Below are 45,641 nucleotides of genomic sequence, written 5' to 3'. Positions count from 1 at the left end.
GCTACTAACGGGCGAGCTGAATCTACATCTGCTTGTGCTTTAGAACCTTCGGCTTTTACCACTGCTTGTGTTGCTTTAGCTAATAAATCCGCTTGTGCTTTCGCATCGTCAATCTCTTTTTGGATAGCGTTTAAGCGGTCTGTTAAATCGGTTTTTTCTGTACCGTTAGGTAACAGGTTTATCTCTGGAAGTGCTGCATCCACATCTATTTGATCTTTACTGTTTTCTGCTTTTTCTACAGCTTTCGTTGCTTTATCAATTTGGTCTGCTAATGCTTTATTATCAATCTCTTGTTGAATCGCATCTAAACGGTCGGTTAAGTCTGTTTTGTCTTGACCTACAGGCAACTGAGCTACTAACGGGCGAGCTGAATCTACATCTGCTTGTGCTTTAGAACCTTCGGCTTTTACCACTGCTTGTGTTGCTTTAGCTAATAAATCCGCTTGTGCTTTCGCATCGTCAATCTCTTTTTGGATAGCGTTTAAGCGGTCTGTTAAATCGGTTTTTTCTGTACCGTTAGGTAACAGGTTTATCTCTGGAAGTGCTGCATCCACATCTATTTGATCTTTACTGTTTTCTGCTTTTTCTACAGCTTTCGTTGCTTTATCAATTTGGTCTGCTAATGCTTTATTATCAATATCTTGTTGAATCGCATCTAAACGGTCGGTTAAGTCTGTTTTGTCTTGACCTACAGGCAACTGAGCTACTAACGGGCGAGCTGAATCTACATCTGCTTGTGCTTTAGAACCTTCGGCTTTTACCACTGCTTGTGTTGCTTTAGCTAATAAATCCGCTTGTGCTTTCGCATCGTCAATCTCTTTTTGGATAGCGTTTAAGCGGTCTGTTAAATCGGTTTTTTCTGTACCGTTAGGTAACAGGTTTATCTCTGGAAGTGCTGCATCCACATCTATTTGATCTTTACTGTTTTCTGCTTTTTCTACAGCTTTCGTTGCTTTATCAATTTGGTCTGCTAATGCTTTATTATCAATATCTTGTTGAATCGCATCTAAACGGTCGGTTAAGTCTGTTTTGTCTTGACCTACAGGCAACTGAGCTACTAACGGGCGAGCTGAATCTACATCTGCTTGTGCTTTAGAACCTTCGGCTTTTACCACTGCTTGTGTTGCTTTAGCTAATAAATCCGCTTGTGCTTTCGCATCGTCAATCTCTTTTTGGATAGCGTTTAAGCGGTCTGTTAAATCGGTTTTTTCTGTACCGTTAGGTAACAGGTTTATCTCTGGAAGTGCTGCATCCACATCTATTTGATCTTTACTGTTTTCTGCTTTTTCTACAGCTTTCGTTGCTTTATCAATTTGGTCTGCTAATGCTTTATTATCAATCTCTTGTTGAATCGCATCTAAACGGTCGGTTAAGTCTGTTTTGTCTTGACCTACAGGCAACTGAGCTACTAACGGGCGAGCTGAATCTACATCTGCTTGTGCTTTAGAACCTTCGGCTTTTACCACTGCTTGTGTTGCTTTAGCTAATAAATCCGCTTGTGCTTTCGCATCGTCAATCTCTTTTTGGATAGCGTTTAAGCGGTCTGTTAAATCGGTTTTTTCTGTACCGTTAGGTAACAGGTTTATCTCTGGAAGTGCTGCATCCACATCTATTTGATCTTTACTGTTTTCTGCTTTTTCTACAGCTTTCGTTGCTTTATCAATTTGGTCTGCTAATGCTTTATTATCAATATCTTGTTGAATCGCATCTAAACGGTCGGTTAAGTCTGTTTTGTCTTGACCTACAGGCAACTGAGCTACTAACGGGCGAGCTGAATCTACATCTGCTTGTGCTTTAGAACCTTCGGCTTTTACAACTGCTTGTGTTGCTTTAGCTAATAAATCCGCTTGTGCTTTCGCATCGTCAATCTCTTTTTGGATAGCGTTTAAGCGGTCGGTTAAATCGGTTTTTTCTGTACCGTTAGGTAACAGGTTTATCTCTGGAAGTGCTGCATCCACATCTAATTGATCTTTACTGTTTTCTGCTTTTTCTACAGCTTTCGTTGCTTTATCAATTTGGTCTGCCAATGCTTTATTATCAATATATTGTTGAATCGCATCTAAACGGTCGGTTAAACCGGTTTTCTCTTGACCATTCGGCAACAAATTCACCAGAGGACGAGCTACATCTACATCTGCTTGCGATTGAGAACCTTCCGCTTTAACCACTGCATTGGTTGCGTCTGCTAGTTTTTGTGCTTCAGCTTTTGCAACATCAATCGCTTGTTGGACTGCATCTAAGCGGTCTGATAAATCGGTTTTGGCAGTTCCGTTAGGTAACTGATTAACCAAATTACGAGCTGAATCTACGTCTACTTGTGCTTTAGAACCTTCAGCTTTCACTACTTCCGCTGTTGCTTCAGTTAATTTTGTATCAATTGGGGTATAACTTCCACCTAAAGATACAAAAGTGTATCCTCTTGCATCGGCAAAGTCCTTAACTGTAGTAGGAGAATCATATCCATACATAATTAAGTTAGAAGCAACTGCTTGATTGGACTGAAACGTCGATGAAAACATTGTTACAATTGTTGATGGTAAAGTTACAGAATCTAATTTATTTGAAGCAAAAGCCAAACTTCCTATGTCTGTAACTCCTTCTGGAATAACAACAGTTGTTAATTGATTACCAATAAAAGCGTTTCCTCCGATACTTTTTAAAGTAGAAGGTAATTGTATGTGTGTTAACAAATTATTCCTAAATGTCATTGTGGGAATATCAGTAATTCCTTCTTCCAAAACTATAGATGTAATTATATTTTCTTCAAATACCTGAGTTCCCCAAGAAATCAACCCTTTTGGTATTTTTATCGTCGTTAACTCGTTTTTACTAAATGCTGACTGACCTAGAGTTTTTAACCCCTCTGGTAAAACTACATGGTTTATTTTATTTCCAGTGAATGCTGCCAGTCCGATTTCTTCAAGTGTAGATGGCAATGTTAAGGTTTTTATATTATTAGTTTGAAACGCACTAGCCCCTATTGTTTTTAAACCTTCAGGAAGATTTAATTGAGTCAGAAGATTAGTTATAAAAGCTGATGATTGAATTTCTTTAACTGTATTGGGTATGATTACGGATGTTATACTTTTACCTCTGAATGAAGAGCCTCCCAGTATAGTAACAGGCAAACCGTCTATCATGGAAGGTATACGAATGTCTTTACTTGTTCCTTTGTAATTTGTAATTGTTACTTCTGTTGCTGTTTTCGTATATTCAAAATCGGTACTTACGTTCTCTGTTAAAGGAACATAATTATTACCTAGAGAGACATACGTGTAGCCATGTGTAGCTGCATGACTTGATGATGTAGTACGTAAATCGTATCCGTATAATTTGAAATCCGATGGTGTTGTTCGGTTACCTTCAAATGCATTCAAACCTATACTAGTTACCGTAGAAGGTATTTCAACAGATTTTAATGAGTTATTCTCAAATGCTCTAGTTGAGACAGTCAACAGTCCCTCATGCATCTTGACAGATGTTAAAAGGTTATTGGAAAAAGCAAATTGATTAATCACAGTTACACCCTTAGGCACTTCCACGGTGGTTATTTGATTGTTCATAAATGCGTTTTGGCCTATTGTAGTCAGTGTTGATGGAAGAATTGCAGATGTTAAATTCTTATCTTTAAAAGCATTATTCCCTATTACAGTTACAGGTTTACCATCTATTAATGAAGGTATAACTACATCTGTTCGAGTTCCTTTATATGCAGTGATTGTTATTTTCCCACTACTTGTTGTGTAGGTAAAATCAGTAGATGGATTTTCTGCCAATGCTTTATTATCAATCTCTTGTTGAATCGCATCTAAACGATCGGATAAGTCCGTTTTATCTTGCCCTACAGGTAACGGATTAACCAACGTGCGAGCTGAATCTACATCTGCTTGTGCTTTAGTTCCTTCAGCTTTAACTACTGCCTGTGTTGCTACTTCTAATGCAAGAAGATCTGGGTTAATTGGCTTTGGCTGTAAACTGGAGAGAAATGATAAATAAGGAAGCGACTTGCCTTCTTCTATCTCCCATACTGCATCGGTTCCATTATCTCCAAAATCAAACCCAAACCCTCTCATAGCGTATGTTTCTTTTTTAAGAGCCTCATCATGAGTTATCGATTTCGTAATAAGCGTTGAATGCCCATTACCCTGGATATAATCAGCTGCCACCATATTTGAAACTGTTGGATTGTTTAGGGCTTGTCCAATTCCCTTACCGACGATCTTTCCAGATGTGTTAACACTTTTATTTAGTGCATACAAGTTTGAATATTTACCACCAGACGCTGAGCCTATAAGCCCTCCTACAATACCTCCCCCTGAAACACTTCCTGTAGAATAACCATAGGAAACAGTTGTATTCTTTGATAGGTTACGTCCTATTAGACCTCCAGCATAAACATTTCCTGTTATATCTCCTGTGGAGTAAACATCATTAATACTTCCAGTATGATTCGTGTCTATTAAACCGACAATACCTCCTCCTGGGTCGGTACTTGAAGTTACGGTTCCACTATTAAAGCCGTTTTTTATAGAACCCCCTAGTCTAATCGTACCAACTATTCCTCCTGCACCTTTTCCTGTAACTTCTGTTTGTGAGAGTACATTATTTAATGAGCCACCTGAGATGTTTCCAACAACTCCACCCGCAATACCTATTCCCGATACTTTACCGCTAACTATTACATTTTCTATAAGACCAAGAGTCGAACCTGCTAATCCTCCAACAGCTGCTCCAGATGCTTTTGAGGATTCTACATTTACATTTGATAAGTATAGGTTTTTTACAACACCAGTTGCACCAATTGAACTTATTAATCCTGTATAGGTTACACTAACAGTATTCATCGTTAATCCATTAATTGTATGCCCATCACCATCTAAACTACCTGTAAATACATCACCTTCTGCAATTGCCATCCAATCTATTCCACTTAAGTCAATATCGTTCGTCAGTTTAAAGGAACTATTTAAATAGTTCCTCATTTGGTCCAATTGTCTTGCATCTGAAATTAAAAATGGGTCAGCCAACGTTCCCGTACCGCCAGCAAATAAATTATTTACTGCTGCTAAACTTCTATATATTGTAGATTGTCCATTCGTTTGTAGTAATGATGAAGTAACTAGATTTCTTGGTGATTCATATGTTTGATTGACTTGATTTTGAATAGGATTTACATTTGCGCTAACCGTAGTAGCTTCATTCCCTAACAAATTAGTAGCTAGTATAGCTAAAGACATAGCCACGGCTTTATATACCGGTTTTCGTAAAACATTGTATGGTACTTTTTTAGATGAAAGTGTATCTAATTTAACTGTTTGAAGTTCATTATTTTTCAGTTTCATTGTAAATCTCCTTTGTCTCTCTTATTTTTAACTACCTTTTCGATATTTTCATATGAAGCAAAAATACAACTTGAAATAACGAATAATGTTAAAGGGAACATAATATTAACTTCTTTATTTAGAGCGTTTACCGTAGCTAATATAGAGCAGATTATGGATATCGATAAGCACACTTTTATAATGAAATTTCTTTTCAATTTACATCTCCCTTTCCTATCAAAATTCATTCAAACAAGATTTTTCCACATACCCCGCCTTTGCTGCTTCCTTCTTCGTTGAATAAATTTCATCAACGGTATAAGAGAAACCACAAGACTCACGGAAATATAGCTTTTCGCCATTAACAGTAGTTGCATGTATAGGATCTACTTTCTCTAATCGTCCACCCGCTAAAGCAAACTCATTAAAAGTGCCTTGCCCTCGTTGGTAGGGATAACCTTGAAAGAAAGTAAAAATACTTATATCATCTACCGTGTTGTACCAATCTTCTTGTTCTATCAGTGGTAGTGTGAATTTGTACGTAACTCCTAACTGTTTGGTATACACGTTATGCTCATTTATGTAATAAGCGAGTTCATCCTGAAATACATTCACAATCGTATTTTTTCGAATACGATGAAATTCATCTTCGTCATGGAGAAGTGGAATCGTTATTTGAGGATCTTTTACTAACTCTTTCCGATTACCATTAATCCACTCATCTAAGGCGGCATCATACACAGTTACATCTTCTTCTAAGGTAAAGGAGATGATATTTCCTTCCGTATCGTGATAAGTAAAGGGAATTTTCGGCAACCATACTCGCTTCAGTTCCTTTTCTCCATTTGAATTATGAATCTCTTGATAGACACTTAACAAAGCCCCGTCATAGTCCATTACCGCAAAAGCAGGTACATAACGAGACATAAGATCTTGTGTCACATCATCTTCTACACCGAAGTTGATAGATAAACTATGTAGAAATGTTTGTAAAGCGGGCTCAGGGTTCACTCGGTTGAATTTAGAGGAACTATATCCAGCTTCTTTTGTCGGAATCACATTCGTTCGTAATTGGTCCATTGCATCCTGTGTAGCGACTGTCATAGCAGTATCATATTGATGATTTAGGTTAATAAACGTATTAGAATCCTCTGATTTCCATTGGGTAAAAACGAGCAATGAGATGACAATCAAGATATAGAAAATTGCAAAGTTAGTAATCTTCATTTAGCACCATCCCACCGTATGGAACAGAGATGACTATATCGTTACCACCCGCTCCACCTGTTAAGAAGTCAAATAACATAGTAGACTTTGTTTTGGTCACATTCTCTACATGTACTGAAAAAAAGTCCCCTTGCTGTAGCTTGTACATACGTTCTTTTTTGGGAATCACATTCGTTTCGTCAAATAAAAACTTTTCAATTTGATACCAATAATACTCGTCATAATCAACGGTATAATCTCCTGTGAATATATTGGCGTTCGTATAAATAGGTGTATAGACTTTTTGTTCATGCACTATGTCGGTACGGAACAAATAAGTTCCAACCGAGATTTCATTTTGAAAATCCTCATACATTTTAGGAGTGATATATCCTTTTGTTCGAACATTATCGACGAATTGAGTAACGGCTTGTTTGACGTTTTGGTAAACAAGGTCATCTTGCTTTTGATAGGACTGGTAAACAGGAACGTAGAACATTAACAAGACACCCAGAAGAACGGCAAATACTTTAGCTATGAAATTTGGCAAGATGTTCGTCTCCTTTGCTTACTCTATATTTGTGTGAAAATAATTTTATGGGCCTTTCCAGTCGCATCCCATTCAAGTGTTTGTTTATATAATCCTTGCAAAGAAACCGTACTTTGAAATTTTTTAACATCTAAATCGGTTAGAAACAGTTGTCCGTTTACTACAATCGGAGTATTTTCATCAGATAGCCGATACAGTTTGGCCACGACTTGATCTCCTGTCCAGTTGATCTCTGCAGGGATCTGTGTATCCTCTATAAATACGGTGGCTCCAGATGGTACGTGTTCATACGCATCAGACCAATCGGTCATTGACCAAAATGTATAGGCTAATGCACTCATGGTAATCAATGCGGCAAAAGCGAGGTAAAAGGCATTGGAAATACTTTCATTCATAATAGAAATTTGGCGGCACTCCCGAGGAAGTACCGCCTTCCTCCTTCTAACTTAATTGGTTAAGCTTAGTTTTGAACAAACTCAACTGCACGAATTACTGAGTTAGAGTCACGTTTGATTGTAGCTTTGAACATTCCTGATGGATTGATATATTCAGCATTAGTCGAATTATTTACATTTGATGGAGCAGAAGCAACTGTCAGCGTATCTCCGCTTAGTTGGTTGTAGTACCAGTTCCCACTATTTTTACCTGTTTTTACATAGATACCGATATTGTTAGCTTTTCCTTCTGTTTCGAACTTACGAATAGCGTTTACTACCTGTGAACCAGAAATAGTTGTGTTATCAAAATTTAAGTACTTTTGATCTTTTAATTCAGTTGTTGCTTGGCTGAAATCGGTTGTTGCCGTTTTTGCTGCTTCTGTTGCTGGACTGAATACGTTTACCGAAAGACCAATTAGAGCTAGTGTTAATAGTAGTGCAGCCCCTAACAGTAACGCAGTTGATGTACTTTCTTTCATGTGTAAATCTCTCCCTTTTGTCTGTAAAATTTTTATTGCATCAACAAGGCAAAAAGCCTTTGGGATACCAAAATAATATTTATTATTTGTGAAAACCTATCCTATTAAACTAGTGACATTTTTTGTTTCCACTACACTTATATAAATAAGTGGCCCCACCAAATACAAAAAGATTAAAACGTTAACTGGAACCAACCCGAGTAAATTTGCCCATGTGCCTTTTTCGCTTATGGAACGGGCATTGGACTCTCGGCGTTGCTCTAAGTAAAATTCTCGTTCCATATCAATGTCGTCAAAAGACTCTTTTATACTGATACGGACAACCGCCAGTTTTAATCGTTCAATGATTTGTTGAAATGGCTCAAAACTTACTCGTTCACCTAATAGATGAAGCGCATCTTCTGGACCAGCATCATACACATGCATGGATTCCTGAATTGGCTCTTTAAATACCACGCTAAAGCGGTCCATCCAGGTAAGGATGGTAAAAACACTCATGCGGTCAAACTCTCGAAGAATACTGATCAGTACCAAATGTTGATGCACTTCATTCTCCATATCTTTAAAGCGTAAGAAACGCTGAAAACGTAAAATCAAGGTTGGAATGTTCCAAACCAATAATCCGAATAGGAAAGCTACAAGCACTTCCCACCATTTCAAGAAGGAATTTTCCACCACAAGCCATTTTGATATAACTCGTTCTGTAGCCTGTTTGACCTGTTGGTTATTCACATCCGACACACCTAATTGTTCTGCTACATATGCTTGTACCATTTCAGGAGTTAAGTTCTCCATACTTTGGATGTCCTCGATCACTCGACGGTCAAAAGCAGATTTTTCATTTAGTGCTTGCCGTTCTTCTGCCGTGATTTTTCCGGCAAAAAGTGTTTCGGGAACTGCTGTATTTAATATAGATTTCGCTTCACGTTCGTGAGCGTAGGCAAATCCTCCAATAAATAGAATTACAACTCCTAGTGTTAATAAGATTTGCCTCAACGTTAGCCACTCTAATTTAAGAGGAGAATTTGCGTCTTTTAGCAGCTTCATAATTTTGAAATGTTCTTTGGTATAAGGCTCCGGAGCAAAAGCACCGACGATTTTATTTAAGAAAGGCACCTTCTCCAATAGTGTTTGTTCCCATTTAACTCGTTTCACATTAGACTGATACTTAGCTTCAGTAATCTCACGCATTTTACGAATAAGCACATAAGCCAGTACGGCAACTCCATATACTAAAACTTCTGCTAGGAAACCTAATCGAGATTCATAGAATTGTTGAGTAATAGGAAATGTTTGTGTCGCCCAATTCTTTATTGGTAAGGCAAAGAATATCGGGGTTAGAGCTAATACACTTAAACCACGCATTTCGTAAGTTAACTTGGAGCGGTAAAGAATTTCTGTATTAAGCTCTTGGTTAACACTAGTAAGACCTCGCAAGAAGGCACTACCCTTTTCATTCACTATGTCACCTTGGTCTATAACAAGAACAGCAAGACCTGCAATTACTTTTAAAAAGCGACTAGGTGCAACTTCCTCGTATTTGGCCATTTCTGCATTTGGATCTACGCTTGTTAGAATGGAATAGATTCGATTGGCTTGTATCTTCATTTCAGGACCAACGTGTTGAATAGACTCGTAAATAGCTTCATCTACCATTTTGGTTTGTTGGTAGTAAAAGCGAACACGGTTATTAAATTCTTTCAATTGTGTCAGTAATCGTGTTTCTACTCTTGTGACAAAGAAGTCCAGTAACACACCCGACAGAAATAACAGTCCTAACGTAATCCAAAACAATACGAGCCAGCTAGGACGGAATAGAACTGCACCTAAGAAGAAGAAAGCGATAAATCCGCCAATAGTAAAGACAATTCGCATGATTTCTCTACGGAGCGTATATTCGTCATACACAGATAACGTCTCAATCCGTAATCTAATACGTGCAATCACTCCTTTGATGATTGGAATTCTGCCCGCTTTAATATACGCTTTTTGTGCAAATTGATTGTATTTGGATTGCCAGGATGTCGTTTGGTTTATACCGAACTCTAGTTGTGCATTCTTGTTCTTTTTCTTGTTTCTCTGTTTCCCGTATAAATAGAGGGCAATCAGTACCCCGAAGCCGATAAAGGCAACGAGGGTTAAAATCTGTATCACGCTACATCCCCCCAAACACGTTCCACAAATTCTCGGAACGCTTGTTGATCTTCAACAGAAAGCTGTTTTGTAATTTCCTCTTGTCGTTCTCGACTAATTGGATATTTCGCTACATACTCTCCGTTTTGAAATTCGATAATATTTCGTTCCTCAAATTGTTTTCGTTGTGTTTGTTGATGATAAAATGTGGTAGCGACCATTAGAAATTGGTCCATTTTATCTTCTTTTGTTGCATCTGTTGGTAAGGCAGGCAACTCCGCTTTTGAATCTGTACTAAGGGGAATACATTCGGTGATTCGTTCGATATAACGTGAACCGTCATAGTCTTGACGCAAATGTATATCAAACTCCAGCACGCTCACTACTTGTTGTTCCGCAATAGTCTCATTGTTGAAAATGTTTACTTTTAGTAGAGAATTACGTAAGGCATACACTAAATCACTAAATGTTTTAGCGTGGTGTGTAAAGATGGTAAACAAACTCGCAACTTGTGCAGTTTGAATCATCCATGCTGCAACAGGGTCAGTGGCAACCTCCCCTAATATGTTTACCGCACCATCCGTTTTCTTTTGCAAATCTAGTCCATCTTGACCGCTTATTGTATCGGTTTCTTGGAAAGATAAGATATTTCTATCGGGATAAATGTTTCGTAGGTTTAATTCGAACCTTGTTTCCTGGATACGTAAATTCAGTGATTTATGGATGTAACCAACCATTCCCATGAGTAAGGTCGTTTTACCAGAGCCTTGGGCTCCAGTAACTGCTGTCACTCTATTTCCTTTCATAAGGAATTTTATAAGTCCTATCGCAATCTCGCTCTTTGGATGCGTAATTAATTGTTCTAATTCCATTTTCTTCGAGTCATACTTTTTACGAATAAAGAAAGCCCAACTTTCGGAAAACTTTGGCCTTACTACCGTGACACGAGAACCATCCGCCATTTCATTAATCATGTAAGGACGAGATTCTGATAATTGCCCTGGATAGTTAAACTTGTAGATATTCTCTACTACTCGGCGGACTTCTGCTTCATGTTCAAATTCGAGGAATGATAAGTGAATTGATTTCCCTTTATACATCACCCAAATAGAGTTTAATCCGCTTGTAGCCGTTTGCATTTTCCCTAGAATGTAGTCTTCATCATCTAGATTCTCCATGCGATTAGGGAGCCCTGAGACACCACCAGAAACACCATCAATACTCATATCTCGAATATCATCAATGATGCCAAATCCTTTGTAGTGACTGTAGATACGATTGGTAATAATTCGCATCTTATCCTCAAAGCGTAATTTAGTGATTTTTTCTTTATAGATATCTCTTATTTCTGTTTCAAAGACTCGGTAGCCACCATCTTCTTTAGCCTCTGCTAGACCGTATTGATCTAACAATTCTCCTAAAGCATGTTTACCGTGTTCTTTTTGATAGACGAATAGTAGAATATCGAAAGCATCTCGTGCGGATAACTGTGAAGGTGCTTGGAATGGAATAACCAAATTCACATTTTCTTCATTAAAGTTATAAGTTTTCATCAGTAAATCGTAGATAAATTCACGGACATACGTCTTGGAAGAAATATCGCCTGTATTACATTTTTTCAAAGCTTCTTTTAATTCTTCTCTCCGTCTCAACTGACGGGTAAATTCATCCTTTGATAAACCAAGATTAATCAAGTCCATTGTGGTGATTTCCGTCATTCGATTCATCACAAATTCTTTGATTACAGACAACTTATAGGTCTCTCTCTCATTTTCTCCCATTTCACTATCTGGCTTACGTCCTTTTAATACCCGCCAACCTATGAATAACAATGCAGCTCCGGTGAGAAGAAGGATAATCCATGCGTTAAACCAAACATCGGTCATAGATCATCATCCTCCGTATGATTTAATTTCAGTTGCTTCATGATGGTTTTATTCACATCTCTTACAGACTGAATAAAAGCGTGGACAGGCTCCGCTCTCTTAGCTCGCATAGAACGAAGAAAGAAATCCGATATTCCCCGTTGATTAGATGCGTCACGAAATGCAGTCGAATACAGGATTGGGTAAATTGGTGCTTTCACTTTATGTGAACGCTTAATGTTCTTGACAGAGTACGCTGATTTATCATCATAGTTACTAATTAGCACGATATACGGCTTGCCTTCTAATTCTGCAGGGAAAGAACCTCCCGAGAAAAATTGATCAATGACATATGCGTTCTGCGGTAAATTCACTACAACTAGGTCAGCATCTTTTAATAACGCTCTTGTAGTGGAATTGAATGTACCCGAATGTGCATCTATCCAAAGGGTATCGTAGTGATGCGAAGCAACATGTAAAATGGAGCGTAAAATATTCTCTGCTTCCCCTTGGTTTTCCCACTCTTTTTTACTGCCAACAAGTAAGTCTAACCGGTTCTTATAAATGGTGTCGGTATAGTCCGGTATTGCCTCGGCTTTTAACAATTTACTTTTCACTAAACGTTCTAGTGCTTCCATTCCTCCATCATCAAATCCCGCTCTTTCACCTTTTGTATAGAGGTGCTCCAAGGTAGAGAACGTCAATTGTGTATGAGTCAAAAGCGAATGATAATGTTCATCTAAAGCAAACATAGAAGCAAGGGCAACTGTATTGGATGTAGTGGCACTTTGTCCGTGGACTGGAGACCACATAATAATTTTTTTCCCCATGTTATAACTCCTTTCTGCTCGCTTAACTAATTACTGCTTCCAATAGCTAATGCTCGTTCTTTCGTTTTTTCTTTTTTCACTCGTTTTGTACCGAATTTGAAAAAAGATGTCTTCACTGCATCTTGTACTTCTTTGATATGCATTTCATAAATCTCCGAAACGATTTCACATAATACATCTTTGTATTGCTTATTTACTTTCTTGAATGGAATGATATGGTCATGTCCCATTTGAATTCGCAATGAAATCATAAATTCATCAGGTTCTATCATGTGATTCATGGATCTCCATGTTGCTCGGTTATTCAATAAATTATCGAAATAATCACCTGACAATTCGTATCCTGACTTGAAGGTCACACGTTTGATATTTTTATCTTCTGTTTCATCAAACAATAAGTGGAGCAAATCAATATCTTGCATTTGGTTAAGACGTTCTTCGTCCCCAATGTAATAACGTTCTTCAAAAATTGGCCACTCATTGGAAATGATTTTTGCACTATCCATATCGACTATTATCGTATCGTAGTTCGTGGTAGACTCACCTTCGATACGTAGTAATTCTTCAACGTCTAACCACTCTTTTGCGCCTGCTAATATATCGATTTGTTGAAAATCGTATAAGTGCTGATTTCCATTCAATCGTGCAATGCCATGTTGATAAATACCACGTTCGGTAGTGTCTACAATTAATACTCGTTGGTCTAATTTCGTTAAGAGATGACTGAGATAAATAGTAAAATCAGATTTGTTTCGAGAACCTACTAGTTGGATTGTTTTCATTGTTCATGTCCTTTCTCTCTCATTGCTTGAATATAGAAGTTTATGAAATGCAGGCTGTCTTTACTTTTTCCACTGCTTTGTTTTCCCGAAAAAGAAATAACTTCTTTATTTCGCTTATTCCTAGCTAATGTATTTTCTTTACTCGTTTCCATTACTTTCATTCTCCAGTCACTCCTTCTGTTTCAGTAGTTTCAGGTGGAACCTGGTTAAATTGATTTAACGCATTTAATTCATCAATTTGTTTTTGCTCTTCGACTGCAGCCTTATTGCTTTCTTCTCCAGCTCTTAACTTTTGTCGCTCCTCTTCTTCCATTGCCTCTAAGCCCATTTCTAAATTAGCTCGATTTTGTTTTTCTAGATTCAGCTTTGCTATATTTACGATGTTTGGAGAACTTTGAATTAGTGACAAAACATTTTGTTTAACTGGATATGTAATTTGCGATCCAATCTGCATTTCTCCATCCACATATGGTAAAGCGTAAATCTTTGCACCTTCGATATAGGCATCCACTATCGCAGAACTCATAGATAGAATCTCAGCTTCATCGTTATCCATCCAAACGGTTAGACCTGCAACTTCTTTTACTTTCTTTTTGGCGAATAAAATATAATCGTCACCATTTGGGAACTGAATACGAATATCTACATAATCAGCTGCTTTCAATTTAGAAGGTAATTCGATTAAGGAATACTCGGCTTCCCTTATATCATTCTCGATATTTTCATCCATATAAACGAGTGAATCGATTATCACTGTATTGGCTTTTAAATCCGTTCTAGCATAATAATTAGTTGCATCAAATTGTGGAAGAGACATCGTATTTTCTGCCTTAGCTAGTTCAGGTAGAGATACTTCCACTAGCATTTCTTTTGTAATGACTTCTCCTCTTTCAACATCTGCTGTTAAGGCATATCCTTGTTCATTTTGTTCAGCAGTTTTTTGTAAGAGCTCCATTTTCTTTTTATATTCTTTCTTCAAAGCTAATTCACGTTCTTGTACGTGGTCGTAATAGAAATATCCACCTACTGTAGCGATTATTAGCATAATGCCAGCTCCTATAAGACCTGACCAAATTAATTTTTTCGTTCGCAGTCTAATGCTCACTTGTTACGTTCCTCCCTTTTCTCTTTTCCTTAGCACTGGGTAAACCTATTGGTCGATTCCTTTATAAAAATTGGAATGCTGTAACGATTAATAGAGTGACCACAACACTTGTGACGCTGATCAGAATACCCTTTTTTTGACTAAAGCCTTTTTTATCTTCTTTCAGGAACCCATCTAAAATATGGATAATTTCTTTTTGTCCTTCTTCGATTACCTTGTATGGATTTTCATCTGCAGTAAAACGAACAAACTGTAACTGTGGAAACCGTTCTTCCACATCTCTCACAAGAGACTTACCGACGAATGGAACTAAGTAGATGTATTGGTCAGGATCCGTTATCTGTTCGGTAAATTCTTTAATCCATTGGCCTTTCCATTCATATGGAGATACGAGTAAACAACGAACATGAGACCTTTGAAATTCATCAAAATAACGACTCTCTTCAATTGCTCCTATATCCAGAACCACATACTCATAGGTGGGAATGATTTCCCCTAAGCGAAGGTCCTCCCGATATTTGTAATGGTCGATTCCTTTATAGGTGAATTTATTCTCATTCCGGAGGAAATGCTGCTCCCCTTCGTATAAAGCGTGAATCCGATCAAAATCCTCTGAATCATTTAATTCAATTAGGGCTACGCTGTGCTGTTGGTTTTGCAAATAACTAGCAATCGACATAGCAGTGTGTGTCGCCCCTAAGTGTGGTTGAACACCAGCTACCGCAATGACTACCGTCCCTACTATTTGAGGTCGATTGTAGACTTCTTTCGGAATTGGCATGAGATCAATTATTTCGTTAAAATCAATGTCTGAAGAAGTGATAAGCTTTGCCTTTGGTTTTGGTTTGGACTTTGGCTCTTTGGGAATGGATTCTTTCATTTCTTTTTCCTTAATGCGTTGCTGCTTCCATTCTTCCCCCGCATCTTTCACGGACTTTAAGTTACCTTTAACCGACTCTAAAATTTCTTTCGTCTTTTGCCCTTTTGGAACACTAGGCTTTGCTGCTTTCTCTGTTTGTATCTTCTCAGTTGGAGGAGCAGCTACCTCTTGTGATTCTTCCATTTCGGTTACTTCTACTACTTCATCAAATTCAAGTTCTAATCCCCCAACACCATATTTAGAAACATTGGCATATTTAGGGGGAGCTGAAAGTTGTTCTACGAACTGTTCAACGATTATCTTACGTTCATTGAAAATGTCCAAAACATTATGTGCCACGAGTTTTCCGAGGAATGGATCACGTCTATCCCGTTCACATAAATAAACCACTCGAAGACTGTCGTTAAATTCCACTCGCCATTTATTTATGATTTCTAACATTTCTTCATCTCTTGCTAACTGTTCTTCAAAGTCACTCGGTAAATAAGTGTCGTGTAAAATCACCATATCAGGTTCTTCAATCTCGATAATTTCACTTAAATACTTTCGATGGAGTACATCATTATCAATAACGTCCAACCGGGCACTTTCAAAATGATTACGGAGGATGGCAGCAAGTGTTGGTTCAGCTACTGCAATAAGAATGGACACAAGTTCCCTCCTTTTTCTATCAACACAAAAAACCCCAACCAATAGAAAGGAAACGTAACAATGTACGTTGCTTTTCTATCGATTGGGGTTTTCCCATTTATAGATAGTAATTTTATATTTACTTTTAATTTTTTTAGGAACTAAACAGGATGTTTCCGCACCCTGTATAGCTTCTCTCCTCAAAGTAAAAACCTTGAGAAAAGGTGTTACTCATAATTTACCACTAGGACAAAAAGAAGTCAAACGGTTTTTGTGATGATTCAATAGACCTACTTTCCCGAAATTGTATGAAACTCTGGTGTATTAATAATAATCTCTTCTTTATTTCCAAGATGTAGATGGTAATTAAATTGGCGTAAGTCAAAGCCAGGTAGCAATTCCAAAGACTCTATTGAGTGCGTAGAGAGTATCAAATTGGTACGTTGAAGTAATGATTTGATCAGTTCCGGCTGCAAGTTATCTCTCAATACAAGATACGCTTCATCAATAATAAGGTAGTCCGTTGTTTCCGCAAATACTAAGAGGTTTTCTTTCGCCTTAGTAGATAATTCTTGCGTTAAGAATACAACAGACTTTTCTTGCTGCATTAATTTCTTAGCAAAATTTATTAATCTATAAGATTTCCCTGTCCCAGCAGCACCCGTTATTACGAAAGAAGTATTTAAAAAGGCACTACCAGGTTGTAATAATTTTAGTTCTTTTTCTCCTTCTACTATCAAGGGTATCGTAACAATGGCATTTCTTTCGTCTTGCAGTTCAGAAATATCTTGTAAGAGTTGTTTCAAGTATGTTTCTGGGTCATTATTTGTGAAAACATCCATATTTGAATTAATACTATTTAAGAGTTCTAAGATCTGTTGTTTAAAAAAAGGTTCACTTCCTTTTAACCTTTCTTGCATAGTATTATAGAAATTGTCTTTATATTTCATTTTCATAACCTCCTAGTAGTTTCTTCTCTTTTTTAACTTCACTAAGTTTAATTGTCAGGCACTATAACTTGTTGCTTCCGCAAAAACGGCGCGCGGAAACGTTTAATTCCTTCTTTGGTTACAGAAGCAAAAGCATTTTCCAATCCACCTTCAGCATCAATCCATTCATCTACGACAAACCAAACATCAAACGGAAATGTATGTAACCGAATCTGCTCTTGGATAAACTTAGCCATGCTAATAGAAGAAACGGATATTACGAAAACTTGTACAAAAGACTCCGGAAACCCATCTACTTGAATACGATTGTCACGATTAAACAGATAGCGATACTGTTCAAAGCGAGTACGGAAGTAACCTATGAAGTCTTGGGACATTTGCGCACGTTCCAGAAGGAGTTGTACTTCTCCTTTAGGTGTTTCAATACGAGTTACCGCTAGTGGTTTTTTATATTTAGCATTCCCTCCAATAGAAGGGTGCCATTCCCATGCTCTCGCATTCCTAGATTCAATGGCAAGACAGCGAATTTCATTAGTAGCAACATACCGTTGAACGCCATAAGGATTATCGTTCCAGGAGTCTGGGTCCATAAACTGACTTTCACTGTGCAAACGTTTTAACAGTTTATACCCAGCAATTCCTAATGTAATAGGACCTGGAGGACGAATTACCTCTTTTCCATCTTCTTCAATGAACTTTAGACGGCATTTATGTCGTTCTACGAATCCGTATTTCATCAAATATCGAAGATGCTTACTTGTTGTACCAGAAGAGATTAAACTAGACATATATCGCTTAATCTGATTCTCATTGGCACAGATGGCATCTCCTATTACCTTTAACATGCGTACATTCATTTCTGTCAACTTGCCTGTATTCACCATTTCCATCGCCTGCTCCACCCGAGTTAGCGGGAAGTAACTATCAGGAATAGCTAGAGAGGACTTAAAGTTTGGATGGTCCCATATGGATATAGTGCCATCCTCCCGATAAAATAACTGAATAGCAGTTGACTGCTCTTTAATATTTGCCATTAACCGAACAGGAATGATCCTAAATCTTTTTTCTTACGTTTCCCGCCTGGATAATCCAGAATTACAACTCGCCCTTCTCGTTTTGCTTCATCAAAATGTTGGAAGCGAACTCGTACAGTGTCTCCAACATCTGGTTCTTCTAATACTCTTCGTTTCCCTGCCTTCAACGTCACCCCATCTTCAATATCAACAAAGATTCCATGTATCTTGTGAACATCTACTACACGTCCGACTAATACTTGGTTAGGTTTTAACGTTCTCACAAACTCATAAGGATCAGGTAATGTTAATCGACGGGAGACACGAACAACTTGTGCTTCTGAATCAAACTTCTGAATTTTAACTTCTAATGTTTCTCCGACAATTACATCTACAACCGCATTACGTTCCCACGACCACTCTGTACGGAACATATAGCAATCTTGCCCTTGAACATCGAGATATATAATTCCTTTTAAACGGTTATATCCTGTAACAGTTCCTGAATAGGTCTGTTTTTCCAGTTCCCCTTTATTATCTAACTCCACTACATCAGCCCAAAACTTCTGTTTTGTAATTTCGCTACCTTCTTTTTCCGATAGAAAGACAATTTTCATTTCTTGATTGATACGAGTAATTTTAAAGCTTCTGCTTTCTCCGACAAATTCGTCATACCCACGGTTACCTCTTCTGCGAAAATCAGCTACAGGGCAATAACCATTAATTCCATGTGGTAAAGCAATGTAGAATACATCTACCTTCTTACCTTCTATTTCTATCGTGCCACGGCTACGAATATGTCCATTTACTAATTCTCCAAAACGGTCAGCTATTGTTAGAGCCTCCAGTTGTTTATCCGTTGTCCATGATGTCATTGTGGTCATGTTTTTTCCATCCTCTCGATTTATACTTTTTGGTGTTCTGTTCAGTCCTCTTGTTTACCTCATTGAATTTCTATAACGAACATGGGAGATAAACCACGTAAGCTATTTGCTAAGTTCCTCCTTCTTCGATTTTTACAATCGAATGGAAACAACAAAATAAAAAAACGTACCCCTCGAAAAAGACAAATGAATAGTGTTCATCTGTTTTTCACGAGGGGTACGCCCTTTATGTGTTTCATTTTATTTTGTTGGTGGTTCCAATTACATTCATTTTACAAATAGGTAGTTGGATACGCAAGTATTATTTTGTTGCTTTAGGAGTTTTGCCTACATCTATATCTATGTCCTTTAAGAAAGCTATGTTATTTTCCGATAGTTCACTTTGTTCATAGTCCCCCTTTTTGATGGGAGCTGCAGATGTATTGTCATCGGAATACGGCTCTAATATAGAATCGAAGAAGTTATCCCCGTTTTTAGAATGAACCAACGGAGTAACTGGTTCAGGCACTGGCTGCTCCTGTTTATCCAATGTGTCTAGTTCTAGTTCTAGTTCTTCTAAAACCGACTTTCTTCCCTGTTCCGTATTAGGAGTAACCGGTGTAGGAGCAGCTACTACCATTCTTGTTTGATTAGGCTCTGCTTGTACCGGTTTACGCATTTGTTTTATTTCTTCTAAAGAAGGAATAACAATCACTTCTTTTTCTACACCAGACTGATAAATTATCTCACTTCTTGGTTGCTTGGTGACTTCAATTCCTATTGCACGGTCTACCATAGCTTCATCCAATACTGGCTTATCATAAAATGCTTGATTTGCTACTTCCGTTTGCTCAATACTATCTATTGCTATTTCTACTTCTTTGCTGACTTTTACACCATAGCGTCTGCGGTCTGCCAACCAAACATTCGCTTCGTCTTCCTCCACTTGAATACTAGCAACCGAAAATTCCTCTTTAGGTACGAAGTTCGCTTGAATTTGTACCACGGGCATCGGACGGTTATTGACTACCAATTTCACTGCACACTGGAACGCTTCTTGGAACATAATATCTCCACTTGTCATAGATGAATCACGAACCTTCGAGTAAGACGAACCGGAGCGGGAACCTGGATCTTCCTGTAAAGGTGAAACAGTCATTTCTGTTTGCCCTTCTTCATACGTATATTTCTCTCCAAACATTTCAGAGAAGTACTTCGCATCATATCCAGGAACATCCCCGTATACCATACGATTACGCATAGTACCGATTAATGTAGTCATGTAATGCTCTCCAAACTGGTCTGCCATCTGAGCAATTGTTTGTTGCAAGGTAGTAATGATTACCTTGTACTTACGTGACTGTGCTGGGAACTCTCGGAACGAGTTATATAGATAGTCAGGTGCTTCATCGATTAATATGTGGTGGAATGAAGATACGTTTGGTAGACGACGGAATGTAGCATTTTGCAAATTCATTAATACTACCTTTCCTAGTACTCTAGCAAGTTGGACTAATTCTCCTTTGGCAGTATTTACCAATAAAATACCACCAATTTCCATATGGCGATCGAAGTCGAAATCACTCTTTCCAAATAATACGCGTCTTATCAATGGATTGGCACCGATATCATTTAAGATATTTCGTAAGCCCTGTACATGTTCTTCTTTTGCATCATAATACAACGTTTCTCCATCATCGCCATATTCTCCAACCATGGAGGAACCTGATCTTGTAACCTTTGGTAATAGATTAAGGTCAAACCATTCATCAATCCCTTGAACGATTTTCCAATAGTTCCGTTCATCTCTATCCTCAATTTCGTCAATCATGGTAGGGATTGTTGCTTTTAACATTACATGCATCTGGTGTACCAACTGAGGGTTGTTATACATATCTAGTAACATATCAAGTGTTACTTCTTTCTCTAAATCATGTAATTTCAAAAGGTAGATATAGTGTTTAAGATGATTGCGCTGCGCTTGCTCGAAAAAGAAATTTCCTCCATCTTTGGAATCATTTAGGCCTGCAATTACTTGTGCAAATACCTCCGCTACTTTATCGACTGGACCACGCATCGCATTGATAGATGGTGTTTTCGGATCAAGCGGATTGATGTAGGTGATTACTTCCTCCGGTATATTGTGTGCTTTCACCAACTGTAGTGTCTTTTGACATAAATCGTTGGATGGATCAATAACAGATATACCACTTAAAAACCTACCCCCTACCTCTTCCGTTCGGAAATCCTCTCGTTCATACATTTCCGCATAGTTTTTAATATATTCAACCATGTGGTGTAAATCTTGGTTAATCATAGGGAGCCCCAAAGCAGCTGTCTTACCAGTACCAATTGATCCTACAATCATGGTATTGAGGGTGCGATCACGACCAGGTAATACAACCATCTCTTCGTGAGCAGATGATAAACCCAACTCAATATCTGGCCATTTCTCTTTCTGCTCCAACTTGGATAGCTTTTGTAGCCATTTCCCTCTCCATTGGAATTCAAAAAATGCTTTATTTAGGTCTTTATCGAATTCTACATACTTATTTAGTAAAAAATAAGTGGTAAAGAACATGATCAGTACCGGAATGATAACTAACGTTAGATAGAACCCTTGCACCTGTCCGAATACCAATTGTTCCAGTAATCCATCTGTATCCACTGGAGCAGCTGAGATATTTCCTAATCTCGTTTGAAAGAATGGCAACATATGCTTTTGTGCTTGGGACATTCCATATGCTGCAATGCCTCCCCATATCGCCAATCCAGTTAAACCGAAATAGATAATTCGCATATTTCTTGATTGATAAAAATGCACCCGTGTACTAATCAACCATCCGAAAATACTAATCAATCCCATAAAGAGTATAAAGAAAATTGAAACGGTATCACTCTTCCCAAAGAGAAATGATAAATACCGTACTTCCTCCCCCCTAGAATGAGAGACACCAAACGAAAAGACTTTTAACCATGCCCAAAAGAAGAAATACACAGTTAGGAGCAGAAACGCGGAGGACAAGAATAACGGAAGTTTTTGTTTCCACCAAATTTGTTTATTCATACGAATAGTTTCACCTCTTTCCTACTATACGGAGTAGTTATTTTAAGATGATAATCTATTGATTCCGTACCATCCTCTTTCCACTCCATTGTTTCAATATTGCTCGTGTATAAACTACATTCATCCAGATCTAAACCATATACATCTTCTAGTGCTTCACCTTTGAAGTAATAAAGAATAAAGACACGGAAATCCAAATTGATTTTGGGATTGTGGTTTAAAGATTTTGCGAGCTGTACGTTGTTGCGGATAATTTGGAATGTCCGAACATTTCCTTCCTCCCCAAAGAGCATTAGATAATGAGAGGCACTTATTCCATTGATCTTATGGTCCATAAGGAAAGTAGCATCCATATCTCTACTACGTTTCAAGGTAAGGCCCTTTTCCTCTGCAACTTTTATAGATTCAAGAACTAATTCGTGATGTTTTGGTTTATAAGACTCCATCAACTCTTCCCACGTCTCTAAATACAAGAGCTGCTCCGACTTGGATATAGGTGCTAGTTTATTTAAGATTCTTTCTACCAGTAACGGTATACGTCGAGCAGTGGCTACGGAAATCTCTAAATTCTCTGGCCATTCTGTAAAGATTGGAAAAGTTTCTTTCAAGGAAACAACACGTCTGCTCCTTGTATCTCTCCTTAAATCCTGTCCTACCGATATATCAATAATGCTTCCGTCTGTAACTGCAAATATCACAAATAAACGTTTTCCTTTTGCTAATAAAATCTTAGCCATCTTCTCGTAGCGTTTGTATTTCCGCCTTATAATTTCTCTCCGTTGTGTACCTGTATCCACTTCAATAGCAATAATCGTGTCCTCTCGCTCGAAAACCCAATCGGGAATGATTAAGCCTCGCTGTGAGAAAACCGTATCATTTGTAGCACCTAATTCTTCATGAATGCTCCCTCTCATGTGTGTAAAGTCAATAGTTGGAGAGTGCGATAACATACGAATAACTATTTTATTGGCAAGATTAGATGTGGCTCTAAAATGGCTGGAAGGCACTCCACGACGTATTGCTGAATGAATAGCCCTCTCCCCTTTTTCTTTCTCCACTTTCCCAAGAGTAATAAGCACTTCTAATCCACGAGGACCTAAACGGTAATGGTAGTAAGTAAGACCACTCAAAGAATCTCCATTACCTAGTGGTTCTTTGATTTGTACTAACATCCCAGAATCTACTAGCTTTCTAATTCGATTAGAAATGCCTGTTGCACTCCGCTTACCCTTAGAGAACATCTCATATAACCCATGAATGCTTGTTGCTCTCATGGTTGAATGAATAAATATCTCATGAAGAATGAGTATTTCCTCTGCTTTAAGAATGACACCAACTTTAAACAGTTCATTTTTAGGTACACGGATATCTTCCTGCTCGAGTAACTCTAACATTTGAACTCCTTTCCAACAAAAAAACCCGACAACAAATACAAACAAGATAAACCTGTTTGAAAAAAGTTGTCGGGGTATTCCCGTTACAATTATATAAATTTTTATTTCAGAAAGCAGTATAACATAGCCACTGATTCTTGACTATACTCCTAAATAAAACACGTTTTTTTATGTAATACAGAAGTGCATTTTCATGTATTTATACTGTAAATATAAACAAGTGAATTTTACATGGTATTGCACCTTCTATATTGCATTGTAGTCTACGTTCTGAAAAATTTTAAAATGTAGACATATCAAGGCTTTAAGTTCTCATTTAGGGGGTGAGCTCTATTCATCCCCTCTCTGTTCACCCCTAAAACAGCAAAAATTAGGGGTGAATAGATAAGGGGTGAATAGACCATCCATTTATTAACAAATACCACGACGTTTTTGTTTGTTGAATTTAACAGTTACCGCCTGGTGAAATATTAATATTTAAAAAGGTTAATTTGATATTTTTGCTGTTCAAGTTCTTATTACCACACAAATCTCAACCTAGTTATTTCTTGCTTCTTTACCCCTGCTCTAAAAATTGAAAAGAATAGAGAAAATAAAATATTTCCACTTTAGATTTGTTTACCGAAGAATAGAATAGCGAAAATTAATCTATTATTTCTATTTTTTCTCTACTTTAAACTCCACGCATCCTATAAAAACTGCCAATAGTATTGTGACATCCAGTGCCATTCAAGAACTCCAAACAAAAACTTTAGTTAACCCCTCAGAAGAATAATACTGAAAACATATAGTAACTATTAATAGTTACTATATATAGTTACTGTATTTTATTTTTAGTAAAATTACTAAAGTAAGCTTTCAAAAATACTGATATAAAAGGAATTACAATAGTAACTATATATAGTAACCATGCGGATTATTTTCATATTTCCACTTAAAAATATTGATATTTTCTAATCAAATTCGGTAAAATTTAAGACATTAAGCATTTTAATTTAAAAATATCCATTCAAAAAAAGATATTATTCACTAAAATTGTATTATAGTAACTGTATATAGTAACTATGAAAATATGAGTATTACCAACGATTTTAAAGATTATTTTTAATCGACGCTTGCAATAGTATCTAATATTAGTTACTATAATTAGTAACTACATAAGAAGGAGGTAAATTAGTGGACGCAAATCTACACCAACAATTCAAAAATATATCCTTTTCAGACGATCTCACTCTTATGTTTGCAACTATTCTAAAAGATGATGATGCGAGCATTGAAATTCTACGGTTTATTGCAGCACAACAAAGAGAACAGCAAAAGGTTTCTGTTCAACATCTGATAGAGAATATAACGCTGGAAAGATTAGTTGGTACTAAAACCAAAAATGAACCTTTATCGTTTAAAAAACAACTAACTACTATTAATCGCAAGGCTGCTGAACGAATAGTCGATAAGTTATCAAGTATGTCTCTTCTATATTTCGAAGAAATGAAACCTTATAAATTCTTCTATATAACTAAACGAGGTATTAACGTATTTGCAAAGATTCAACAACTCAAACAAATGGAAGGAAGTAATGACCAATGACTAAAGCATTTATCACTAATACGCCCGCTATTAATATGACGATAGTTGGTTTTGGACAAGCTGGTTCAAGAATGGCTGATGAATTTGCCAATTATAAAAAGGCTGACGGTACACCGTCATATAACTGTTTAGCTTTAAATTCAAATGATGGAGACTTAGAAGGATTAAAAAATATTCCCGAAGAAAACCGTGTGTCATTGGGATTGCGTGGAATGGCGAAAAATCCCGAAAAAGGATTAATCACTCTTGAGGAAAATAAAGATGCTGCTGAAAAACTAAATAACTTCATACATGATAAAGTTAGAGCCGATGATGAATTAGTTCTTTTCTTTGCAGGTCTTGGCGGTGGTACAGGGACTTCTACTATAGTCAAAGCAATCTCAGAGTTTTACGACCATCATAACAAGCCCCTCATTCGTAAGGAATTAATCAAAATCAAGAAGAGTGTGTCTGATGAAGATTTCAAAGAGAATGCTAAGAGATACGCTGTGCAAGCAACAAGAAAAGCAGCTGAAAAATTCGTTAAAATAGGCGTTATCGTTACACTTCCTTTACGTCATGACGGTCCAGATGTATTACGACAAGTAAATGATTTTTCTCAAAAAATATGGAAGATTGCTAGTGATCCATCAAAAGGAATAGCATTCGTAACATTCGCAGATAACCAACATTTTTATGACGAATTTAATGCAATTCCAAAAAACAAACGGAAGAATATTGATAATTACCGCGACTATGCAAATAAACAAATTTCAGAAATCTTTCATGAATTAAACACTGCTACAACAAGTGGTGGTTCTAGTCTCTCGTTTGATGCCGAAGATTTTAAACGTGCTATTACTGAGTTCAACGGAAGTCTAGTATTATCAAAAATAGAAGTCCCTGCTAATCTAGTGAATAACAATGATGATGTAGCTGAATTATTTAAACGCTCTTTAAAAGAAACAAACCTACACTCTCCTATTCAGCTCGTTAGAGAACATGACGGAGAATACATTTCTAAAAAGGTTTATCATGTTGGTTTACTAGCAGTACTTGATGAAAGTAAGAAACTTGGTAATGGAGCATTTATTGAAAAAGCTAAAGAAATCGCAAATAAAGAGCTTCCTGTAAATGGTGTCGTATTTGATGGATACGTAGAGTCAAAGAATGATTTTAGAGTATCTGTATATTCATTCTATAAGACAGATGCCCTTCCAGAACGCTTGGAGACTGGTTTAGTCAAAGAATATGAGGATTTTCAAGAGCGAAACAGAAACTTTACATTTGAAAAAGCAACTATTCAATCCATTGGAGATAAAAACGAACTACTAAACGAAGATGATTTAGACTTTGATGATCTAGGCATTAGTGATTTATTAGGTGATGATGAACTATCCCTTGAGACTGATGACAATCTTGATAATGCAGATGATGATGCTGCTGTTGATGAACTATTAAACTCATTAGATTTAAGTAAATAGATTTACAAATTTACACATGAGGGTTATATCCCTCATGTTTTCTTATACAAAATTCAAAAAAGACCTGAATTAAACTTTTCGGAAGAATAGAATAAAGAAAAATATTTTTCTCTAAAAGAAATTAACAAAAATATATTCTTCGCTAATCATAAATTTCAACACTCACACTTTTATTTGGAATTCTAATTAAAAACGACATTTAAGCAGAGTGAAATAAAGAAAAATATTCTATCCTGCCAAATAATTAATTTTCCGAATAATAGAATGGCGAAAAATAATTCATTTTACCTTCGGTATTATGTACAGGTAACTTTTATAGTAGTTCTTATATGTCGAAAAGATTTAATTACTTATATTTTCTACTTTCAGAAGAATGGAATGGCGAAAATTAAATTTTTTGGATATATAATTAAAACAACGCAGAATAATTTTCTTAATTTTATTTCACGGAAAAATAGAATAGCAATGTTAGAACTTTTCGGATTGTGGTATTGTAAGTACATTAGATTTTTATCTGACCGGAGGTAACAACATGTTAAAGAATGAGGAACAAATTAGTAGAATACAAGAACTATTGAAGAATGATCCATTGTTTACAATTCTATTGGAGACAAATACTGATTATTTGTTATATGAAGATGAATATTTAACTGAAATTAACGAAACTATTAGCTATAGTACACCTAAGATAGCTGAGTGGTTTGATAGTAATGATGCACAATTACGTTATTATCTTAAACACTTTCACGATTACATATTTAAAGGCGAGGTAATTATAGCTGAAAACATATACCGTTTGTATTTCACATCTATTCTTAGACTACGTATGATTCTTTTATTAAAGGATGAATATAAAGTTAAGGGTTTAAAGCGTTTAATAGGTGTCGAAGGAACTCCTTATCGCGATAAACCTGTACCCGAGGATTTATCTCAAGATATCAAAGATAATACAGAGAAAATTAATGAGTTAGGAAAGATAGTTCAGAGCATGGCTAATTCAGGAATATTTCAATTAGTGAAAGATCCCGAATCGGAAGAAACAAAGATTTTCATTAATGAGACTAATTTAAAAGAATTAGTAACTCCAAATTCAACTGACGAATTAAAAAACATGAAAAAGTTAATATTCCAGAAAGATAAAGCTTCTGATCTAAAAGAATTAATACTAGAAAAAAAGATTAAACGTGATAACATTTTTAATCAAATAGATAACTTAGAAGGTTATATTCGAATTATGAAGGTGAAATTCAACTCTGAACAGAACCCTGGCATATGGAGTAAATTATTTGGAAAGAATATTAATTCTTCTAATAGCGAAACTGAAGAAATCATTAAAGACATAGAGAGTAAATTGGTTCAACTCAATAAACAAGAGCAATCTTTAAAAACAGAAATTGAACAACTAAAAGAAGAGCTGCAACCTATTCATGAAAACATCAAAAAGATTGGTTATGATGTAGCTTCAGATACTTCAAAGAAAATAACTAATAGGGAAGAAGAGTGATCTAATGTTTAAATTAGGAATGGCTTTTAATAAAAATGTAAATTTTCTTGCAATCATTTCATACATCGGTGTGATCGTTTGCACAGCTGGACTGCTCGTGATTAACTTAATCAAATAAAAAAGAATTGTAAAAACCCCGTTACTTTAAAAGTAACGGGGTTTTTTTGTCCACTTCCTACCAATTAGAAAACAAAGCACCAATGCATCAATGAATCATTGCAACATCGCAACACTTTATTTTTTAATATAAAGAAGTATTTAATTTAGTTGTGAACTCATATTATCATGCTTATAAATATATTTCAACTAGAAATATGAATTTCTTTTAAAAAAATAAAATATTGCGATAGTATATGATATTTGTTAATATGGAGTTGTCCACTTTCACGCGAAGGTCTAACTTTATTCAAATGTTGTCTTAATTGACGCTATGAATACAAGTGTAGACACTCGTTTATTTTCTGTACCTATCAATTAGAAAGCGAATACACCAACATTAGTAATCTATTGGATCATTGCAACACTTTTTGTTTTTAAACAGAAAAAAAGAACTTGTTTACCAGACAAGTCCTAAGTGTCGTTCTTAATATACCGAGTAACATACCATACAGCTACCAACTGTATTCTTGACTGGATTAACGCTACCAACGTTAACCGGAAACAATAAAGGAAAAAGGAAAAAGGAAAGCGAGGAGATATTTTAAAAATAAACAACTCAATAACCATTTCTTTTCTTTTGGAACTACCAATTTTTAAAAATTGGACCATTCAAAAGCGTCTTTCTTATTGTCAAAAAAGGTATGTGTAAGATGTTTCTATTCTAACACTTGTTATCCCTTGTTGCAACAATATTAAGCGCGATATTTTTTCTAAAAAAGAAGTGCATTATTGGTAATTTTGTTAGAGTTCTTCCTTTCCTTGGTGGCGTTCTTTTGAACTTTCTTGGGAAGAACCAACTGTAAATTATTACAGTAGTATGTAGGACTAGATAACAAAAACACGCAGCTAAGATGTAAAAAGACTTATAGGGAATTAACTGTAGATAGAAACTGGGGGTACGCAATATGGGATTACCAAATATAGAACTAAGTAAAATAGACCGATTAGCATTGCAAAAATCCGCAACAAATGAACTGAATCTTAACAAAAAAACAGTAGAGTTTTTATTGGCTTTAACACCATACATAGATCTAGATAAAAGAGTAATGGAGGATTTAGAAACAATTAGAATCCAATTACAAATACAAAGAAAAACACTTCAATCAATTTTGAAAGAAGTAATTTTCCATAAATTATTATTTTTTAAAGGTGGACATTATTATTCTAATTTCCATATTAAAACTTCTGGTAAAGCTGGGGTTGCTACATATACACAAAACTACAAAGTCTTTTCAACAGCAGAATACATGAACTACACAAAAAATGAACAACGTTTATTTAACTTTATATTGACTCGTTCTATTGCTCCAACGCAATGGCAACGTTACAAAGTAATGGAACTATTTAAAAACAAGAAACAAGATAAAAGAGGACTTGATATTTTTCCTACTTTTCGCCAATTAGCAAATGCACTTTTATCATTAGTTAAAAACGGCCATATTGAAATTATGCTAGTAAATAGAGCTGACCAATTAAATACCCCTGTGCTAACGGAAAATACAAAAGACAACGAAACTTCTTTTTTCCGTTTCTTTGGTAAGGAGTATTTATCTGGCCCACAAGATATAAAAGAGATAAAACGTTTGTCTAATAAAACTATTGAAAACCGCCTAATTCAAGTTCGTGTGACAAAAAAAGTAGTGGAACAGACAGTACCTTTAATGGCATCTGAAAAAGAACTAGACACTTTAGCTTCAGCTAATAATTTTTCTTACTTAGACATTCCTAAAAAACAACGTAACTTAATTATCAACTATAAAAACACATTATTTAACCACTTTGGTGAAGTTGGATTAACTATTTATCGTAATATGTTAGTTAAATTTTTTGATGCAAATAACAATCTAATTGTTGAATATGCTCACAAAGATAAAGCTGCTAATATTTTTATGAATCACTACATCTTGCCAGAGATTCGTAACATCATTACTGCTGCAGCATTACATCAAAATACATTAAAGGATTCTATTAACAACACAAATAAACCAAAATTTAACGAACTACTATGTAACGGCTATATTATCCCGACTAAATACATAGGTTCTTTCATTATGTTCTATACAGATAAAGGTTCTATTAATCATATAATTGATTTAGACAGATCCTTATTTCAACATGCCATTAACTACAAGGACTTTAAAGTAGCTGAAGAAGAATGGAATCTACTAAAATCTCAAAAAGAAAAGATCTTCGCAGACAAATCTATTCTCGTACCTGAGATTTTTGAAAATCCACAACAGTATAGAGAATTCATGTATACATGTGCAATAAATGGAGTATTGCATGATGATACTAGACTAATAGAATTAACAGCTGTTACTACACGGTTCCAGATAAAAAAAGCTGAGAAAGAGCTAAAACTATCTAAAGTTAAGCAAGCGCAATATTCTATTATGAAAGAACAATTGAAAGAGTAATCATTAGAAATAGAATAGAATCTTTCAAATAAATTTCTGAAAAAACTTTTATATTTAAGAATTCACTGATTTTGCCTAAAAACAACATCAGTATTTTGTCGTGCCTAAAATTTTTAACATTTTATGAATCAAGTGGATCCTTTGTATAAATCATCATAATAAGCTAAGTTTGTCTATTTTTTTTAGGTATTACTCCCATTTTATGTAATAATGAAAAATTTAAATATTACCTTGATAGTTTTAAATAATTAATCTAATATCTTTCTAATTCTTTATATAGTTTATAGATTATTATCCAATAAGTGGTTTTTTGTTTTTATTCCTTACACCTTTCTCTCGCTTGGTTCAAAGCTGTATAAAAATGTTTCTTTTCTTTCTCTATTAGTTCCTGTATTTATTCTTTTCATTTAATTCTATATAAATTCTTATATATGGTTGTAAAAAGGAATTATGATATATTATTAGTAATAAAATAATTTAAAATGAAGGGAGTAAAGGATTATGCCCTATGGATATGAAAAATATAGACTAGCCAAAGGAATAAGTGATAAAACTACTGTTATCGAAGTAAGTTTAATTAAAAACTTTCTAGCTTATGTTAATGGGGTATATAAAAAAACCGTTGCTCCCCATGAAATACGTCCAAAAGATGTTCATAATTTTTTAGACGCTGAAAGAGAAAAAAACATTTCGGATTCAACGATTAATCGCAAATTAGTATACTTACGAAATTGGTTTAACTTTATGTGGGAAGAAGGCAAAGTACCTGTTGATTTTATGCCTAAACTTAACTATCAAAAGAAGCTAGATCTAAAACCTAAATCATCCATTATTAATTTGAATTACATGGAACTTCTTGAAAAGAGAGCAGATGTCTTAACCAGTGAAATACCTTTAGCAGCAAAACTTTTCTATATTTTTGATTTGAGAGGAATAAGGAGAAGGGATTCAATTCGTATCAAATTAGAAGATATTATCGACTATGGAAATTATTTAACGGTTACTATAAATACCTCTTTCGAGCAAAGCGTAACATTGGAACTTAGCAATGACGAAGAAATAGCGGTACTATTACAAGCGATTGAAAAAGCTACATTTCGAGATGTAGAATATATATTTTCCAAAAAAGAAAAAGATAAATTTGTCCCTATAACAGTTTCCTCTGAAAATTATTGCAATGATGCACTTGCAAAAGTCTTAGGATACCCATTAAAGTCTGAACATGTTCGGTTTTCTTATGTGCACTATCTTTATGTACACGAGAATAAAAAAATTGAAGAAATTCAACAATGTTTGGGTACAAACATAGGAACAACTACATCAATTTTAAAAGAGGCACTTGTCCGAGTGAAAGATATAGATTATACTAACCAAAGAAGAACGTCCTAATTATGAAAAAAGTCATACAAAAATTAATACTATAGATTACTAATTGGGAGTACCCCATAGTTAAAGAAAAGTTTAGATAGCATCTAATCTTCCTTTACTATGGGGTATTTTTTGTATTAACTTTTGCACAAATAACAAATATTCATGAGAGGAGCAAGATAGTGAGTCATGTTCAACCTTTAGAAAATTTAATAATTTCATTCATTATACAAGAATATACAGAGGTCAATAATATAAATGAAAGTGGAATAAAAGTAGTCCTGGACGAACGTAAAATTGCATTTTTAAATAAGTATATTAATCGGTATCAGCTAAATGAACATGTTTTCATCAACTTTAAGACTGGAAATGTCATTATTAAGGAATCGGTACCTTTAGCAAGAATATTAAAAGAATGGACCATTAACGGTTCTGTAATGGCAATGGAACCAAACAAATTAAACAGCAACTTTTTTATGCTGTGGTTATGTCTATTTGGTCAAAAAAAGGAAAAGAGTGTTTTAATTAATTCGCACCTGCCTGTTAACGTAAAAACTACCTTGCAACATTTTTTCTATACACTGTTAAATACACGTTTAATAGATAAAGGAGATTATCTTCAAGTTATGCCTTTTTCAAATATCCTGCTCTTTTCATACCAGCGTAAAGGAACTATTGAAGAAACAAGTGAATTAAATTATCTTCTGCCTGATAGAGATCGGAAGAAAATAAAATCCATATTATTAAATTGGGAGGAAGAACATGAAAAAATCTATTAACCAAACTTCCAAAATTATTAAAGGGACACTTATCGCTAGTTCTTTTGCAATCATTCTTTCAGGTTGTTCCAATTCAATTTTTGATAAAAAGATTGAAGAAAATGATAAAGTCGTAAAAGAGCGAAAAAAAGTTGAAAAAGAAAAGGATCAAGTAGAGAATCCTGAAAATGTAGAGCCATCTGAAGTTAAATTGAGTGAAGAACAATTAGAAACGTTAGAAAAAGATGAAAATAGTATGTCAAAGTCTGCAGAAGAAGCAGTAGCAGATAGTGACTTGCCAATACGAGAAGTTGTGGAGAAAAAGATACCAATTCCAAAAGATGTTTTCACGGATATAAATGAATTAGCTCAATATAGTAGTCAATTATTTTTCTTATTTCATTCTTCACAAATAAGTGGGGAGGAATTCTATAAAAAGATATCGCCTTATTTTAGTACTAATTTTAAAGAATTGCTGCCTACAGGAGAAAAAGAACAAATTGAAACAATGAACACTTTACAAGCTATGTTTACCAAACAACTTAAATCACCAATCGTAGACTATCAAATAACAGATGTAGAAATGGAAAGTCGAGTAGACGAAGCATCTATGTATCGTAAATATATCACTAAGGATAAAGAAGAAATTTACTATGAGTCTATATTTATTAAAGAGAAGAATGCATGGTTAATTTTTGATGATAGCCCATCTCCACCTTATGTGATAGATCCAACAATTGAGAAAAAGTTTAAAGACAAAGAAGGCGAGTAATCTTTATGACCTTAATAGAGGAAACAAAAAAAGAAGTATTTAAACACTTACAAGATGAATTTAACAATAATGAATCACTTCGCAAAGAATTAGAAGAGTTAATGATTTTTTATGGAAGAAAACTACTTGTGTTTGCCAAAAATGATGAAAGCCGTTCATTTATTGAAAATGAAATTGAGGATGTTGTACGTAGTTCATATTATCAAGGTTATTACACAATGAAGGTTATCTTGAATGATAATGAAACAGAGTTATTACCAGAAGCATGGCTGGCTTCTTTAGGAGTATCTCGTAATGAAATCCCTAAGATGTTAGATAGCTTATTTAATGATATGATGCAAGATTGGTTTCTAACAGATGTAAGTCATAATTTCAGTATGGAAGTTTTAACAAATATGGAGCCAGCCTATGACATTACTAACTCGCTTATAAAAGAGTTAGCTTGTTATGGAGCATTTAAAGCACTAATTGCAGATGAACGGTATAAAGGTTCAAAGGAATTTGAATTTAATACAACGGATTTGTACTTGGGGAACACATATGATCTTGATTTTATTTCCCCACAAGTCTTTAAACAAGTACAGTTTAAATCGGAACAACACGAAATCTGGGATTTATTCTTTTGGTCAGCTCTTCGAGTAAATTCTTGGGTAGGTAGCATCCATTATTCTCTAATACCAGTAGATGATGAAATGATTTATGTATTGGAATGTAATTTATCAAATTTAATTACACCAGATGAAAAATTAGAAATTGCAGAGAGATTGGTTGAGCATTTACCAGAAGAACACCGAAATAAAGTTCAAATAAGATTATATAGTGTAAGTGAGTTAGATACATTATTACCTAACGCAACTCTCGAAAAAAATAAGGATAATTAAAAAAACGTGTATTCCACTATTATGAATAAGTGGAATACACGTTTTTTTGTATGTTTTGGATTGGTGTGCTTCTCATGTAAGCCTTTAACGCAAATTAACAGCTGTACTTAAAACAGTCAAAACCCTTATAAGACAAGAGTTTTGGCTGTTTTAATATTTACATGAGGTTATGGAAAGAAGGATTAACGCAAAAACGACGGAAAATCAAGCAAATAGGATGGAATTAAGGGAGAAAAGGGTGTTATCAATCGAGTTTGAGAAAATCAGATCTGGAAATTCAATCTTACAAATATTAATTTGTTTAAAGAATGGTGAGACCAAATTGGATGATTATGTTAATATTTGAAGGAGATTGTGAAGGTTTTCACTTAAACTAACGCGGCAGTTTAGTTGAACAAGAGGAAATCATCATTTGTAAGGGAAATGTATAAAGAGAAACACTTTAATTGAGGTGAAAAATAATGGATTGGCTAAGAATAATATGTGCCATAATTTCAATTAGCATATTTGTATATTTACTTTTTCAGACATCAAGGTTTGGTAAGGAATTAAAAAAAGCAACAAATGATGATAGGAGTATTTCAAAGAAGTTTGTTCGAAAATTCTCAAGAGGGGCTATCTTGATTATTATAGGTTTTATTTTTGGTATATTAGCTATTTTTATGTCTTACTAAAATAACGGGGCTGTTTAGTTGAATAAGAAGGATTTTTTATGATTGTCTAGAATAAGTTAATATATGGAATTTTTTGGACTAAAAGGTGTTTTAGTAAAACAGGATTTGTTTACATTCTTTTGTAAAACAATCTTGAAAAACAATTAGATTCATTAAAAACTAGTATTCAATAGAGATTTTCTCTTGAATACTAGTTTTTTTGTTATACATTTATCTTTCAAATAAGCTTAAATAGTGTTTTTTGACAATAAGGTTATTTATTTTATGAAAATTACAATTGGGACAATATGGTTATATATGAATACTTTACTACTAACAAATTCTAACTATAAAGATTATTATTTTCTTTGGTAAGAAAAATATTCTTATCATGGAAATAAATTAATCTAGGAGGAAAGTAATTGTATCATAGAGTATTTACCAAAATTTTAGCAAGTATTCTTGCAATTGTATTAATTTTTACATCAATTCCTATTAATCATTTGGTAGTAGGGGCGACAGAAAATACAGAAATAGTAAATAAGGAATCGCCTAATCAAAATGTGTTACCTACCATTGAATCTGGAGAAGCCCCTCCTTTTAAAAAGACCAAGCCCAAAGAAGTTCCCGAACTTCGGACGGAATCATCTAAGGTTATGGACAATGGAGATGGCACATATACAATGCAAATGAACCAAGAACCTGTTTATAGAAAAAACAGTGGAAATTGGGGGGAAATACAATCTGACCTTAAAAAACAAAAAGCCGGGAAGTTGTTTTCAAGCGATTTTACAGAAGAAATTGCAACAGAAAATACACTTCTGGACATTCAATTTTCACCAAGGTTGAATCAAAACAAATATGCCATTTTTTCTTATAAAGGACATGTGTTAGCGTATACTTTTCGTGAAGCATCAGGAGAAGCAGGTAATCAAAAAGCTAAAAGCACAGAGGCTATGTATGAGGAAAATAAGGTTTTCTATAAAGATATTATTCCTGGTCTAACTTTACGTAATATTGTTTTTGATGAATCTGTTAAGGAAGATATAATATTAAATCAATACAATGGTACGAATATTTATCATTTTTTTATGGAAACGGATCTAACAGCTAAAATTGAAGAAAATGGTTCTATCAAGTTTAGAGATCAACAGAATGAAATTATCTACACACTGCCAAAGCCCTATATGACAGATTCCAATATTAATCCGGAATCTGCTGAACCTCAGCGCTCCGAAGATGTTCACTATGAACTGAAGCAAGAGGGTAAAGGGTATGCATTAACGTTGGTGGCTGACGAAGGTTGGCTGAAGGACTCTGAGCGAATATATCCAGTCTATATTGACCCGACTACAAAGGTGCAAGCAGATCAAGATGCTTCAGTATCTTCTGCTTATCCAAATGCAAATTATGAGTCGGAGTGGGACAGTGGTCTAGGAGGATATATTTTAAAAGCCGGGAATTATAGCTCAGCAACAGGTGAAAACTTTGCCTTTGTGAAAACACCTACTCCATCGTTACCTTACGCAACAATTGAAACAGCTATTTTCAACATTTATAACATTCATTCTTACTATCCTAAAACTAATACGGGTATCTGGCTTGATCGTGTGAATGGACCATGGGACTCCAAAACCATAAACTGGGTTAACAAACCTGCCTCTTCCTTATTCACTTCAACTAGTGTTTATGAAGGAAACTGGGCTACATTTAATGTGAAAAATGCAGTAAATGATTGGATCAAAGGAACCACTCCCAACAATGGTTTTAAACTACACACAAATGGGAATGGACAGACGTTTTGGAAAAAGTTTTACTCTTCTGAGCATGGTGTGGCAGACTATCGTCCACACTTGAATATCTCTTACTTTTATCCATCCCCAAGTAATCTATCTGCTGAAACGTATAGTCTTGGAAACGAGACAGGTTATATTGACTTACAATGGGACGCCGTAGCAGGGGCTTCTTACTACAACATATGGTTTTTCGACGGGAAAGAATATAAGTCGATTAATGTAGGTAAAAACACGAAATGGTCTTCAAAAGATAAGTCTGTTTGGCCACAAGTAGGAACCAACCTTCCCGTCAATCCACAACCTGTTTATCAGGCCTCTGGAGGGACGACTTATAACGACCGTACGAACTATGCAATCTCTGTAAGTGCAGTGTTTGCGAATGGAGAAAGCCCGAAAGCTAATCCTATAGTACCAACTATTCCTAATATAAATATGCCCCCTGCACCGACTGGGGTTGCTTATAGCAATCAAATCGAAACAAACTCTGGCTATGTTAATTTAGAGTGGGAACCGATTGATGGAGCTACAGGCTACAAAGTTTGGATTTTTAATGGACTTAGTTATGAATCATTTGATGTGAAAGATGCAACTAGTTGGACGACACAAAATAAAGGTATTTGGCCAACGGCAGAGGAAGTAACAAACGGAACTTTGGAAACCCTTAAGCTACATCAGGACAGCAAAGGGATGGAACTGCCAGTAGATCCTTCACCGATGTATGCAAAAATGGGAACGAAGTATGCCAATTCTAAAAATTATTTTTTCCGATTGAGCGCATATAATGCACATGGAGAAACGGTATTTTCCAATGATACATTGATCACTAAAATGCCTCAAGGTGCTGAGTTTTTAGGAGCAGAAGATTATTGGACGATGATTGGTGTTCCAAATGGGACAGTCAATGCAGCAACTGGAAATTTAATGATAACAGCAAACGATATTTCTATATCTGGAAATGGACCTGGTTTAGGAATATCTCGAACATATAATAGTCTTTCTCCAACTGTTGGATTATTCGGGAAGGGCTGGCACAGTGACGCGGAAATGAGTATTGTTCCGCAAGGTCAAGATGCAAAATTGACCGATGAGGATGGTACCATTCATCTATTCAAAAAGCAGATTGACGGGACTTATAAAGCCCCTACTGGTATATATCTCGATTTATCAGAAACAGATGAACAATATAAGCTTGAAACAAAAGACCAGACAATCTATTACTTTACGAAAAGTACAGGAAAACTATTGAAGATAATGGATCGTTACAGGAACTCAACAGATTATCTATTTACTTCTAATCAATTAAAAATAAAAGAATCATTTATAGATGAAACCAAAAATGCCACATCCCGTGAGATAATTATTTCACTCCATGCCAATGGTCGAGTTGAAAAAATAACAGATCCATTACAAAGAATCATTTCATTCAAATATAATCCTGAAAATCCGGATTTGCTTGAGCAAGTAATTGATAGCAGTGATCAAGTAACACAATATGAGTATAATGCAAATACGGAATTGATTAAGTTATATGAGCCGACACATACCACTGCTAAACCAGTAGTAACAATTTATGAATATTTAAACAATCGCTTGGAAAAAGTGACGGATGCAAAAAAATATAACTATTCTTTAGACTACGACGAATCAAATAGACAGTTATTGTTGACAAAGCCTAACAAATCACAAATGCAATATACGTTTAACGAAGCTGGAAATCCTGTTCAACAGATTGACAATGATGAAAGTGGAGCATTGAAGCTGATCACTAGCTATGTTTATGTAGGAAACAATCTAGAAGAAATGAGAAGCCCTAAGGATCAAAGTACTTTGAATCCAACCGAAACATATAGTTACTATGATAATGGAAATGTAAAGACTTCTTCCATTGATCAAGACAATCTTAAGTTTGAGTATGAATACAATGAATATAACGACCTCAAAAAATCTGTTGTAATCGAGGGTGAGAATCCAAAGGAAAAAGAGACAACAATATCATATGACGGATACAATCCAATTTCGGAAGTAGACCTAAGTGGAAACGTATCATCTTTTTCTAAGTACAACCAATTTGGAGATATATTAGAATCAAGTACACCAATTGGTGCATCAAATAATTTGCTTATAAACAACAGTTTTGAAGAGGCAACAACATCTTGGACGATCCTACGTAAAAATGACAATGGAACCATGGCAATTGATACAAATGCTTCCAATGGCTTGAATGGGGAGAAGACATTAAAGATAAATGTGGCATCCAGTTCACCAAATAATGAATTGGGATATGTAGCTGCATCTCAAGAAATAACAGTTGAGCAAGAAAAAACTTATACACTTAGTGGAAAAGTAAAAACAAATTTACCAAAAGCTAATACTTTGTTTAATATCGAATTCTTAGATAGCCAAAATAACATCATATCATCGGTAAACAATCGCTTTAGCGCATTAACTGGAGTCAGAACATGGACAGACCGTCAGTTAACATTCAAAACACCTAAAAATACAACAAAAATCCGTGTATATTTAGAAGTGGAACATAAAGATTCAAATGCTTCAGGAGAAGCGTGGTTTGATGCTATCCAATTACAAAATACAGATGTTTCTTCTAGCTATAACCCTATTGTAAACAGTAGCTTTGAGGGGGGGCTTACTAATTGGACTGGAACTGGCGGTGTTGTAGATACGAGTGCGTTTGACGGAAACAAATCACTAAAACTAACAAGATATGCCACACAGGAACCAGGTATTTACAAACAAACAATTAATATTGGACAAAATTCCACAGATGAACCTTTTCCAATAACGTTAACGGGATTATCTAAGACAAGTGATATCAGAATGGTTGATGGGGTGAGTAAAGAAGATTATTCCATCTCTGCTTTAGTTCACTATGCGGATGGTACTTCGAAAGATTTTATGGAAGGTTGGGTTAACAATCTAGAATGGAATCTTGCAGCGATTACCATTCCTTCAACAAAGCCGATTAGTAAAATCGACGTCTCACTTCAATTCAAGGGAAATTATGCTGGTACTGCTTGGTTTGATGCTTTACGTTTGACAAAAGGATCGGTCATTACTAAAACTAATTATGACAGTAACGGATATCCAAATCTAATTGAAGATGAATTGGGATATACGACATTCATTGAGTACGATTCTGTCGGAAATAAGAAAGAAGAGACGGATGCGAAAGGGACGAAGAAATTTTTTAACTATTACACAACGGACCTTTTGAAGGACCTTCTTCTCTCTAATGGAACATCCATTCAATACGGATATGATAAAAATGGGAATATGAAATCGAAATCCATTACCGATAAGGATGGAAAGTCACAAATTTTTGGATACGAATATGATGAACTGGACAATCTGACCAATACAACGGGTCCATTGTATGATGTAACTACCAATGAATATGATACTAACGGAAACCCAAAGAAAACAATTTTCCCAAGAGGAAACACTATTTCGTGGACTTATGACGGTGTAGATAGAGTGAAAAGTATTTCTTATAATAATGAAGAGTATTTTACCTTTAAATATGATCCAAATGGCAACGAAGAGTCGGTTATGTATGTAAAGGAAGCAAGACAGAAATCTAGAGTTTTTGATTCATCTAACCGAATCACAAATTTAGAAGATCGAGGTGGACACCAGCAGTTTAACTATCTAGTCAAGACGGATAAGTTGGATAATTTCATATTTTCACATGGTGCTTTTACCCAAACAAATAAATACGAATATAACCAACTGGATCAGAACACGCTTGTTACTGCTGGAGGTTACACTTATTATTTCGGCTATAATGAAAAAGGAAATGTACAAACATTCACAACGGGTAACGGTGCAGGGACAACGTTTAATTATGATGATCGTGGACTAGTGAGTAACCTTTCTATTGGAACAGCAGATGGAACAGACATTTTAACAGAAGAATACGTCTATGATGCGAATGGAAATCGTAAAAAAATAGACTATCTTAATGATGATACATTTGTATCATATGATTACGATGACCAAGAGCAATTGATAAAAGAAACGTTAAGAAATAGACAGGTTAATGAATATGCCTATGACGGTTTTGGAAACAGAGAGAAAATAACCGTTACAAACAATGGTCAAACATCAAGTACAAGCGCAATATACAATATTGCGAACCAATTGAAACAGTTTGGTGATGAGATAATCACCTATGACGCAAACGGTAACCGAGCGACAGATGGCAAGTACATCTATGAATGGAACGATGCCGATCAGTTAGTTTCTGTAACGAATTCAGATGAAACGATTCCGTTTGTAACATACCAATACGATGAAAGTGGAAAACGAATACAGAAGAATATCAATGGGACAATCACCAATTACCATTACGATGGGGACAGCATAAATGTCCTATATGAAACAGACGATAATAGTAACATTGTACGTTCTTACACATATTCTGCAAGCGGTACATTGCTCTCGATGAAGAAAGGTACACAGACCTTCTTCTACCATTACAACGCGCACGGTGATGTCATTGCTTTAACTAATCAAAGTGGACAAGAGGTAGCGAACTATGAGTACGATGCTTGGGGGAATGTCCTAAAAGCAGAAGAAGAGGACCAAGTTAAGGATAATCCTTATCGTTATTCGGGATATCAATACGACCAAGAAACAGGGTTATATTACTTGATTGCGAGGTATTACAACCCGGAACAAGGAGTATTCTTATCGTTGGATTCCAATCCAGGTGATAATGATGACATACATACTCAAAATGGGTATTCTTATGCTAATAATAATCCTGTAATGTTAGTAGATCCTGATGGTAACGCTGCTACTGCAGGAACTGTTTTTGTCAGTGGTGTTGGGCTAGTTATAGTCTTGGTCACTGGCGCAGTAATAGTGGTTGGTGGTGTTGGATACGCCGCTGGGTCATGGTTAGGAAAAAAAGCACAGGCATTACTAGCTAAACAAAAAAGTAAAGAACCTCCTGCATCAAAAGAAAAAAAAGGTAAATCCGGAAAAGACAACAATACGAAAGCTATAAATAAAAACTTGCTTGATGGGAACAGAGTTAAAGTTGAAAAATTTAAAAATGGCAGTAATGGAAAATTTATATTAGAAAAAGACAGAGGACTAAATAGTGGTAATGGTACTCACGGAGGAAGTTATTGGAAGTTGAAGGACAAAAGAAATCCTCGTCCATATTGGAGTTTGGATAAATCAGGAAATATATTAAGATATAGACAGTAAGATATTTAAAGTATTATAAAATAATTGGGGTGGATTTTTTGGATATTAAAAAGATATCAGATAATGAGAAAGAAATTATAATTAATAAATATGGTACATTTACTATAGAGGAGGTAGAAAATCCTCATAGTAAGTTTTATGTAGGAGTACTAGACAGGTTTAGTAGACCTTTAAATATTGAGGAAGCTAATAATCTCATAATATCTTATAACCCAAGCGAAATAGAAACACAAAGCAAATATTTTGAGGAAGAAGTTAAATTTCTTAGCTTTTTCCAATATGCTTATGAATTAAATTATGGTAAACCTGTATATGTATATTGTCCAGATATTTTTACTCTAAGAGGAAAAGCATACAGTGGAATAATTAATACTTTTAGCGAAATAGATAAGAAATTGTTAAAAAAGTTACAAAAAAATATGGAAATAAAAGATAGTGTTTTTGCAGTTGAAAATAAAGATTTATTGAATCTTTTTGCTAAATTATCAGTAAGAGAGTTATGCTTCTCTAACTTCTTTTTTGATACATCTGTAATAATTGGGAATTATGAAATGAGTTTTCCAATTTATTGTTTAGATGAATTGTCAATGATAAGTTATAATAAAAAAGCAACTGAAATTGGGTTATTTATCAGATAGTAAATAATCAATAACAAACAAGTGCATTGCATGATTTTAATGAATATTAGCAAGGATATTAAGCTAGTAAATGACAAATGTAATTGATATAATAAGAATAATTTTTTTTTACTTTTTTGACCTACCCACGCGGAAAGGTTATGTTTTAACTATCACATGAAACGCCGATTAGGATGAATAACGTACTTTTTAAGTACCAATACTTCCTAATAGGTGTTTTTTTGTTGTCAAAAATAAAACAAACAAATGGAAGGGAGTCATCTACTTTGGTTGATATGTTAGGATCACACCTATCTTTCGGACTATACTTTTTTTCCATTTTTCGCTTTAATATTAAAATTTTAAAGTAAATTTAGGGAAGTTTTACAAAAAAAGAAGAAGAGTGGAAAATGAAGAGATTGCTTTCATATTATTGTTATCGTGTTTGTCTTAGTACCTACGTCTGAATTTACAGCAAGTGAAAAAGAAAAGTTAGTTAATGAAAAAGTAATAGAAAGTTATTCTATAAACCCATTAGGCGCACATAATTTATACTCGAGTTTGAGATTTATTGATAATGGTGATAGGTTTGGTAAGGAAATGGCAGTTATAAAAAATGTAACCGAGTGATAGGTCGATAGAATATTTCCATAAGAAAGGACCATTCTTTGGTCCTTTCTTATTGTGCTAACGGGTGCGTTAGTAAAATAGAGCAACGTCATTATGACGTTGCTCCTTGTTATTTCACTTTTTTCATGCTCCATAAGACTTTGTATGACTCCAATAGGAGCTCCATTATTCATCAAATGGGTTGCGTAGCTGTGTCTAAGTTGATTTGGGTGAATCTCTTTATTAAATTCAGTACGATTAGAGATCCGTTTGATGATTTATCGCATTTGGGCGACACTCATTTTATGTGGCTGCTTTGAAGCTTTTTTAAAAGATTGATTATTAATAATAAATCGATAATTTGTAATAAAGCTTGATTAAAATCATCTCTCCTCTGTAGTTTTCCTAGAGGTTAGATGATTCCTAAAATCTATAAAGAAAGAATCTACTAGCTTGAGAGTAATGCCAGTCTCTTCTTTTTTAATTAATCATATTTCTTCTCTGGATCTTGATAAGCATTTGAATACGCTAGTGAAACATTAGTAACTTTTGAACTCTTTTTAAACGTAGAACCTTCCTTGACTTTATATTCCTTAAATTTCTTGTTCTCCCTTATTACAGGAAGAGTAGAAGGAGTATTCAATAATGATTGGAAATTATTAAGCTCTTTAGGTGTGGGATGTGGCACTTTAAGTAAAGTATGTAGAATCTCAGTTCTGCCCTCTATCCTACCAATTAATTGAAGTTGTCCCCTTTTTTCGATTAAATCGAGAAGTAATTTTTTGAAACGATTAGCCCGTCTTGCTGTAGGTAAGGGTAAAACAATTACTTCTTTATAAAGTACTCGAAGTTCAATTTCTACGCTTATTTCTTTCTGTTTATTATCAAAGAATGTATTACTATCTGCTTGGCTGGACGTACCGGCAAGCTGAATAAATCGTCTAATACAGTCTGAGCCTACTTTTAATAAAGCTTGTGTATGCTGATTTTGTATTAACCAGTTTTCCTTATAATTTTTATGATTACATAACTCACAATTTTCAACAAAATCTTCAGTATCATTAGAAATATGTGTTACTAATTCCCATTCTTGCTTTGCATCTTCAAATATATTACTTTTGCTATTTAAAAGTAATGTTCTAATCACAAGTGGTCCGGGGTTAGTGGTTAACTCCGGTTGAATTTCTTTTACTGAAGAATTGTTTATTTGTCTCATTAGCATTCCCCCAATTATCTTTTTATAAGTCTATTTTACACTGTATTTTTGAAAAAGAACAAATGTTTTGATATTTTAATGGAGAATAAATGATTATTTAAGAGGTAAAATAAATAATTAAACAAGTAATTATTTGACACAAGAAAATTTAAATGTTATTTATTGAAATTTAGTATTAAAAATGATAGTATTAGGTGAAGATAAAAGAGGAGAGAAATCTCGCTCGGTGGCTCCGAGTGGTTCGCTTGGGTCCCTTAATCCCTTGAAAGCGTGTTTTGTAGCCTTGATTATTGATTTTGATTTTAGTTATCAAAAAAAGATGTTTTGAATAGTATAAGTAATAGGAGAGAAATCTCGCTCGGTGGCTCCGAGTGGTTCGCCTGGGTCCCTTAATCCCCTGAAAGCGTGTTTTATAGCCTTGATTTTTAATTTTATTTCTTTGTATCAATTGAAATTTTGTTGAGCAAGATAAGCAAATAGGAGAGAAATCTCGCTCGGTGGCTCCGAGTGGTTTGCCTGGGTCCCTTAATCCCTTGAAAGCGTGTTTTATAGCCAAGTTAAAAATTTTGAAGCCCCTCAATTTTGAGGGGTTTTTTTATGCGTATTTTTATATTTGGTTTAATGCTAAAATTAGTAAAAAGGAAACAAGGAGAATTAATTTGTCTACAATCGAAAAATTATATACATTAGATAAAAAACCGAAGATCAATGAAATAAATCTTAAATTACTAATAGAATACTGGATAAAATATTTACAACCTTTTGAAATACAGTATACCTTAGATGATGTAGAATCTAATGTTATATCACTACGCTTTCCAGCTGAAAATTTTGCTCACCTTTTAGGCATTGAAACTATTGCTAAAAGAGGTGGTGTAAAGTATCAAGATTTAAAAAGTTATAGAGGCCAGGAGGCTTATAATTCCATATTAGCTAATACTTTGACTTTTGACTCTTTAAAAAGCCTAAATAGTACCATTTTTAAATCAGTTAAGGACAAATTTATTTATTTTTATCAATTACCTCATTTGGTAGTGGCTGCCAAGGAAATCATTAATTTTACCAAAGTACCTGGTAGCTACATTGAATGTGAGCTACTTA

General features: G+C 35.0%; 30 protein-coding genes and 1 pseudogene (1 of these 31 only partly in view). 12 read left to right on the top strand and 19 right to left on the bottom strand.

Translation table 11 applies throughout. The features are described from left to right. The 17 genes from MHI40_RS23390 to MHI40_RS23310 all read right to left on the bottom strand — a co-directional run. Positions 1–5,342: leucine-rich repeat protein (locus tag MHI40_RS23390; protein WP_340766096.1), on the bottom strand; the 5,342-nt coding region annotated here is incomplete at its 3' end. 216 nt (positions 5,343–5,558) lie between these two features. Then, on the bottom strand, positions 5,559–6,548 hold the full coding sequence (locus MHI40_RS23385) for a hypothetical protein (RefSeq protein ID WP_340766095.1): 990 nt from the start codon (positions 6,546–6,548) through the stop codon (positions 5,559–5,561). Next, the gene (locus MHI40_RS23380; RefSeq protein WP_340766092.1) at positions 6,535–7,077 is read right to left on the bottom strand and encodes a hypothetical protein; all 543 of its coding nucleotides are present in this window, start codon (positions 7,075–7,077) and stop codon (positions 6,535–6,537) included. The genes MHI40_RS23385 and MHI40_RS23380 overlap by 14 nt, the downstream gene beginning before the upstream one ends. Positions 7,078–7,100: 23 nt before the next feature. Beyond that, positions 7,101–7,427 (bottom strand): hypothetical protein, encoded by a 327-nt coding sequence (locus tag MHI40_RS23375; protein ID WP_340766090.1) that lies wholly within the window; start codon positions 7,425–7,427, stop codon positions 7,101–7,103. A gap of 110 nt (positions 7,428–7,537) precedes the next feature. Continuing rightward, a complete protein-coding gene (locus MHI40_RS23370) occupies positions 7,538–7,993 on the bottom strand; it encodes a hypothetical protein (protein WP_340766089.1) in 456 nt (151 codons plus the stop codon). 96 nt (positions 7,994–8,089) lie between these two features. Beyond that, complete coding sequence (locus tag MHI40_RS23365) at positions 8,090–10,147, bottom strand: hypothetical protein (RefSeq protein ID WP_340766087.1); 2,058 nt, start codon at positions 10,145–10,147, stop codon at positions 8,090–8,092. Continuing rightward, positions 10,144–12,012, bottom strand: coding sequence for an ATPase, T2SS/T4P/T4SS family (locus MHI40_RS23360; protein WP_340766085.1), 1,869 nt, complete (start codon positions 12,010–12,012; stop codon positions 10,144–10,146). Before MHI40_RS23360 ends, MHI40_RS23365 begins: the two co-directional genes overlap by 4 nt. Further along, positions 12,009–12,821, bottom strand: a complete 813-nt coding sequence (locus MHI40_RS23355) for a hypothetical protein (RefSeq protein ID WP_340766084.1) — start codon at positions 12,819–12,821, stop codon at positions 12,009–12,011. The genes MHI40_RS23360 and MHI40_RS23355 overlap by 4 nt, the downstream gene beginning before the upstream one ends. 26 nt (positions 12,822–12,847) lie before the next feature. Further along, positions 12,848–13,603, bottom strand: a complete 756-nt coding sequence (locus MHI40_RS23350) for a hypothetical protein (RefSeq protein WP_340766082.1) — start codon at positions 13,601–13,603, stop codon at positions 12,848–12,850. Then, a complete protein-coding gene (locus MHI40_RS23345) occupies positions 13,600–13,764 on the bottom strand; it encodes a hypothetical protein (protein WP_340766080.1) in 165 nt (54 codons plus the stop codon). The genes MHI40_RS23350 and MHI40_RS23345 overlap by 4 nt, the downstream gene beginning before the upstream one ends. Next, positions 13,761–14,708, bottom strand: a complete 948-nt coding sequence (locus MHI40_RS23340; RefSeq protein WP_340766078.1) for an SAF domain-containing protein — start codon at positions 14,706–14,708, stop codon at positions 13,761–13,763. The genes MHI40_RS23345 and MHI40_RS23340 overlap by 4 nt, the downstream gene beginning before the upstream one ends. Before the next feature lie 61 nt (positions 14,709–14,769). Continuing rightward, positions 14,770–16,239: a hypothetical protein gene (locus tag MHI40_RS23335; RefSeq protein WP_340766076.1), complete on the bottom strand. Its 1,470-nt coding sequence runs from the start codon at positions 16,237–16,239 to the stop codon at positions 14,770–14,772. Positions 16,240–16,508: 269 nt separating this feature from the next. Next, positions 16,509–17,168: a hypothetical protein gene (locus MHI40_RS23330; protein WP_340766075.1), complete on the bottom strand. Its 660-nt coding sequence runs from the start codon at positions 17,166–17,168 to the stop codon at positions 16,509–16,511. 47 nt (positions 17,169–17,215) lie between these two features. Beyond that, complete coding sequence (locus MHI40_RS23325) at positions 17,216–18,202, bottom strand: hypothetical protein (RefSeq protein WP_340766073.1); 987 nt, start codon at positions 18,200–18,202, stop codon at positions 17,216–17,218. Continuing rightward, positions 18,202–19,065, bottom strand: a complete 864-nt coding sequence (locus tag MHI40_RS23320) for a hypothetical protein (protein ID WP_340766069.1) — start codon at positions 19,063–19,065, stop codon at positions 18,202–18,204. Before MHI40_RS23320 ends, MHI40_RS23325 begins: the two co-directional genes overlap by 1 nt. Positions 19,066–19,366: 301 nt before the next feature. Next, positions 19,367–21,910 (bottom strand): type IV secretory system conjugative DNA transfer family protein, encoded by a 2,544-nt coding sequence (locus MHI40_RS23315; RefSeq protein WP_340766067.1) that lies wholly within the window; start codon positions 21,908–21,910, stop codon positions 19,367–19,369. A 197-nt stretch (positions 21,911–22,107) separates the two neighbouring features. Then, positions 22,108–23,505 (bottom strand): replication-relaxation family protein, encoded by a 1,398-nt coding sequence (locus tag MHI40_RS23310; RefSeq protein WP_340766065.1) that lies wholly within the window; start codon positions 23,503–23,505, stop codon positions 22,108–22,110. A gap of 1,176 nt (positions 23,506–24,681) precedes the next feature. Between MHI40_RS23310 and MHI40_RS23305 the strand changes: the two genes are divergently transcribed. From MHI40_RS23305 to MHI40_RS23480, 11 genes are all read left to right on the top strand, one after another. Beyond that, positions 24,682–25,092 (top strand): hypothetical protein, encoded by a 411-nt coding sequence (locus MHI40_RS23305; protein ID WP_340766063.1) that lies wholly within the window; start codon positions 24,682–24,684, stop codon positions 25,090–25,092. Then, positions 25,089–26,555, top strand: a complete 1,467-nt coding sequence (locus MHI40_RS23300; protein ID WP_340766061.1) for a cell division protein FtsZ — start codon at positions 25,089–25,091, stop codon at positions 26,553–26,555. The genes MHI40_RS23305 and MHI40_RS23300 overlap by 4 nt, the downstream gene beginning before the upstream one ends. Positions 26,556–27,087: 532 nt before the next feature. After that, positions 27,088–28,059: a hypothetical protein gene (locus tag MHI40_RS23295; RefSeq protein ID WP_340766059.1), complete on the top strand. Its 972-nt coding sequence runs from the start codon at positions 27,088–27,090 to the stop codon at positions 28,057–28,059. A 1,064-nt stretch (positions 28,060–29,123) separates the two neighbouring features. Then, complete coding sequence (locus tag MHI40_RS23290; protein ID WP_340766058.1) at positions 29,124–30,635, top strand: hypothetical protein; 1,512 nt, start codon at positions 29,124–29,126, stop codon at positions 30,633–30,635. Between the two features lie 501 nt (positions 30,636–31,136). After that, a complete protein-coding gene (locus MHI40_RS23285) occupies positions 31,137–32,024 on the top strand; it encodes a site-specific integrase (RefSeq protein ID WP_340766056.1) in 888 nt (295 codons plus the stop codon). 161 nt (positions 32,025–32,185) lie between these two features. Continuing rightward, entirely contained in the window at positions 32,186–32,782 is a 597-nt protein-coding gene (locus tag MHI40_RS23280) for a hypothetical protein (RefSeq protein ID WP_340766054.1), read from the top strand. After that, the gene (locus MHI40_RS23275) at positions 32,766–33,533 is read left to right on the top strand and encodes a hypothetical protein (RefSeq protein ID WP_340766052.1); all 768 of its coding nucleotides are present in this window, start codon (positions 32,766–32,768) and stop codon (positions 33,531–33,533) included. Before MHI40_RS23280 ends, MHI40_RS23275 begins: the two co-directional genes overlap by 17 nt. A gap of 5 nt (positions 33,534–33,538) precedes the next feature. Next, positions 33,539–34,414, top strand: coding sequence for a hypothetical protein (locus MHI40_RS23270; RefSeq protein WP_340766050.1), 876 nt, complete (start codon positions 33,539–33,541; stop codon positions 34,412–34,414). Between the two features lie 1,075 nt (positions 34,415–35,489). After that, positions 35,490–42,098, top strand: a complete 6,609-nt coding sequence (locus MHI40_RS23265) for a DNRLRE domain-containing protein (RefSeq protein ID WP_340766048.1) — start codon at positions 35,490–35,492, stop codon at positions 42,096–42,098. Positions 42,099–42,136: 38 nt separating this feature from the next. Next, positions 42,137–42,736 (top strand): hypothetical protein, encoded by a 600-nt coding sequence (locus MHI40_RS23260; RefSeq protein ID WP_340766045.1) that lies wholly within the window; start codon positions 42,137–42,139, stop codon positions 42,734–42,736. 420 nt (positions 42,737–43,156) lie between these two features. After that, positions 43,157–43,345 (top strand): hypothetical protein, encoded by a 189-nt coding sequence (locus tag MHI40_RS23480; RefSeq protein WP_445678349.1) that lies wholly within the window; start codon positions 43,157–43,159, stop codon positions 43,343–43,345. 116 nt (positions 43,346–43,461) lie between these two features. Here the strand turns inward: MHI40_RS23480 and MHI40_RS23250 are convergent. Together MHI40_RS23250 and MHI40_RS23245 are read right to left on the bottom strand one after the other, a co-directional pair. Further along, a pseudogene (locus tag MHI40_RS23250) lies at positions 43,462–43,590 on the bottom strand (tyrosine-type recombinase/integrase); the annotation flags it as partial. 218 nt (positions 43,591–43,808) lie between these two features. After that, positions 43,809–44,540 carry a hypothetical protein gene (locus tag MHI40_RS23245; protein WP_340766043.1) on the bottom strand — a complete coding sequence of 244 codons (732 nt, stop codon included), beginning with the start codon at positions 44,538–44,540 and terminating at the stop codon, positions 43,809–43,811. Between the two features lie 659 nt (positions 44,541–45,199). Here MHI40_RS23245 and MHI40_RS23240 point away from each other — a divergent pair. After that, on the top strand, positions 45,200–45,641 hold the 5' portion of the coding sequence (locus MHI40_RS23240) for a PBECR4 domain-containing protein (RefSeq protein ID WP_340766041.1). The gene runs 176 nt beyond the window's last position; the window shows 442 of its 618 coding nt (coding positions 1–442); its start codon is at positions 45,200–45,202; its stop codon lies off the right edge, out of view.

Origin of the sequence: Psychrobacillus sp. FSL H8-0510 (genome assembly GCF_038008345.1) — a bacterium.
In the GTDB taxonomy this organism is placed as follows: Bacteria; Bacillota; Bacilli; order Bacillales_A; family Planococcaceae; genus Psychrobacillus; species Psychrobacillus psychrotolerans.
This window is presented reverse-complemented; position numbering and strand designations above follow the sequence as displayed.

What these genes read in the sequence shown, in the direction of transcription:
- MHI40_RS23385 (WP_340766095.1), bottom strand. Translation starts at nt 6,548, where the DNA reads ATGAAGATTACTAACTTTGCAATTTTCTATATCTTGATTGTCATCTCA.
- MHI40_RS23370 (WP_340766089.1), bottom strand. Translation starts at nt 7,993, where the DNA reads ATGAAAGAAAGTACATCAACTGCGTTACTGTTAGGGGCTGCACTACTA.
- MHI40_RS23360 (WP_340766085.1), bottom strand. Translation starts at nt 12,012, where the DNA reads ATGACCGATGTTTGGTTTAACGCATGGATTATCCTTCTTCTCACCGGA.
- MHI40_RS23355 (WP_340766084.1), bottom strand. Translation starts at nt 12,821, where the DNA reads ATGGGGAAAAAAATTATTATGTGGTCTCCAGTCCACGGACAAAGTGCC.
- MHI40_RS23350 (WP_340766082.1), bottom strand. Translation starts at nt 13,603, where the DNA reads ATGAAAACAATCCAACTAGTAGGTTCTCGAAACAAATCTGATTTTACT.
- MHI40_RS23345 (WP_340766080.1), bottom strand. Translation starts at nt 13,764, where the DNA reads ATGAAAGTAATGGAAACGAGTAAAGAAAATACATTAGCTAGGAATAAG.
- MHI40_RS23330 (WP_340766075.1), bottom strand. Translation starts at nt 17,168, where the DNA reads ATGAAATATAAAGACAATTTCTATAATACTATGCAAGAAAGGTTAAAA.
- MHI40_RS23325 (WP_340766073.1), bottom strand. Translation starts at nt 18,202, where the DNA reads ATGGCAAATATTAAAGAGCAGTCAACTGCTATTCAGTTATTTTATCGG.
- MHI40_RS23320 (WP_340766069.1), bottom strand. Translation starts at nt 19,065, where the DNA reads ATGACCACAATGACATCATGGACAACGGATAAACAACTGGAGGCTCTA.
- MHI40_RS23315 (WP_340766067.1), bottom strand. Translation starts at nt 21,910, where the DNA reads ATGGGATTGATTAGTATTTTCGGATGGTTGATTAGTACACGGGTGCAT.
- MHI40_RS23310 (WP_340766065.1), bottom strand. Translation starts at nt 23,505, where the DNA reads ATGTTAGAGTTACTCGAGCAGGAAGATATCCGTGTACCTAAAAATGAA.
- MHI40_RS23300 (WP_340766061.1), top strand. Translation starts at nt 25,089, where the DNA reads ATGACTAAAGCATTTATCACTAATACGCCCGCTATTAATATGACGATA.
- MHI40_RS23295 (WP_340766059.1), top strand. Translation starts at nt 27,088, where the DNA reads ATGTTAAAGAATGAGGAACAAATTAGTAGAATACAAGAACTATTGAAG.
- MHI40_RS23290 (WP_340766058.1), top strand. Translation starts at nt 29,124, where the DNA reads ATGGGATTACCAAATATAGAACTAAGTAAAATAGACCGATTAGCATTG.
- MHI40_RS23285 (WP_340766056.1), top strand. Translation starts at nt 31,137, where the DNA reads ATGCCCTATGGATATGAAAAATATAGACTAGCCAAAGGAATAAGTGAT.
- MHI40_RS23275 (WP_340766052.1), top strand. Translation starts at nt 32,766, where the DNA reads ATGAAAAAATCTATTAACCAAACTTCCAAAATTATTAAAGGGACACTT.
- MHI40_RS23270 (WP_340766050.1), top strand. Translation starts at nt 33,539, where the DNA reads ATGACCTTAATAGAGGAAACAAAAAAAGAAGTATTTAAACACTTACAA.
- MHI40_RS23245 (WP_340766043.1), bottom strand. Translation starts at nt 44,540, where the DNA reads ATGAGACAAATAAACAATTCTTCAGTAAAAGAAATTCAACCGGAGTTA.